The 54659-nt window shown below is 68.8% G+C and carries 57 protein-coding genes (2 of these 57 only partly in view); 17 read left to right on the forward strand and 40 right to left on the reverse strand.

What is annotated here, in order from left to right; translation table 11 throughout:
- From DAERI_RS04510 to DAERI_RS04565, 11 genes are all read right to left on the reverse strand, one after another.
- Nucleotides 1-328, reverse strand: the 5' portion of a protein-coding gene (locus DAERI_RS04510; protein WP_103128225.1) for a hypothetical protein. Its footprint begins 68 nt before the window's first position; only the first 328 of its 396 coding nucleotides appear in the window; the start codon lies at nt 326-328; the stop codon falls past the left edge of the window.
- Between the two features lie 356 nt (nt 329-684).
- Nucleotides 685-1410: a hypothetical protein gene (locus tag DAERI_RS04520; RefSeq protein ID WP_103128227.1), complete on the reverse strand. Its 726-nt coding sequence runs from the start codon at nt 1408-1410 to the stop codon at nt 685-687.
- Nucleotides 1411-1562: 152 nt separating this feature from the next.
- On the reverse strand, nt 1563-2900 hold the full coding sequence (locus DAERI_RS04525) for a hypothetical protein (RefSeq protein WP_103128228.1): 1338 nt from the start codon (nt 2898-2900) through the stop codon (nt 1563-1565).
- Nucleotides 2901-2999: 99 nt separating this feature from the next.
- Nucleotides 3000-4073, reverse strand: coding sequence for an SLOG family protein (locus tag DAERI_RS04530; RefSeq protein ID WP_103128229.1), 1074 nt, complete (start codon nt 4071-4073; stop codon nt 3000-3002).
- A 117-nt stretch (nt 4074-4190) separates the two neighbouring features.
- The gene (locus tag DAERI_RS04535; RefSeq protein WP_103128230.1) at nt 4191-4394 is read right to left on the reverse strand and encodes a hypothetical protein; all 204 of its coding nucleotides are present in this window, start codon (nt 4392-4394) and stop codon (nt 4191-4193) included.
- A gap of 88 nt (nt 4395-4482) precedes the next feature.
- Nucleotides 4483-5682: a hypothetical protein gene (locus DAERI_RS04540; RefSeq protein WP_103128231.1), complete on the reverse strand. Its 1200-nt coding sequence runs from the start codon at nt 5680-5682 to the stop codon at nt 4483-4485.
- A 1019-nt stretch (nt 5683-6701) separates the two neighbouring features.
- Nucleotides 6702-8072, reverse strand: a complete 1371-nt coding sequence (locus tag DAERI_RS04545) for a replication initiator protein A (protein ID WP_103128232.1) — start codon at nt 8070-8072, stop codon at nt 6702-6704.
- 16 nt (nt 8073-8088) lie between these two features.
- The gene (locus tag DAERI_RS04550; RefSeq protein WP_103128233.1) at nt 8089-9210 is read right to left on the reverse strand and encodes a bifunctional DNA primase/polymerase; all 1122 of its coding nucleotides are present in this window, start codon (nt 9208-9210) and stop codon (nt 8089-8091) included.
- Nucleotides 9207-9689, reverse strand: coding sequence for a hypothetical protein (locus DAERI_RS04555; protein ID WP_103128234.1), 483 nt, complete (start codon nt 9687-9689; stop codon nt 9207-9209). Before DAERI_RS04555 ends, DAERI_RS04550 begins: the two co-directional genes overlap by 4 nt.
- Nucleotides 9676-10563, reverse strand: coding sequence for a hypothetical protein (locus DAERI_RS04560; protein ID WP_103128235.1), 888 nt, complete (start codon nt 10561-10563; stop codon nt 9676-9678). The genes DAERI_RS04555 and DAERI_RS04560 overlap by 14 nt, the downstream gene beginning before the upstream one ends.
- Nucleotides 10560-11345 carry a hypothetical protein gene (locus DAERI_RS04565; RefSeq protein ID WP_133161961.1) on the reverse strand — a complete coding sequence of 262 codons (786 nt, stop codon included), beginning with the start codon at nt 11343-11345 and terminating at the stop codon, nt 10560-10562. The genes DAERI_RS04560 and DAERI_RS04565 overlap by 4 nt, the downstream gene beginning before the upstream one ends.
- A gap of 1481 nt (nt 11346-12826) precedes the next feature.
- Between DAERI_RS04565 and DAERI_RS04570 the strand changes: the two genes are divergently transcribed.
- Both DAERI_RS04570 and DAERI_RS04575 read left to right on the forward strand, forming a co-directional pair.
- On the forward strand, nt 12827-15577 hold the full coding sequence (locus DAERI_RS04570; protein ID WP_133161962.1) for an AfsR/SARP family transcriptional regulator: 2751 nt from the start codon (nt 12827-12829) through the stop codon (nt 15575-15577).
- Nucleotides 15578-15619: 42 nt separating this feature from the next.
- Nucleotides 15620-16210 (forward strand): hypothetical protein, encoded by a 591-nt coding sequence (locus tag DAERI_RS04575; protein WP_103128238.1) that lies wholly within the window; start codon nt 15620-15622, stop codon nt 16208-16210.
- Here DAERI_RS04575 and DAERI_RS04580 read toward each other — a convergent pair.
- Nucleotides 16149-16538, reverse strand: a complete 390-nt coding sequence (locus DAERI_RS04580; protein WP_103128239.1) for a hypothetical protein — start codon at nt 16536-16538, stop codon at nt 16149-16151. The two genes, DAERI_RS04575 and DAERI_RS04580, sit on opposite strands and share 62 nt — an antisense overlap.
- A 53-nt stretch (nt 16539-16591) precedes the next feature.
- Nucleotides 16592-17161, reverse strand: coding sequence for a C39 family peptidase (locus DAERI_RS04585; protein ID WP_165794069.1), 570 nt, complete (start codon nt 17159-17161; stop codon nt 16592-16594).
- Between the two features lie 70 nt (nt 17162-17231).
- Between DAERI_RS04585 and DAERI_RS04590 the strand changes: the two genes are divergently transcribed.
- On the forward strand, nt 17232-17891 hold the full coding sequence (locus tag DAERI_RS04590; RefSeq protein WP_129117568.1) for a single-stranded DNA-binding protein: 660 nt from the start codon (nt 17232-17234) through the stop codon (nt 17889-17891).
- Nucleotides 17892-17996: 105 nt separating this feature from the next.
- Here the strand turns inward: DAERI_RS04590 and DAERI_RS04595 are convergent, their stop codons facing one another.
- The 5 genes from DAERI_RS04595 to DAERI_RS04615 all read right to left on the reverse strand — a co-directional run bounded on the left by DAERI_RS04595 (nt 17997) and on the right by DAERI_RS04615 (nt 21660).
- Complete coding sequence (locus DAERI_RS04595) at nt 17997-18326, reverse strand: CPBP family glutamic-type intramembrane protease (protein ID WP_103128242.1); 330 nt, start codon at nt 18324-18326, stop codon at nt 17997-17999.
- Entirely contained in the window at nt 18287-18751 is a 465-nt protein-coding gene (locus DAERI_RS04600; RefSeq protein WP_103128243.1) for a hypothetical protein, read from the reverse strand. The genes DAERI_RS04595 and DAERI_RS04600 overlap by 40 nt, the downstream gene beginning before the upstream one ends.
- 141 nt (nt 18752-18892) lie before the next feature.
- Nucleotides 18893-20422, reverse strand: a complete 1530-nt coding sequence (locus DAERI_RS04605; protein ID WP_103128244.1) for a GspE/PulE family protein — start codon at nt 20420-20422, stop codon at nt 18893-18895.
- A 13-nt stretch (nt 20423-20435) separates the two neighbouring features.
- Nucleotides 20436-20912, reverse strand: a complete 477-nt coding sequence (locus DAERI_RS04610) for a DUF2227 family putative metal-binding protein (RefSeq protein WP_103128245.1) — start codon at nt 20910-20912, stop codon at nt 20436-20438.
- A complete protein-coding gene (locus DAERI_RS04615) occupies nt 20899-21660 on the reverse strand; it encodes a hypothetical protein (protein WP_103128246.1) in 762 nt (253 codons plus the stop codon). Before DAERI_RS04615 ends, DAERI_RS04610 begins: the two co-directional genes overlap by 14 nt.
- Before the next feature lie 172 nt (nt 21661-21832).
- Here DAERI_RS04615 and DAERI_RS04620 point away from each other — a divergent pair, with 172 nt between their 5' ends.
- Nucleotides 21833-22441 (forward strand): hypothetical protein, encoded by a 609-nt coding sequence (locus DAERI_RS04620; RefSeq protein ID WP_103128247.1) that lies wholly within the window; start codon nt 21833-21835, stop codon nt 22439-22441.
- A gap of 32 nt (nt 22442-22473) precedes the next feature.
- Here the strand turns inward: DAERI_RS04620 and DAERI_RS04625 are convergent, their stop codons facing one another.
- The 4 genes from DAERI_RS04625 to DAERI_RS04640 form a co-directional block, all read right to left on the reverse strand.
- Nucleotides 22474-22905: a helix-turn-helix domain-containing protein gene (locus DAERI_RS04625; RefSeq protein ID WP_103128248.1), complete on the reverse strand. Its 432-nt coding sequence runs from the start codon at nt 22903-22905 to the stop codon at nt 22474-22476.
- Complete coding sequence (locus tag DAERI_RS04630) at nt 22902-23243, reverse strand: hypothetical protein (protein WP_103128249.1); 342 nt, start codon at nt 23241-23243, stop codon at nt 22902-22904. The genes DAERI_RS04625 and DAERI_RS04630 overlap by 4 nt, the downstream gene beginning before the upstream one ends.
- A gap of 101 nt (nt 23244-23344) precedes the next feature.
- Nucleotides 23345-24337 (reverse strand): tyrosine-type recombinase/integrase, encoded by a 993-nt coding sequence (locus DAERI_RS04635; protein ID WP_103128250.1) that lies wholly within the window; start codon nt 24335-24337, stop codon nt 23345-23347.
- 2 nt (nt 24338-24339) lie between these two features.
- Entirely contained in the window at nt 24340-24582 is a 243-nt protein-coding gene (locus DAERI_RS04640) for a hypothetical protein (RefSeq protein ID WP_103128251.1), read from the reverse strand.
- A 114-nt stretch (nt 24583-24696) separates the two neighbouring features.
- On the opposite strand from DAERI_RS04640, the gene DAERI_RS04645 reads away from it, so the two are divergent.
- The 4 genes from DAERI_RS04645 (at nt 24697) to DAERI_RS04665 (ending at nt 30016) form a co-directional block, all read left to right on the forward strand.
- Nucleotides 24697-25440: a hypothetical protein gene (locus tag DAERI_RS04645; RefSeq protein WP_103128252.1), complete on the forward strand. Its 744-nt coding sequence runs from the start codon at nt 24697-24699 to the stop codon at nt 25438-25440.
- A 537-nt stretch (nt 25441-25977) separates the two neighbouring features.
- Nucleotides 25978-27018: a DNA polymerase IV gene (gene dinB / locus DAERI_RS04650; RefSeq protein ID WP_103128253.1), complete on the forward strand. Its 1041-nt coding sequence runs from the start codon at nt 25978-25980 to the stop codon at nt 27016-27018.
- 44 nt (nt 27019-27062) lie between these two features.
- The gene (locus DAERI_RS04655; RefSeq protein WP_235610255.1) at nt 27063-27338 is read left to right on the forward strand and encodes a hypothetical protein; all 276 of its coding nucleotides are present in this window, start codon (nt 27063-27065) and stop codon (nt 27336-27338) included.
- A gap of 530 nt (nt 27339-27868) precedes the next feature.
- Nucleotides 27869-30016, forward strand: a complete 2148-nt coding sequence (locus tag DAERI_RS04665; protein ID WP_103128254.1) for a hypothetical protein — start codon at nt 27869-27871, stop codon at nt 30014-30016.
- Here the strand turns inward: DAERI_RS04665 and DAERI_RS04670 are convergent.
- The 4 genes from DAERI_RS04670 to DAERI_RS04685 all read right to left on the reverse strand — a co-directional run bounded on the left by DAERI_RS04670 (nt 30013) and on the right by DAERI_RS04685 (nt 32928).
- A protein-coding gene (locus DAERI_RS04670; protein WP_103128255.1) for an IS630 family transposase occupies nt 30013-30982 on the reverse strand; the annotation gives its coding sequence in 2 pieces (ribosomal slippage) (nt 30013-30627 and nt 30629-30982; 969 coding nt in all). The two genes, DAERI_RS04665 and DAERI_RS04670, sit on opposite strands and share 4 nt — an antisense overlap.
- A 462-nt stretch (nt 30983-31444) precedes the next feature.
- Nucleotides 31445-31807, reverse strand: a complete 363-nt coding sequence (locus DAERI_RS04675; RefSeq protein WP_133161963.1) for a hypothetical protein — start codon at nt 31805-31807, stop codon at nt 31445-31447.
- Between the two features lie 130 nt (nt 31808-31937).
- A complete protein-coding gene (locus DAERI_RS04680) occupies nt 31938-32342 on the reverse strand; it encodes an HU family DNA-binding protein (protein WP_501162149.1) in 405 nt (134 codons plus the stop codon).
- A gap of 229 nt (nt 32343-32571) precedes the next feature.
- On the reverse strand, nt 32572-32928 hold the full coding sequence (locus DAERI_RS04685) for a TlpA family protein disulfide reductase (protein WP_165794070.1): 357 nt from the start codon (nt 32926-32928) through the stop codon (nt 32572-32574).
- Between the two features lie 345 nt (nt 32929-33273).
- Between DAERI_RS04685 and DAERI_RS04690 the strand changes: the two genes are divergently transcribed.
- Both DAERI_RS04690 and DAERI_RS04695 read left to right on the forward strand, forming a co-directional pair.
- Nucleotides 33274-34263 carry an AAA family ATPase gene (locus DAERI_RS04690; RefSeq protein WP_103128258.1) on the forward strand — a complete coding sequence of 330 codons (990 nt, stop codon included), beginning with the start codon at nt 33274-33276 and terminating at the stop codon, nt 34261-34263.
- A 33-nt stretch (nt 34264-34296) separates the two neighbouring features.
- Nucleotides 34297-36771 carry a S8 family peptidase gene (locus tag DAERI_RS04695; RefSeq protein WP_103128259.1) on the forward strand — a complete coding sequence of 825 codons (2475 nt, stop codon included), beginning with the start codon at nt 34297-34299 and terminating at the stop codon, nt 36769-36771.
- Nucleotides 36772-37084: 313 nt separating this feature from the next.
- Here DAERI_RS04695 and DAERI_RS22305 read toward each other — a convergent pair whose 3' ends face one another.
- The 3 genes from DAERI_RS22305 to DAERI_RS04705 form a co-directional block, all read right to left on the reverse strand.
- Nucleotides 37085-37237: a hypothetical protein gene (locus tag DAERI_RS22305; protein ID WP_164973351.1), complete on the reverse strand. Its 153-nt coding sequence runs from the start codon at nt 37235-37237 to the stop codon at nt 37085-37087.
- 123 nt (nt 37238-37360) lie between these two features.
- Complete coding sequence (locus DAERI_RS04700) at nt 37361-38584, reverse strand: MFS transporter (protein ID WP_102124841.1); 1224 nt, start codon at nt 38582-38584, stop codon at nt 37361-37363.
- Nucleotides 38581-38946, reverse strand: coding sequence for an ArsR/SmtB family transcription factor (locus tag DAERI_RS04705; RefSeq protein WP_102124842.1), 366 nt, complete (start codon nt 38944-38946; stop codon nt 38581-38583). Before DAERI_RS04705 ends, DAERI_RS04700 begins: the two co-directional genes overlap by 4 nt.
- Nucleotides 38947-39000: 54 nt before the next feature.
- Between DAERI_RS04705 and DAERI_RS04710 the strand changes: the two genes are divergently transcribed.
- From DAERI_RS04710 to DAERI_RS21925, 5 genes are all read left to right on the forward strand, one after another.
- Nucleotides 39001-39276 carry a hypothetical protein gene (locus DAERI_RS04710; protein ID WP_103128260.1) on the forward strand — a complete coding sequence of 92 codons (276 nt, stop codon included), beginning with the start codon at nt 39001-39003 and terminating at the stop codon, nt 39274-39276.
- A 292-nt stretch (nt 39277-39568) separates the two neighbouring features.
- Nucleotides 39569-40024 carry a hypothetical protein gene (locus DAERI_RS04715; RefSeq protein ID WP_129117592.1) on the forward strand — a complete coding sequence of 152 codons (456 nt, stop codon included), beginning with the start codon at nt 39569-39571 and terminating at the stop codon, nt 40022-40024.
- The gene (locus tag DAERI_RS04720) at nt 40021-40812 is read left to right on the forward strand and encodes a DUF4396 domain-containing protein (RefSeq protein ID WP_103128262.1); all 792 of its coding nucleotides are present in this window, start codon (nt 40021-40023) and stop codon (nt 40810-40812) included. Before DAERI_RS04715 ends, DAERI_RS04720 begins: the two co-directional genes overlap by 4 nt.
- A gap of 61 nt (nt 40813-40873) precedes the next feature.
- Complete coding sequence (locus DAERI_RS04725; RefSeq protein WP_235610256.1) at nt 40874-42157, forward strand: multicopper oxidase domain-containing protein; 1284 nt, start codon at nt 40874-40876, stop codon at nt 42155-42157.
- 930 nt (nt 42158-43087) lie between these two features.
- Nucleotides 43088-43672 carry a hypothetical protein gene (locus DAERI_RS21925; protein WP_129117593.1) on the forward strand — a complete coding sequence of 195 codons (585 nt, stop codon included), beginning with the start codon at nt 43088-43090 and terminating at the stop codon, nt 43670-43672.
- A 432-nt stretch (nt 43673-44104) separates the two neighbouring features.
- Here DAERI_RS21925 and DAERI_RS04735 read toward each other — a convergent pair whose 3' ends face one another.
- The 7 genes from DAERI_RS04735 to DAERI_RS04765 all read right to left on the reverse strand — a co-directional run bounded on the left by DAERI_RS04735 (nt 44105) and on the right by DAERI_RS04765 (nt 48801).
- Complete coding sequence (locus tag DAERI_RS04735) at nt 44105-45241, reverse strand: MFS transporter (protein ID WP_103128265.1); 1137 nt, start codon at nt 45239-45241, stop codon at nt 44105-44107.
- The gene (gene arsN2 / locus DAERI_RS04740) at nt 45241-46272 is read right to left on the reverse strand and encodes an arsenic resistance N-acetyltransferase ArsN2 (RefSeq protein WP_103128266.1); all 1032 of its coding nucleotides are present in this window, start codon (nt 46270-46272) and stop codon (nt 45241-45243) included. The genes DAERI_RS04735 and arsN2 overlap by 1 nt, the downstream gene beginning before the upstream one ends.
- Nucleotides 46266-46745, reverse strand: a complete 480-nt coding sequence (locus tag DAERI_RS04745) for a MarR family winged helix-turn-helix transcriptional regulator (RefSeq protein WP_103128267.1) — start codon at nt 46743-46745, stop codon at nt 46266-46268. Before DAERI_RS04745 ends, arsN2 begins: the two co-directional genes overlap by 7 nt.
- 126 nt (nt 46746-46871) lie before the next feature.
- A complete protein-coding gene (locus DAERI_RS04750) occupies nt 46872-47330 on the reverse strand; it encodes an arsenate reductase ArsC (RefSeq protein WP_103128268.1) in 459 nt (152 codons plus the stop codon).
- Nucleotides 47327-48013, reverse strand: coding sequence for an MIP/aquaporin family protein (locus DAERI_RS04755; protein ID WP_235610257.1), 687 nt, complete (start codon nt 48011-48013; stop codon nt 47327-47329). Before DAERI_RS04755 ends, DAERI_RS04750 begins: the two co-directional genes overlap by 4 nt.
- Nucleotide 48014: 1 nt before the next feature.
- The gene (locus DAERI_RS04760; protein WP_103128270.1) at nt 48015-48476 is read right to left on the reverse strand and encodes an arsenate reductase ArsC; all 462 of its coding nucleotides are present in this window, start codon (nt 48474-48476) and stop codon (nt 48015-48017) included.
- Nucleotides 48477-48480: 4 nt separating this feature from the next.
- A complete protein-coding gene (locus DAERI_RS04765) occupies nt 48481-48801 on the reverse strand; it encodes an ArsR/SmtB family transcription factor (RefSeq protein ID WP_103128271.1) in 321 nt (106 codons plus the stop codon).
- A 654-nt stretch (nt 48802-49455) separates the two neighbouring features.
- Here DAERI_RS04765 and DAERI_RS04770 point away from each other — a divergent pair.
- Both DAERI_RS04770 and DAERI_RS04775 read left to right on the forward strand, forming a co-directional pair.
- Nucleotides 49456-50466 (forward strand): imelysin family protein, encoded by a 1011-nt coding sequence (locus tag DAERI_RS04770; protein WP_164973352.1) that lies wholly within the window; start codon nt 49456-49458, stop codon nt 50464-50466.
- Nucleotides 50463-52748 carry a 4-helix bundle domain-containing protein gene (locus DAERI_RS04775; protein WP_103128273.1) on the forward strand — a complete coding sequence of 762 codons (2286 nt, stop codon included), beginning with the start codon at nt 50463-50465 and terminating at the stop codon, nt 52746-52748. Before DAERI_RS04770 ends, DAERI_RS04775 begins: the two co-directional genes overlap by 4 nt.
- 87 nt (nt 52749-52835) lie before the next feature.
- Here the strand turns inward: DAERI_RS04775 and DAERI_RS04780 are convergent, their stop codons facing one another.
- The 4 genes from DAERI_RS04780 to DAERI_RS04795 form a co-directional block, all read right to left on the reverse strand.
- Nucleotides 52836-53261 (reverse strand): hypothetical protein, encoded by a 426-nt coding sequence (locus DAERI_RS04780; RefSeq protein WP_103128274.1) that lies wholly within the window; start codon nt 53259-53261, stop codon nt 52836-52838.
- Complete coding sequence (locus DAERI_RS04785; RefSeq protein ID WP_103128313.1) at nt 53258-53620, reverse strand: ArsR/SmtB family transcription factor; 363 nt, start codon at nt 53618-53620, stop codon at nt 53258-53260. The genes DAERI_RS04780 and DAERI_RS04785 overlap by 4 nt, the downstream gene beginning before the upstream one ends.
- Nucleotides 53621-53693: 73 nt before the next feature.
- Entirely contained in the window at nt 53694-54584 is an 891-nt protein-coding gene (locus DAERI_RS04790) for a cation diffusion facilitator family transporter (RefSeq protein WP_103128275.1), read from the reverse strand.
- A protein-coding gene (locus DAERI_RS04795; protein ID WP_103128276.1) for a glutaredoxin family protein crosses the window boundary here: on the reverse strand, nt 54577-54659 show its final stretch. 169 nt of this gene lie beyond the right edge of the window; the window shows 83 of its 252 coding nt (coding positions 170-252); its start codon lies off the right edge, out of view; its stop codon occupies nt 54577-54579. The genes DAERI_RS04790 and DAERI_RS04795 overlap by 8 nt, the downstream gene beginning before the upstream one ends.

The following is a 54659-nucleotide window of genomic DNA, read 5'->3' on the forward strand; positions in this document are numbered from 1 at the left end:
GACTGGAGAGGCCCCGGATGGGCAGGCGGGATCTGCCAAGGAGGGCACTCCCGCTCACGCTTACGGTCGTGCCGCTGGCGTCCGGGATCGCGCGGATCCCCGCGATCTCGACCGGCAGGGGCGCAGGGGTCCCGAGGGCGACGTTCCCATTGAAGGCAGAGACGCCGACGTGTGCCGTGGCGCCGGGCGCGAGGGTGAGCGTGGGGGGCGTCACAGTCAGGGTCAGGGCCGGGACCTGGGGAACGCGGAAGGGATTCTCGAAACCGGAGCCCGCCGCCCCACACGCCGTAAGCGCGAGGGCCAGCGGGAGCAGCAGCGATCTTTTCATAGCCATTCTCCTTGCCGGCACGAGCACCAGGCGCTTTTCACCCCGCCGTGCACCACCTCGGGCACGGCCTGGTCACAGTGCGGGCAGGCTGTCAGCTCCCCTGTCGCCTCCCGGCAGAGGTAGTGCGTCCGGGTCAGGCTGTCCCTGACTTCCCCCTGCGACCAGAGGGCCCGCGCGAGCGCCTGCGCCTCAGGCGCAGCCGTAAAGGCCACGACGTGCGCCCGCAGATGTGAGGAGAGCTCATCCTCACTCTGCAGGGCGCACTCGGTCGGCAGCAGCGGCGCTGGGCGGGTGATCCGGAGAAGCCTGGTGCTCACGTCCCCAGCATGAGTGCGGGTCAGGTTGGACGCCTCGCTTCAGAAGCGCAGGTCGTCCTCCAGCCGGCCCTCCGGCTCGCCCGCACCCTCCACCCGCAGCAAGCGTTCTTGCCGCGCGAGCGCCTGGACGTCCTCGTCGGAGAGGCGACGCTCCGGGTCCTGCTCACTGTCCCGGAGGGGCGGGAAGTGCAGCAACACGCGTTCCTGCTCGGCCTCTGCCTGCCGCAGCGCCCGCACGTCGAAGATATCCATGACCGCCCCTCCCCGCAGGGCCCGGGCCCGGTCGAGCCGCTCATCCCGTGAGAGGCTTTGCGGGCCTCCTTCAAGCGGCGTCGCGGTGCCGAGCTGCCGGGACAGGTCCAGCGGTTCCTCCCATTCCGGGTGCTTGGCCAACAACGTCAGGCTTTCCAGCCCGTGGTCCGGCCCCTCCAGGAGATCACCCAGACGAAAGGCGCGCTGGATGTCCTGGGCCGCATTGGTGACGTGCTGACGTATCAGGTCCGTAAGCTCCGGATGGGAGGACTCGATCTCGAGGGCGCCCGGCTGTGCCGTGTGAACGCCGACCTGCTCTCCCGCCCACGGGCCGGCCAGGGTGCCCGTCTGCGCCGCCGCCCGGCCGAGGTGAGGGGTTTCGATGAGCAGGTCCAAGTTCAGCCGACCCCGGAGATGCAACAGCGGGTAATCCCCGTGCGGGGTGTGGTCGATATAGACCCCCAGCAGGCCATATTCCTGCAGGTACCGCGTGATGATCTTCTGCTCGTCCATACCCGGACCTTCTCAACACCCTGGTGCCGCTGTCAAGTCCCCCTCCAGGACCCCAAAAAAAGTTGCCCGACAATCCGAAGATTGAAGGGCGACGCGAGCAGTACGCGTTGGCAACCAGCAGTAGGTTGCGGGTGGAACTTCTGGAAAAAGGCTCAGCGAAGGGTCGCTTCGATGGCCCCCATGATCTCGGTGGCATGCCTGACGCGAATACCGTACCGGGAGCACAGCGTGCAGAACCCGGGGCGGCCAGCGCGGTAGGCGAGCAGGAACTTGTGCAGGGGGATCCTCATCGCGATCTCCCACAGTCCCGTTCTCTGAAGGCGTTCGGTGATCCGTGCGGCGTCTTGCAACTGCTCGGAATCGAACTCTTCTTCAGGGAACTCCTCGTCGTCCTGATCGGGGGCGGCAAGGAAATCGATCAAGCGGGTTTCATCTCCTTCGTCGTCCTGAATGGTGACGTCGTAGGAGGTGACGGTGTACAGCTCGTCCATCAGGGCTCCGATTCGCGTGACGCTCCAGGCCTGCTCGTCAAAGGGCTGACCTTTGAGCTTGCGGTTCTGGCGCATCACGTCTTGAACCATGCGGGGCGTGACGTCTTCCTCACGGATGGGTCGCGGAGGACGACTGAAGACGCGCGTCTGCATCAAGCGGGAGGTGAACTTGCTGCCGAACACGGTGGAGCGGAAGGCTTCACCCGCATCCTGCAACTGCCTCACCTTGTACCCGGTCCTGGCACGCGTGGTCTTGCGGGGCCAGTTGCGGGGCCCCCGAAAGGTCCTGACCGTGATGGACTTGTGGCCGGAGAACCAGGACAGCAGCGGATTGGGCTGGGGTTTGCCATCACCGTTCTCGACCTTCTCCGGGGGAGTCCGCACCGTGAGGCCCGCCTGAAAGCTGACGGTGGTGTGGGCCGGGAAGCGGAGCACGAGTGGAGCGGGGAGACCGGGGCGACGGAGCAGGGGGGCAAGGGTTTCACCCTGGACGTCGCTGTAGGCGGTCATGTAGGGGCGGTTGTAGCCGCTCTGAATGATCTCGTGAATCGCCGCCCTGACTGCGATATGGGACCAGTCGCTGCGGCTGATGACTTCAGCTTCCTTGCGTTCACGTTCCAGCTCGACCGGCAGCGTGAAGCGCACGAAGGCGGAGAGTCTCATGCCTCGCTTGGGATCCCAGCGGTGCAGGGCGCGCCAGAGGCTGATCAGCGCGGCGCTGTGGGCGGCGGAGAAGCTGACGAAGTGGCCTGCCTGTTCACGTGCCGCCAGTAGGGCGATGGGACTGAGCGCGCGGTGCAGCAGCGTGTAGGCGTACTCCTTCTGGAGTGCCGTGTTGTCCTCGCTCGCCAGGATGCCCGCAAGCCGGAGCGTTTCCCCATCACTGAGCAGGACGAAGTCCTGTTCGGCGGTGCGGCGGGCGAGTTCGAAGTCGTCCGCGGGAGTGGGGAAGGCAGGAGCGGCGGTACGACTGTTGAGCTTGGAGGTCAGGGTGGCCATGTGGGTACTCCTCTTCGAGGGTCGCTGTCGCGCCGCGCCCCCGGTGAACTGGAGGCTGAGGACGCGCGGGGGCCCGGGGGACGTTGGCCCTTGCTGGAACTAGACCGGCTGGAGGCTGGTCATCAGGAGTTTCTGGGTGCTGCTCGGGAAAGCGACGGTCGCGGCTTCTCCCAGCGCGGTCGAGCTGACGGTGAGGATGTCACCCCGTCCGTAGATGGGGTGGGCCACCTGCTGCCCGATCTCGAAGGCCGGAGGATTTGGCGCACGCTCGCGGAGAGGGTGGCTCGTGGGTCGTTCCGCGGGGGTCAGAAGCGTCCGGGGGCCACTCTCGAAAGACACCCGGGTCATCTCACCCAGCACGGTGACAACCTTCTGGAGAACAGTTCCTTCTCCGAACTTCGGGTGGACGATCCTCTGGAGGTCTTCTTCCAAGGCTGCCCTCGCCTGCTCACGCACGCTCGCCTCGGGGACAATGGCAGTGCAGTGCTCGAAATCCACGATGAGGCACGGGCCGTGCTTCATCTCGGTCTTGCCGCGCAGAACACCGCTGCCGAACTCGGGGTGGTGAACCGTCGCGGTGGTCACGACCTGCTCGGCCTGCATCGGGCGTGTCATCTCTTCCCACCTTCGGTAGGTGTTGACGACCGGTTTGCCCTGCTCCACGGCATCCTTGACGCAGCCCGCGGTGCCACCGGCGCTGCCGTCGGAACACGCGAGGATCAGGTGAGCATGGTCGACCATGAACTCGTTGCGCCACTGCATCGCCGAGCGGATGTCCGCATCGGCCAGGTCGTCCGAACCCACACAGACCACCAGCGCGGCACGCTTCAGGAGACCGTGGTGGCGTTCCTGGTCGAGTTGCGGCCAGCGCGAGGCCTGGCGGGGGAACGGCAGGGCGGCGACGTAGGGAATTCGCAGCCCGAGAGCGGCGGCCGCCAGGGCGGTGTCCCAGCCGAGCGCCATTCCCGTGATGACGACGTCGGGCCTGAGCTTAAGGAGGTAACCCCTGGCCACCTCGATGAGCGCTTCGAGGGCCTCCAGGCTGAACCCACCGAGTTTGTCGGGCCGGTGTCCGGTTCCGGCAATCACGAACTTCCCGGTCAGGAAGTCGGTCGCGCCGGGGTGGCTGGGACGCAGGGCGGTGAGGTCGCCCAGCAGGATCGTCTTGTCCATCGCAGGTCTCCTTGCCGGGGGCGCGTGTCGCGTCACCCCCCCGGTCTTGTCTGGGAGGGTGACGGTGGCGTCCACCCGAAAGCGGAAAACTGTAGGCAGAAGGAGCGACACCCCAGCCTATCGGCGAAGAACGGTCCGCCAGAACAGGTAGAAACCGATGCATGCTCCGTAGAGAAGCAGGGTGGTCATCAGTGCGGCGGCCAGCAGGTTCATGCGCTCACTCTCCGGGACCGTGAAGGACCCCAGGATGATGAACAGCGCGAACACCGTGCAGCCGATGCAGCCGAACAAGCCCACCCAAGCCTCGAGCTTAGGGGACATTCCTGTTCTCCTCGCCGGGGGTCCACGTCTCGCGCCGCTCCCCCCGGTCTTGCATGGAGAGCTCTGAGCCGCGAGGCTCTGGGCGGGATCAGTACAGGCCGTTGTGCCTGGTCCAGGAGGCGTCAAGCGCCGCCCTGGGCTTGCCTTGACGGGTGAGATTGTGGGCGAGGATCTCGTCCACTTCTCCGAGGCTGCACACCTCGCCCACCAGCTCGGCGAGACGCACCTGCAGTTCCGCACGGGCGACTGGAACGTCGGTACCGCTGGGCATCCGCTCGCACCAGCGCATCTGCAGCCGGGCAGGTTTGAACTCCCACCCGGCAAGTTGCACGGCCACGGTCTTCAGGCCGAGACGACGGGCGGCCATGACGGCAGCCCTGCCGACGAGGTCGTCGGTGTCGGCGGCCACCACCGGCACCTGCTTGCGCTTCAAGGCGGCGGTGAAGAGTTCGACCAGCCGGTCGAATGCCTCGGCCTTGAGGGTGCGGGGCACCCGGAGGCTCTCCCAGTCACCTGTGACGAACAGGGCGCCGGCCAGCGCTTCTTCCACCCTGTGGTGCAGGGCGCGGGGCTGCACGCTTCTGCCCGGCTGCGGGTCCGGCTCGTACCAGGCTTGCGCCCGAAACGTTCCGTAATCGCGTACGGGATTGCCCCCATGGCCGCGGCCCAGCGCTTCGAGCCGGGCCAACAATTCGGGGTCGGGATTCCCCGCTGCCAGCAGTTGCACGGCGGCCTCCTCGGCGTTGTCGGCAAAGATGCCGAGCGCCTTAAGGTCGGCGTCCACACCTTGCAGCTCGTGCTCGGCGTGCGCCCAGTCCCGCTGAGCTTCAACGGCGTGGGCCTGCGCCTGCATCTCCTCAGCGTCAAGCGTGTAGCCCACGCCATGCAGGCTCTGAAGCGCGGCGAGTGCCGTGTAATCCACGTCGCCCTGGGTCAGGCCGTAGTGGACGCTGGGCTGGAGCATGTCGTCCCGACGGACGAACACCTTGCCGCGCCCGGGCACCATGACGTCGCCTTCCTTGATGTTCTTCGCCGTGGCGAAGACGGCGCGGATGACCACGTCCCGGGCCTTGGATTCCCACTGACTCCTCGCGGCGGGCACGGCCCCCACGGCCGCACCCTTCTTGAAGGCCAGGGGCACCATCGCCTGGAGCCACGCGGCGGTGTCCTCGTGGGCGAGGAGCGCCCCGTAGAGCTTCTCGTCGATGTTCGCCCCGGGCTGCTGGCGAGCACGGGCCAGCAGCTCGACGAGGCTGACGGGGAAAACCGCCGCATCATGTACACTCATCGCGTTTCCTTTCGCTCGCCGTCAGGGGGGTTGATCGCCCCTCGACCCTGACCGCGAGTCTCGGAGAGAAACAACCCCTTCCCGCGTGGGAAGGAAACGGTGGCACTCCACATCTGCAAATGTGGGGTGCCGCTGCACTTGAGGGGCCCGGGCGATCCGGGGATCCTCCCCGAGGGAGGCTGGCATGAGGTCCGCCGCGCACGTTGCCGGGCCGGCGGGTTCAACAGGGGATCCTGCTGGTAAGCCGAGCATAGCAGGGGAGGCAGATCGGTGCCACGGACTACGGCAGAGGGAGTGCCGTTCGCCTGCACGTCATAGATGTGGACCGTGCAGGCCTCTGCGAGCCTTCATGGGGAAACGGACCTCACTGATTCCCGCTAAGCCTCTAAGGGCCGCCACTGGGCCAACCCGAAGAGAACACCCCTGGGTGGAGGGTTCCTGCCCTATGGCTTCTGCCCGGTGGAATCTCCTCAACCGAGATGACCCTCTTGACTGTTGATTCTTCAAAAAGAAAAAAGAGTAGAAAACATATGATGATCATCATCAGGGCGCTCAGGCTGAGTACGGCCTGGCGCGCCTTTTTCGGGCTGATCCTGCAAAGTGTCGGAGATAGGTCCTGCAAAGTGTCGGAGGTGGGTCCGGTCAATCCCGCAAAGTGTCGGTGGAACGTCCAGGATAGCTGCCCCTGAGTCCTACAAAGTGTCGGGGGCGACTCCTGCAAAGTGTCGGAGGGAGAGGGAGGGTATTCCAGTCCTGTCCTGCAAAGTGTCGGGGGCGACTCCTACAAAGTGTCGGAGGGAGAGGGAGGGTATTCCAGTCCTGTCCTGCAAAGTGTCGGGGGCGACTCCTACAAAGTGTCGGAGGCTCCTACGGCCATTCCCGCAAAGTGTCGGAGGGAGCTCTCCTGCCTCTGTCCGCCAAGTCCCGCAAAATGTCGGAAGCGAAGGTGGAGCAGTGAAAACGGGGCGCCCCCGTCACCTGCTCTGACGGGGACCACAGTAAGTTGAACAGAGACAGAATCAGGGGGTGGGTTGCTCCCAACCTGAGATCTGGCCTTCGATCTGGGGCCTTTCGAGCGAACGCAGTTGGAGAAGGTCCAGGGTGCTGATGCGCCCATCCAAGTACAGCTTCACCGCCCGGTCACGCAGGGGCCGCAGGGCTCCTGTTTCCTCGAATCTCTGTCCAAGGGCCATAAGCGCGGACTCTGGTTTCCTCTCCACCGGAGCCGGGTCTTCCTCATCGGCTGTGGGCAAGGGTGGAGGAGCAGGCCGCCGCGCACTGGACGTTTTCTCCGCGACCTCCACCGGGTACTTGTCCGGGTCGCGAAGCATATCCACTAGGAGGCCCTGGCGGTTCTTGACCTTGCCCTTGTAGGCAGTCTTCATCAAGGCCTCGAAACGTGTCAGAGTTTGATGCACGTGCGCTGCGGTGTACTGCACGGCCAATTCCAGGGCAGCCTTGCTGCTGAGATACTGCGACAAGAGTTGAGCCGCCTCCGGATCGGCCATCCGCACCTCTTCCTCAGCGAAGGTGTACGTGAAGGTTTTTTGCCGCCCCCGCCCCTCGGTCTCGACGGTCGCAAGGTAGCCGCTTTCCATCAACGCCTCGTGGGCGGGGATCAGGGCGCGCTCGATAAGGGAGGGCAGGTTGCGACCGTCCATCTGGTGCGACAGTCCCAGGTGCTCAGCCCAACTCAGGAGGGGAAGTCTGACTTCCTTGGGTGGCGTGCCGTTCTCGGCAAGGTTCGTGCGGAGCATGGAGAGTGCCCTGTAAACACTGCGACTCATCGGCTGCTTGAGCCGGCCGAGCAGGGCGCTGTCGAGGGGTCGGACGTACCCGGAGCGAATGCTCTGCATCAGCTCCGGGTCGAGGCGAATAACGAGCAGCGTCTTCGCCTGCCAACGGCCGATGTCCTCGACCTTTTCGGTGTTGTCTGCCTGCCAGTGCTTGGCGACCAAGTTGAAATCCACTGTCCGCCAGTCGCGCTTGCCTTGGTCGTACCAACACTCGGTGATGGTGAAGGTGCTGCGCTTGAGCCGGTGGAGGGCGCGTTGCACCTCGCCGTAGCTCCTGGCGTTGTCCGGAAGGCAGCTCAGCTTCAGCAGCTCGCTGGCGCTGATGCGGATCTCGCCGCCCGGTCTCGTGTTCTGGAGCACGGCGGCGCTGATCAGGCCCAGCAACACATCGTTGTCGATCCCGTGCGGTACCACGTCGTTGAGGTCGGCCGTGCACTCGACGGTCATCGTGCCCAGCGCGTCGAGCGCGAGTTCCTTGCGCCAGCCCTTGAGCGTGGTGCGGTTCTGCGCCAGGACCAGGTTGAGACGGGCGAGGTTCAGCTCGTCGTGCCTCTCCTTGAGCATCACGCGTGAGTTCCCCACCGAGAGCAACATGAGCTGAGTGTACTCCTCATCTCCTTCTCCTCAAGAACAGAATGAGGCGTCGCGTTCCCGGAAGACTCACGCCCTGCTGGAGTTGCATGGCGGCCTCGCGGGCCGCAGCGGGATTCAGCCCCAGACTTCGCAGGGCGCCCGCGGCGCGCTCCTCACTTTCGCGGGCATAGGTGGCCGCGATGAGCCGGGCGAGCTGGACGCGCTCTTCCAGGGTGAGCTGCGGCAGCACGCGCCGGGCCTCGTCGAGTGGGTCCGTGACCGTCCCGCTTCTGTGCGCCAGCCTCGGGCGCGCGGGCGCGCGGTAGGCGCTCTCCAGGCTGGCGAGCGCGTGCCGGCGAGTGTAGGGGTCGTGTCGACCGCGTGCGTCCTGCTGCCCGACCCCGTCGGTGTAGTCCATCATCACGGGCCGGGCGTCCTCCAGGGCGTATCCCGCCTTTTTCAGTTCACGGGCGAGCCAGTACCCGGCGTTGTTCCGCGCACCGGAAGCCCGGTTCAGCGCTTCCCGCAACAGGGTCGGCGCGTCCTCGCCGGCCCTCAGCTTGCTCGGGTCGAGTTCCGGCAATTCCGGCGGGGGCGGGCAGGTGAGGCCCGTCCACAGGGCTACCGCCTCGGGCAGACACGCGGGGTCGAGCAACGCCTCGCTGAGGAGCTGGTACCTCCCGTTGGCCAGAACGCTCGGGGGCAGGACGATCATCCCGCCGTCCCCCCGGACATCCAGTCCGGGGAACGGCGGGTTCTTGAAGCTGCCGCTGGCGAGCGTCCGGACCTTCCAGCCCGGATGCGGGAAGTACAGGTGCGGGGACCCGCCCCCCGAGAGGGCGCTGGGAACCAGGCCCCACGCCTTCAGGAGCGCCCAGCCCGCCGCTCCGTCCAGGTCGATCACGACCCGGCGGCTGACCGTCCCGGTGACGCCCGCCATGCCCGGGACGCGGCGCCGGGGGTGGAACCACTCACGCAGCAGGTCCGGGCTCACCCGCTCCTGCTGGAACCCCCGCCAGGCGGGCACCCGCCTCCCCTCGTCGTTGACGGTGTAGTGCCCCGTCTCGACCATGACGGTGTGCGGCCCCTTGAACGGGTGAACCGGGATCACGTTCCACCCCACCTCCAGGGCACGCCGGGCCTGTTCCAGCAGGTTCATGCGGATTGCCGCTCGTCCGACGGGTCCCCCGTGGTCTCGGTGCTCGCCCCTGCGGGTGTGGCCGGCAGCGCCTGGGCAGGAGGCGCTTTCCCCCGGGCTGGTTTCTCGCCGCTTTCCTTCCCCGGGTCCCTGCCCGCGTCATGGCCCTGGAGCTGCCGGGCCTTGGCGGCCAGCAGGGCGAACATTTCCGGCGTGCACCCGGCGTAGGTTTCGCGCGTCGCGACCTTGCCCTCGTCGTGCCGGAAATCGAGCACCTGCGCGACCGTCTCCTTGTGCCACCGCCGGAACCGCTCATCATCGAGGATTGCGTAGGACAGGAAGTCCAGGCGGTGCCTTCCACAGCGCAGGGTCTGCTCCTTCCCGGGGATGGCGTCGAATCGGCCTTGTGAGAACGCCTCCTGAAAGCGCTGGAGGTACAGCTGAAGGTAACCGGGGTGGTCGAATTGAGCCGTCATTTCGGTCAGATCAGTGATGCGCATGGGACCGTCCTCGTTTTTGGATGAGGCTGCGGATGACGGTGCGGGTGGTGATCTCGTAGGCCACCGGCCAGCCGCTCAGGCGCCGCAGGTGGAGACCGAGGAGGTCGTCGGGTGCGGTGGCCGTCAGGACCACCAGCGTGCCCCGCTCCCGGTCCAGCCGCAGGGGATAGAGGTCGTGCCGGCGGATGGCCTCCTCCGGCAGGAGGTGTTCCTCGAGCGTCACGGGCGCGTGCCGGTAGAGGGGGAGGTTCAGGTGGTCGGCCAGGGCAGCCGCGTAGTCGTCCTCGCTGATCAAGCCGTCACCCAGCAGCCCCGCTTCCCGGCCCTGGTACAGCCGCATCTCTGCCCCGGGGATCAGTCCGGTGACCGCGAGGCGGTCGGCCAGACTCAGCGGCCCGGCCAGCGCCTCGGGATAGGTGAGGCGCAGACAGCGGCGGTACAGGTCGGGGGGCAGGACCGAGCAGGCCAGGTCCCCGCCTCCGGTTAGTGAAATCGCGTGTGCACGTTCCTGAAGCCGCGAGTCGCTGAGGTCGAGGAAAGGGTCGGGAGACAGCAGGCGCAGGGTTTCCCCCTCGCGCCGCTGCGCCAGGGTGAGGGTGTCCAGCGCGAGGGGACGGGGAAGCACCGGTTCCACCCCGCCGCCTGGCCGGCGAATGGCTTCCTCGACCGTCTCGATATGGTTTAGGCGGGTGTAGACGGGGCGGCCATGCAGCCGGGCCAGACGGTGCCAGACGTCGTGGGTGTCGGCCGCGGTGCGTTCCAGGACGCGCAGCAGCGTGCCTCCCAGGGTCTGCTGGGTGCGGAGGGCCGTGTCGGCCTCCTCCTCGCTCAGCAGCCCTCCGGCGTGCAGCAGTTCGAGCGTGTCCTCGGTCATGCCAGGCCGCGCCCGGTGTACCAGCGCACGGCGCGGGCGAGGGTGTCGTCGAGGCGGGTCTGAGGCACGTTGAAACGCAGGTTCTTCTCCTCGATCAGCCGCCCGATCCGTCTCGCCAAAGGCTGAACATCCGGGTAATCGCTCAAGTACCTCTCGGCGTCCTCCCAGAAGCGCGCTGTGGTCGGATGTTGGTGCCGCAGCTCGATCGTCTTGCTGGGGGCGACCAGGTCGAGGGCCCAGCAGGCCGCCTCCAGTTCGGTCTGGCAGAGTTGCTCACCCCGCACCCGCCCGTCATAGAGGTGCAGTTCGCCTTCGCCGTACAGCAGTCCGGCCACATGGGTCTGCAGGCCGTCGGTGACGGCGTAGGTGTGCAGGTGGTAGTGGTTCAGCCCGTTCATGCGTGGGAGGGTCCCTCCCTCCGCCTGGGTGAGGATGTCCTGCCAGAAGCCGTCGAGCCGGGTGAGGGTGCCCACCCGCAGTTGCAGCGACTTTCTCTGAAGCAGCGCCTTGAGTTCTTTCGGCCACCCGCTCGGCGGACGGCGCACCTGTTCGCGCAGGGTGTGCAGGTTGGTGTGGACGTACACCAGGCTGTGAAACGGCACGCTGCCCAGGGCGGTGAGGAGTGCGCTGAGGCGCTGTTCCTCCTCACCCTGGCCCTGAACCGGCACGGTGAAGTAGTGCCCGGTCTTGCCTTCGTTGCGGACGTGAATGACGGTGAGGTCCTGGCCCGAGAGCTGGAGGTACAGACGCTGCTCGGGACGTTTGCTGGCTTCAGCAGGCATGGGGCTCCTCGTGACGTTGCTGGTGACGTTGGCGGGCACGTGCGCCCATGCGGCGGCGTTCCTCTAGGGAAATGGCTTCGTCCCTGCAAACCGTGATCAGGTTCCCCTGCCGGTTGCCTCCGCTGTCGCCATCGGTGTGAATCCGCACCTGCCCGGGTGGGACTGGCCCGAGCAGGGACGTGGTGAGGTGCTGGGGAGTGAGTGGGCCCCGTTCGTCGCGGACGCTGCGTGTGATGTCCCGGTAGGTCTTCACGCGCCGGTCGCGGGACGTCAGCCAAGCCTCGTCGGGTGGGTTGAGGAGGCTCGGCTCTTAAGTTTTGAGGCCCGTCGGGCGCCTCTTCGGCAATCGGGGGAGTGAGCGGTGGCCGCAGCGGCCGAGCCCGCAGGGAACGGGGGAGAGCGCGGGCGACGCGGCGGCGGGGCTGGGGAGGACGTGGCCGGTCAGGCCGCCTCGGTGCCGCCTCGAAGGTGGCAATCAGGCACCCCTCGATGGCGCGAATCAGCCCGCCACCCACCAGGTGGGCGAGCAATTGCTCCGCCACGTCCCGGGCCACGCCGAGAGCGTTGCGAAACGCCACCCCCGAAAAGCGCCGTGGTCCGTCCGGGTGGAGCAGGGTGGACGCTGCCTCGCTCGCCCGGTGGATCAGCGCCGGGTCCAGTGCCGGGCGCCACGCCGGTGGAGGCAGCCGGTACTGGGTGATCTCGTCTCGCCGCAGCCGCACGGTCTGCCGCTCGACGTCAGGCAGATCCTGCAAGACGTCACTCAGCAGCGTTGGATCCCCGCCGTAGCCCCCCGAAACTTCCGCGAGCGCGCGTCGCAACTGGGCGAAATCGGCCCAGGTCCCCACACTTGACAGCACCTCGGTCACGCGTGCCTGCAGCCGGATTCGCCAGTCCCGCAAGCGTTGGGGGAGTTCCTCTCGCAGGAAGTACACCTTCACGTTGCCCCCGTGGGCATGCAGGCTGCCCTCCTCGGTCAACGTGACCAGCGCCTGACGGCAGGTCCGCAGTGACGGTGCACCCGGCTGCCCGCTGCAACGCTGGTACATCTCCGCCGCGGTGATCCCGTTTCGGCTCAGTTCAAGGCACAGGGGGCGTAGGTCGGCTCGCATCTCGCGCGCATGGTGCCCGCCGGACCCAAAACTCTGCGGAGCTTTCTTTAAACCCTCTCTAGAACGCTGTTTTTACGGAAACGGGCTTAAGTTGTTCAGACAGGAGGCGGGACCGTACTGTGTTTGAGATTTCGTTCTCCGCCCTGCTGACCTGATCTTTTTACTGGACGACTGGGAGAAGAAGCCCCCCGTCATAAGCCGCCGAACAGAATGACCGATAAATTAAGAGATGGTAAAAACGTGGAGCGTCTTCCTCTTTAACTTGTCTAGCACTTTTTAAAGTTGCTCGTCGGTGGTTGAACTTGTCTGGGTCAATTCTGCCGCTCCGGAAGTCGCCGTTGGAGATTTGGGAAGAGGAGAAATGCGAGGATGGCTGGACGTCTGAATGCGGTGAGCCCGGTGCCGCTGTTGCCGCGGCCCCACCTTCTGGCACGATTGTCGGCGCCGGTCGCGGTTCTGGCGGCACCTCACGGCTACGGGAAAAGCCGACTGATCGAGACCTACCAGGCGCAGCTCACCCTGCGGGGTCAGCAGGTGGTGGCGCTGACCTGCTCGCCTGACGACCGGCGCCCCTTTCACCTCGCCAACCGCCTCACCCGCGCCGTCATGCGCGTGACGGGCCGCCGGATGTTCGAGGGGTTGGCCTCGACGTATGCTGCTGGGGACCTGTACAGCGCGTTCGGGCTCGCGCAGGCGGTGGCCGAGGACCTCCTGTACGCCGAGGTTCCCTTCACCCTGCTGATCGACGGCGTCGACGGCGAGGAGGCAGCCACCTTTGTCGCGGAACTGGCGGTGCGTGTCGCTCCCCTGGTCCAGGTGATCGTTTCGGGATACGAGCCGCTCGCCGCGTACTTTCCCGCGGAGGTCACGGTCCTGGGGCGGGAAGAGCTGGAGTTCACCTCGCAGGAGGCTGCGGCTCTGGGGGTGCCGGACAACCCGTATGACGGCTGGCCCGCACCGACCCTGATCCTGGCGGGGGGGCAGGGGCAGCCCGACCAGTACACCCAGCAACTGGTCGGACGCCTCGCCCCCGAGGACCTCGGGCTCCTGCCGGCGGCGCTGCTGGACGTCTGGCACCGTCAGACCGGCAGCCAAGTGTGCAAGGCGCTCGGTCTTCCCCGCAACTACCTCCGCCGCTTCGAGGAGCTGGGCTTCCCGCTCCGTCCTCACGGCGACGGCGTGGCTCCCCCGGCGCTGCTGCGTGAGGCGATGCTCGAGGAGCTGCGCCGGACAGATGCGGACAGCTTCCGCAAGTCCAGTGAGCGGCTGGCGACGCTCATCGAGGCGACCCAGCCGATCCGCGCCCTGGAACTGCGCAGTGAGATCGGGGATGAGGAGGGGGCATTGGCGCTGGCCCGCACCCGGCTTTCCATCTGGTCGCGTGAGCGCCACTGGTCACAGGTCCGGGCCCACCTGGAACCCTACTTCAATCGACTGACCGCCGACGAGCAGTTGCTGCTCGCCCGCGCACAAGACGGGCTGGCGACCCATCAGGAGGAGGTGGGCCGCGCCCTGAAGGTGGCTCAGCACGCCCGGCACCAGGGCGCCCGTGAACCGGAAGCAAGCTTCGTGGTGGGGGAGATGCTCCTGCGGCTCGGCTGGCTTGATCAGGCTGTGAGCGTCCTCGGCGAGGCGGTGAGGGCCTCACCGGAGGGGAGCGCGCCGCGCCTGCGCGCTCTGGGTTGGCTCGCGTTGTGTCTCGTGGCGCAGGGTCGCTCCGGCGCCGCGTTGATGGAGTTGCAGACCGCCTCAGGCGCCGCGGTGGGGCTGCCCGCCGAAGAGATCGGGGTCTTCTACGTTGCGAGGGCGAGTGCTTGCCTGCGTCTCGGTGACGTCCGGGCCGCACGGGACTCGGCGCGTCAGGCTCAGATGGTCTACAGCTACAACCTGCCTCTGGCGTTGTCGGACCTGACGGTGACCTTTGAGCTGCTGCATCTCCTGATCGACCTCGGCGACCTCCGGGAAGCCCGCCTGCTGCTGGGGCAGTTGCCGCGTGTGACCGTCCCCGTCGGGCGCTGGTACGGTGCGAGCCGGGCGCTCTTGCAGGCACACCTGGCTCACCGCGAGTTGCGGCTGGGCGACGGTGAGGAAGAGGCGCTCGGGCAGGCCCGGCGTGCCCTGGAGGAAGCGCGCCTGGGGGGTTACCACACCCTGGAGGTGCAGGCCGGTCTCCGGGTGTGTCTGCTGCACGTGCACCGCCACGAATACCCGGCAGCGCTCTCGCTGGTCGGACAGCTCGAGGCGCTCTCGCCCCGTGACCCCTGGGTGGAGCCCACCCTGTCGGACCTCAAGGCGGTCTTGCGGGCCTGCCTGAGTGAGACGCCGCCGCCGCCCTCCCAGCGTCCCGTCGCGCTCCGTGAGAGTGCGCTGGTCCGGGCACTGGTCCACGGTGGGCGCGAGGGCCACGAGCAGGTGTACGGTGCGGCGGTCGTGACCACCTGGCGGAACTGGTTCCCCTGGAGGGGCGGGCGCCCATGTGGACGGGTTCTGGACAGCGAGACCGATGTCCTCCCGGCCGACCCTCTGCCCGGGTGGACTTCCCTGGAGATCTCCCCGGGTGGGTATGGCCTCCCCCCGGTCGAGGAGCGTCCACCCGAGCATCACACCCTGGAGGTGCGCCTGCTGGGAACGCCACTGGCCCGGCTGGACGGCCGGGTGCTGGAACTGCCGCCCCGGGCGCTGGCGCTGCTGGCGTACCTGTGTGACGGCGAGGTCCACTCGGCGGGCGAGCTGATGGAAGCACTCTTCAGCGATTCCCGGCGACCCCGGGTGTACCTGTCCGTCACGCTCAGGGGGCTGCGTTCGAGTTGGCAGGGTGTCTTCGGTCAGGCACGCGACCCGGTGGTCCGGGTGGATGGAGGCTACCGCCTGGCTCCCGAAGTGCGGGCCCGCTGCGACCTGCGCGAACTGCGCGGCGCCACCCTGCGTGGGGTGCTGGGCCTCTACCGGGGACCCCTGGCCCTGGAGCAACCCTGGATGTTCGTCACCCCGGACGAGCTTCGCCAAGGCATCCTGGCGCGCTTGAAGCAGGAGGCCGACCCGCGTGAGGCGCAGGCGGTGCTCTCGCGGCTGCGCGCCGTGGATTCCGGGTTTCCTGCCTGGAGCAGTGACCACACCTGAGACGGGAAGGTCACCAACCTGGGGTGGACCCATACTGCCCTCATGCTCGTCTTTCCGCCGGACTGGACTGAAACGCCCCCCTATACCCTGCGACCAGTCGGTCCTCAGGTCGGCTATGTGCCGCGGGTGCGCCGCCGCGTCCCCGTCTACCAGGCGCTGGCGTCCGTGGACCCCGAGCTGGACCCGCCGCCGGTGTTCGTGCTGGCTCCCGAGGGCACATCCTGGTCCGCCCCGGGCGCGGCCTTGCTGGGGAAGGACGGGCAGGTGGTCGCCTACGCGACCTCGGCGAGCCGCCGTGACCCCTGCGTGTCCGCCGTGCTGGAGCGGGCCCTGGACCTTTCCGCCGGGCGGACCCTGGCCACCTGGGACGCCTCCTGCTGGGCGGCGCAACTGCTCGCGTTCCGAACGCCGGGCGCTTCCCGGGAGGCCGCCTGGATGCGGCTGAGCCGCCAGCCGGTGTTCTGCCTGCGCAGCAGGCTGGAAGAGCAGGATATTGACGTCTTCACGCTCGCCCAGGCCTGCGCCCAGTTTGGTCTGCCCGCGCCGGGAGAGGACGTCCTCTCGACCGCGTTCACGGTTCGGGTACTTCTTCAGGTGGCGTGGGCAGGCCATACCGCGCACAGAGTTGGGTGAGGAAGGTGCGGTGGTTGGTGCGGGCGGCCTCGACGGTGGCCGCCCGCGCCACCACTTCACCCTCGTCGCCGCGCACCAGCACCGTCTCGTAGAGCAGGGGCGGGTCAGCGCCCTCCCAGACGGGGACAAACAGCGTGACCAGACTGAGGTAGTCCGGGTCAGGCAGAAAGTGCATGCCGATCACCCGCTGCCGGGCCCGCCAGACGGTGGAGGGGAGCCGCTCCACCTCGACCGGCCGCCCTGTTTCGTCGGGAAGAAAAAACCGTGCCCCGTCGCCGTAGGGCCTCTCGTAAAGCAGGTCCGTTGCCCGCTGCCGGTCGACGTTCATGCCGTCAAGCGTACCTCCCCGGCGTGACCGCACCGGAGAAATGTGACGGGGTGCTACCCCCCCACGCCCAGCGCCCTCATCACCTGCGCGTGCATGGCGGGCGGATAGACCGCGACGCTGATCCGGCCCTGGATGTTCCAGAGGGTGTCGAAGTCCTGGTAGGAGATGTAAGCGTACCCGATCAAGGGGTCCGCCAGATACAGCCGGGAGAAGCGGTCGTCAAACCCACGGATCACTCGGAAATGCGGCACCTGGCCGACTTCCTGGGCGTACTGCAAGACGATGCTGGGCACACCCAGCGCGATCAGATTCTTCAGCAAGGAAATCTGGCTGCCCCGGATCTGCACGGACCGCAGGCCGTAGCGGCTGACAAAGCGCTCAATGGCCTCCACCTGCATATAGCTGGCCGGGGACGGTTTGGTGGCCCGGCTGATGGTCTGCACCGGGACGGTGAAGTCGTAATACGCCAGCACCATCGCGATGCTCGCCGGGCCGCAGTCGTTCCAGCCCTGATACACGACGGGCAGGTGCTGCAGGGCCAGGGCGGGCTGGGAGACGGCCCGGGCGGGAAGGGCCAGGGTAAGCAGCGCCCCCAGCGTGAGGGAAAGAAACCGTCGTCGCATGTGGCCACTGTGCGGCCGGGTCAGGTTGGACTTCGCGCCTTCCAACCTGACCTTCCCCCAGCATGCTGCCATGATGACGCTGACCCACGGCACCTCCGCCGAGTTCACCGCCGCGCTCGCGCGTCCGGGCGTCCTGAAACCCGGCGGCCAGTTCGCCACGTTCACCCTGGCTGGAGAGTTCAAGCGGTCTCGGGAGGACGGGACGCCGATCCGGACGGTCTTTTACCAGCCCTGCGTCGCCGCGGGTCGTCTGGCAGGACGGCTGGGGACGCTGGGCGCGGGCGAGGCGATCAGCGGAACGGGCGTGCTGGCCGCGTATGAGGGGGAGATCGTCATCGCGGTTCAGGACGCGGCGCGCCTGCCCAGCGAGCACGTCCGCCTGGAACTGGACGGCGGTGGGGCCGCGCGGCTGCTTCGTGCCCGTTGGCGGGTCCGGGCGCGGGGGGTGTTGATCACCCCACCGCAGGCCCAGCGCCTGGAGAACGAGGTGCCGGTGACGAACATTCGACTGGGGCTCACGCCGAAGCGGGCGGAGGGGACGGAGACACCACTGGTGCCACTGGAACTGGCGGCCTACGGGGAACTGGCGGTCGTGCTCGCCGGGCAGGGCAAGGGAAACTACCTCGACACCTGGGGTGTGTTGCAGCGTCGTCAGGGGGCGCAGCGCCGCTTTTCCCGGCTGGAAGTGCAGGACGTCGAGCCCCTGCACGGGACGCGGGCGCTGCTGTAGGACAACTTGGAACTTCGGGGTGTCAACGCAGAGCGCGAGGACCCTTTCTCGTGAGCTGTCCCAGGGGTCTTCGGCCGCTCTCCGGGGTCGGGAGAGAGCCGCGTCTCAGCTCGTCAGGACCCGCCACACCAACGGCACCGCTCCCAGGACAGTGACAAGGGCGTTGTCGCACCCATGGCAGAGCATGGCGGCCCGCAGGCCAGAGCGCGTCGCCACCCAGGAGAACACCGCCCCACTCATCAGTTGTGGGATAACCAGGCCGAGTACGGCCGGGTGGTGAGGCAGATCGGGGGAGTTGCACAGGTGCGCCAGCGCGAAGAGCGTGTTCGTCACCGCCGCGCAGCCGATCAGCCAGCCGGGGGAAAGTCGTCCGCCGGGATGCCGCTGACGCAGGCTCAGGGACAACGAGGCCAGGACCAGGGGCGTGATGAACATGTTGGGGTGGGGCTCCACTGCCGCTGATCCACTGCCGCCTTCAACACGTCGAAGGCATTGAGCCCGACGCAGCTCACCAACGACACGACCCTCAACCACGGCAACAGGCGCCAGGCCTCTTGGGGACGACGCACCCCGGGGTTGCCCAGGAAGGCGGCAAAACCGACCAGCCCGGGGATCAGGACCAGCCGGAACATCGCCTCTTCGATCATGGGGCCCCGGACAATCCGATCCAGCAACTCGTCCGAGGGACCCCGCTTGGGCGTCCAGCCGGTCTGCTCGATTACCCACGGAACGACCCAACGCGACTGCACCACAGCCTCCAGCAGCAGCACGAGCAGTACCAGCCCGAGTATCCACGGCACATGCCTAAGCGGCAGGCCCCATCGCAGGGAGAGAGGCGCCAGAGCCGGGAGCTTGGTCATCCGGTGTCCTGTCCAAACCCTTGATAGCCGACAGCCCGGGTCTGATCGCCTGGAAGAGGGTTGGAATGCGCCCATACGGGAAACTGGACGCAGGCCAGTCCCCGGCGCTCCCCGACGAGGCGCTGGACGCTCTGTCCAGCTTCAACGGAATACCCCTGGGTGTCCGCGCCTCCCCCCCTCTGCCTCCCGGGGATCGGGAAGAGACAGGCCTTCCAGCAGCTCACGCTCCAGCATCAGACTCTCGAACCTCACCTCGCCGTCCTGAGCCAGCGCCCGCAGGACGGCCCCCGACCCGTCCACCGTCCACTCGGCGGTCAGCCGCTCGCTGTCCTCCTCCGGCCAGCCACCCGTGCACACCAGCGCCCGCGCATCCTCGCGCGCCAGGGTGGGGTAACGGTGTTCGGTCGGGGCCGTCGTCAGGGGCCAGGCCGATGCGCCCGGCACCCGCAGCACGACGACCCGCCGATGCGCGTGGGCCAGACAGGCCAGCAGCAGGGCGTGGAGGTCGGGGTCGAAGTCGGTCCCCAGGTAGTCGGTGACCTCACCCGGCTGGATGGTCGTGTCGGCCGCCAGCAGGAGGGTCAGGTGAGGCTCACCGGCCTGCTCCTGGTGAACCTCCCGGCTGGACTCTTCGACCCTCGTGGGCGTGGTGTCGTTTCCCCCCATCAGGCGGTCGAGCGCCGCGGACCCCGTCACCAGCACCTCCACGTGCGGCTGACCGCTGCGTTCGGCCACCGCCCGCCGGAGGACCGCCTCTCGTTGCGGCTGGTCGGTGAGGACGAAAAACTCCCCGTCGTCCAGACGGTGCCCGAACACCCGGTACGTCCTGCGAGTGGGTTCGTCGAGCAGGTGCGCGGCGTCCTCGTGGGGCGGGTCCAGGCCCACGTCCACGAAGGGGAGACCACGCGAGAGGGCCAGTGCCCGGAAAGCCAGGTCCTCGTTGATCCTCCCGCCCTTCAGGAGGGTCTGTTCCAGGCGCGGGTCCGACAGTTCCGAGGTCTCCAGGTCCCCGTAGCCGAGGTGGAGCAGCGCTTCGGCGATGGACATGTGCCCAGGTGTTCCACGCTTCGGAAAAGTTCTGGGTTCCGGGTCCTGGTGGGGCCGTGGGTCGGACACGGCCCCACCAGGCGTGATCACTGCAACGGGTGGATGGTCGGTGACCATCACCTCGGGTCCGGGTTCCCATTCAGGCCCTTCCGCAGGGGAAGGCGGGACGGACAGCTCCGGCTGCGCGGCGAGGGCTGCCAGGTCGACCGGCGGTCGGTACTCCACCTCGGGCACGGTGGGCGGGGGGTTGACCCAGGCCGGTTCGCTCCGTCGGTTGGTGGGTTGGCTCACCACGATCAGGGCGGATGGGGGAAGGTAATACAGGTTCTCTTCCTGAAAGGGATTGCTGCTGGCCCGTACCGTCTGCCCATCCGCCTCCGCCTCGACGAGGGCGCGGACCGTGTCGAGGACCCGCAGGGCCCGCTCGGCCTGGGGAACTCCGTAGGCGGCGAGCGCTTGGCCGATCACCCGCTCGTCGAGGAAGGTTCGTGCCCGTTCCAGGACGTGCGCGTCCTGCTGGGAGCGAGACCACCGTCTGCCGCCTGGAGGACGGAGACGGCCGAACTGGAAGAAGGTCAGCCGCGCCTCGCTCCGGAGGACATCGGCGAAGGTCGGTTGTTTCAAGGGGTTCCTCCTCTCACCACCGGCGCACGTTCCAGGGCCGGTATCCGTCCAGCCACAGGTGCAGCCAGTACGCGAGCAGGTATCCGCCCAGCGCCACCGCGTAGAGCGGCCCGTCCGGGGTGGGTACCCGCAGGGGGACGTCCAGGGCCCGGTCCACGGCGAGCAGCGCGGTGACCGGCAGTGTCAGCAGGACGGCGGCGTACCCCAGCAGAAGGAGCGGTCCGCGGACGTAGGTGTGCGTGACGCCCCGGTGCCGCACGAACAGGCTCAGCGGGCGCCACAGGCCTCCCCAGACACCCCAGTTGCACCGTGCCCGCACACGCACGTGTCCCGCCAGGTCGAGGTCAGGCGTGATCAGCAGCGTCCCGGTCAGGTATCCCGCCGCCAGCGAGAGGAGCAGGTCCTGGGAGACGTGCAGGGCGGCCAGGGGTCCGGCGATCCCCACCAGGGTGATCAGGTTGACTCCGGTGTGCAGGTCACCGCTGGGCATTGCCGCTGGGCGTGACGTTGAGGGTCGCGCGGGTGGTGTACTCGTTGATGCCGACGCGGTACGGCCACAGAACGGTCGGATTGACCCCGGCGTCGGCCGCGCTGGCGGTCACTGTGCCGTAGCGGGTGGTGCCGGGAGCGACCACGAGCGTGCCGAGGTTCGTCTTGACGAGCACGCTGCCGCCGTTCTGACCGTTGATCGCGAACTGCCGTTCGTTGAGGGTAATCGCCCGGGACCCGGCCTGCACGCGGTAGTTGACCACGAGGATGTTCCCGTCGCGGGTGGCGGTGAAGGTGAAGCGCGGGGTCTCCTCGGCGCCGAGGGCCGCACCCGGGCGGAGGCTGGTGGTGGGGGCGCTGGCCTGTGGCGTTGGTGGGGCCGGGCTCGTCTCCTCGGGGTCCTTCACGGTGACGTTCACGATGCTGCCCGCGTGGTCGCCCGACAGGGTGAGGCGCCAGGTGTAGGTTCCGCTGTCGGTCACGATCTGCAGGGGCGTGGAGCCGTACCCGGCGAGGCCCGCGAGCAGGACGCGGTTGCCGTCCTTCCTGCGGTCGACCAGCCCGTCGCGTGTGACCAGGACGTCCTTGACGGCCTCGGGGAAGACGAGGGTGCCGAGGGCGCCGGGACCGAGCGTCAGGGTGTAGTGCTGGGCTTGCTGCGGAGTCAGGATGACGTTCACGTCCTTCAGGGCGACGGCGGGTGTGGAGACGAGGGCAAGGAGGGCGAGCAGGGTGAGGCGTGTGGTCATGGGTGGATGTCCTCCACCCTGAAGTGTGGTGGCGGGTCAGGTTGGACGCTGCAGCGTGTCGGGCAAATGGGAAGCCCTGTGGCCGTCCGCGTGCCACTGAACCTGCTCTGGCTGTGGTCGCGCCCTGTCGCCCCTAGACTTCTGTTCGAACCTGGTTGTTCAGGAGGGCGGGATGTTGATCGACACCATGAAACGTGATGCCCGGCGGGGCCTGGGCTATGACTGGCACAAAGAGGACGGGCTGCTGCACCTGTACGAGTTGCTGCATGGCACGGGAGTTTCTCCGCTTGAACTGCAGGCGCAATTCGAGGCTACGTTCCAGGAGCGACTGTTTGAGGCCCGCTTGTGCACCCTGAGCCGTTCCACCTATGAACGGCTGCGCGGGTTACCGCTCCCCGACGGGCTGCTGACCCTTACCTGTCCCGCGGTCTGGTTCGAGCTGCCCGACCAGTTGCCTGGGCAGGAGGCCTGGGGTGGCGCACTGTTGTTCTTCGTACGTCCCGGCGAGTCCCTGTTCGGCGTGCCGCTCCGGCAGGGCCTCGCGTTCCTGCTGGTCTTCGACGCGCACGACAACTTCCGCGCGACTTACATCTTCCTCGAAGGGGAGGGGGTTTCGCCGCGGATGATCCATCCGATGCAGGCCAGCGAGCAGGCGGTGTTGCTGGGCCTGCCGCGTGAACGGGTCGAGCAGCTCACCCGGGAGAGCCTGACTCTGCTGCCCGCGCTCCTCCAGCTGCTGCTGGAGCGAGGCGTCGCCCGCTTGAGTGGCCGGACGTCCTGACCCTCGCCCGCCCCTTCGTACCCGTTCACGCTTCATGTCGGTTGACCGGAAACGCTCGGTTGCCAGGCTTTACCCCGGGTGAACACCCCCAGGCTCCCGATGCAGCGGCAGCTCACCTCGCCTCGCCACAGCGCACGGGTGAGCACGTCCGTGACGACTGTGCGCGGAAAACCGGTCGTGGTGACGAGTGCGGCCACGGTGCGCTGCCGCTCGACCTCAGCGAGGACCTGCTCCTGGGTCACCTCGCCGGTCTCGGTGTCCAGCGTAGGCAGTTGGTGGAGCCGAAGTGTTCCCGCGCGGTCGGCGGCCTTGCAGACCAGGCCAGCGTCCTGAAGAGTCCTGAGGAGGACGTGGGCGTCTGCGCGCGGGAGATTGGTGGAGGCCGCGACGTCGCCGGTTGTGGACGGACCCCGTCCCAGAAGGTCGAGCACCTGCAGGCTGTGGATGGGGGAGAGGGAATTCATGCCTTGCCGCCACGCGTCGCGTGAGGGACCAGACGGGCCAGCAGCGCTCGCTGGACCAACAGGTGCGCCTGGGCCGGTTCCTGGGCGTACAACTGTTCGTACTCGGGTCGCAGGCTTGCGAGTTCCCGAACCTCCGGCACCAGGGGTGTGAGGCCGACGAAGTAACGGCTCTCGCGGACATGGACGCCCTGCCCCCCCGCCTGCTGGTGCTGGACCAGGGCGGTGAGAAGGCTCAGCGTCAGGAGCCCAGCGCGGTCACACCCGACCCCGAACACGTCGCCCAGCGCCTCGGTCAGTTCCTCGCGGGCCCGCGCGGCGCGCAGCGGCAGATCATTCATGACGTGGAGCCGCTGGGAAGCTGCCCAGGAGGGGAGAGGCCACAGGGGAGTGGAGCGTCATGCCGCTATTGTTCCCGTAGGTCAGGTGAGACCCGGGAGCCTCACCAACCGGCGAGGTCGTCCTTGAGATCGTCGGCGGCCAGTTGGGCGTACCCCTTGCGCGTCGTATCCACGGACGAGTGCCCCAGGTGCGCGGCGACCCGCCCGAAATCCTTGATCTGCCGCAGCAACCGCGTCCCCGCATACTTGCGCCCCGGGTGAAAGCCCCGGAACTTCACGCCAGCGGCCTTGAACGCCTTTTCGACATGGTAGCGGGCGGTGGTCATGTCCGCGTACCGGAAGACGCGAATGGGCAGCGTCGTGCGCTTGCCGTCGACATGCTCGGGACCGCCGGGTGCGTACAGGCCACGGTAGTGCCGGGCGGCCCGGGCGAGGCTGCTGCTCATGGCGACGACCCGGGCTTTGCGCCCCTTGCCGGACCGGACCTGGATCCGCTTGGCCGCCTCGTCGAGGTCGTCCCACTCCAGCGCGAGCGCCTCGCTGATGCGCAGCCCCGCGTGGGCCGTGAGGAACAACAGGAACTTGGCCTGCACGTCGGCCTGCTCCAGCACGTCGGCCAACTCGTCCTCCGAGTAGGGGGGACGCTTGACGATCCCGGGGGTTGGGTCTCTCGGCACGCGGGCGTCACGGAAGGGATCGGCCTCGGTGGCCCCCGCCCAGCGCAGGGCGCGGTAGAGGCATCCCGCCGCGGCCACCTTGAGTTGCACGCCGGCGGGCTTGCGGCCAGCGGCGAGCAGAGTGTTGATGTACCCCTGGGCGTCGTGCCGTCCGGGGCGCAGGAGGTTCACGGCCTGACTGCTCGCGTACTCGACGAATTGCCGGGTGCCCAGGGCGTACGCCTCGACCGTCCGGGGGCTGGTCAGGACGCCGCTGCCTCCTCCGTGAGCCAGGTACGCCGTGGTGAGGGACACCAGGGCGTACACGTCCTTTTCGCCCGCCGCCTGTACGGCCCGGCGGCGCAGCTCATCGTCGTGCAGGTTCGTCCAGACCCGTGCTTGAGCCAGGAGCCCACCCTTGAATGGAACGAGAGTCATGGTCAGCGAACTTCGACGAAGACGGTTCGCTGACCGACGCTGCCGTCCGGGTTGTTGAACGTGCCGGTGAGCTTCCCCCCTCGGTCGAGCACGGATTCCAACTCCTCCTCAGCAACCTGGGGCAGCAGCCCCAGGATGACGTTGGTCGCCCCGAGCCGTTCTTCAGTGATCAACTCACCGCCAGCTTTCCCGAGGTCGGTCTCATCCTGTCGGTTGGTCATATAGCTGCTGATTTTCCAGGCCATACTTTATCCTACCTAACAGGCATTAGGTGGGAAAACGGGCGCGGCTCCACTCCGGTCCCTCCGCCCACCCAGGGCGCTAGGGTAAGACCTGCCTCCGAAAGGAACCTCGTCCGTATGCCTGCCTCCTCCACCCCCGAGCCCACCACCTTCGTCATCCCCGCCCTTCCTACCTGGCGCCGCAGCGGCGGACGAGCGGACCCATCCGCCTCCCGCCTCCACAAGCTCGTCGGCTATTACACCCAGGGAGCCCGGCCCAACCACACCCGGATGCGCGAATACCACACCTGGAAGGACCACGTGCGCGCCCACGCCCCACCGGGACTGCTTGGGGTGCGGCCCACCGACGAGCGCAGCCGGGTCCGCTTAGACGTGGTGTGCTTTTTCGCGAACAAAACCCACGCGGACCCGGAGAACGTGCGCAAGGGGGTGGTGGACGCGCTGTTTCCCCAGGGCGACAAGTGGGTGTACGGCAGCCACGACCACCCGCGCTATGACCCGGCCCGGCCCCGGGTGGAGGTGACGGTCACGCTTTTTCAGACTGTCCTGCCCGGGGGCTCGGGACAGAGGCCGCGCACAGCGAAGGCGGGCAAGACAGCGGAGCCACGGGCCATGGAAACCGGACCCCAGGCCCAACGTCCAGTCAGGACCTCCTCCACGGGGAAGGAACCGGGCCAACGTACCAGGAAAGCCCAGGGGGACGAGCCTTCCCGGAAGACGGCGGGGAGGAAAGCTGCCCCTGCGCCGATCGGCCTGGGCTGGTGGGAGGGGCTGAGCGCATGGGTGGCGGGGTGGGGCGTCAAGATGGGGACGCGAGCACGGCGTCCGTCCCGCCGCCCGTCCCGGCGGCGCTCCCGTTGACCCTGGGCGGGGACGGCGAGCCGTGTGCCGCGGCGTCTTGGGGATGGATCTCCCCGGGTGGGCCGAGCGGCCTCCCGCTCCTGCACGCTGACGTTGCAGGCGGCGAGGGACGTTCAGTCGAGCAGCCCCACGGGAGTGAGGAGTGGGAGGCCCATGTCGAGGTCCAAGTGGTTGATGCACGCCCGACGGAGCAAGATGAGCACATCAGTGCCTACCATTCTTCCTTTTACAGAATAAATCTGCTCAAGTTGCTCCTTCTCAAAAAAGGGTCAAGAAAAAGGCCGTCTCAGACGGAGTGAAATCTGCTCGGCCACAGAAAGGACGAGAAGGGGCCTCTGAGGAGTTCTGAGGGTTAAAGGACACGGGAGCTGGAGGGAGGCCGGGAGAGCGCTTGATTCTCAGGGGGACGCAAAGGGCAAGGGGTGCGAACCACAGGTTGGGGGACTGGGACGGCCTGGACCCCGACGGGCACCTGTGGCACAGGGAAGCGCATGACACCCGACGGAAGACGCCCGGCTCAGGAGGGACACTGCCTCCATGCAGCGCCTGATCGTGCACGTAGACATGGACGCCTTTTACGCCTCCGTCGAGGAGCGGGAGCAGCCTGAGCTGGCCGAGCGGCCCATCGCGGTCATCGTCCCTGGCCGCCGCGGCATCGTCATGACCGCTAACTACGTCGCCCGCAGCTTTGGCGTTCACAGCGCCCTTCCCGTGTATCAGGCCCGGTTGCGCTGCCCCGGCATCGTCCTCATTCCGCAGCGCATGGACCTGTACCGCGCCGTCTCCGCGCAGATTCACGGGGTCTTCGCCCGGTACACGGGGATCATTGAACCGCTCGCGTTGGACGAGGCCTACCTGGACCTGACCGCAGAGGGCCGGACGCTGGAGGACGCCGAGGGGATCGCCCGCGCGATCCAAGCCGACATCCTGACCGAGACGCACCTGACCTGCTCGGCCGGGGTCTCGGTGAACAAGTTCCTCGCCAAGTTCGCCAGCGGAAGGCACAAGCCCGCCGGGCTCACCGTCATCTACCCTGAGGAGGTGGACGCCCTGCTCGCTGGCCTGCCCGTCGAGGACTTCTACGGGGTGGGGCCGGTCATCGCGGGGAAGCTCCAGGCCCAGGGCATCCACACGGGGGCAGACCTGCGGGCGAGGTCCCTGGCGGACCTGCAAGCCATTCTGGGGAGCGGGAAGCTGGCGCCGCGCCTGTACGATCTGGCACGGGGGGTGGATGAGCGGCCGGTGGAGGCGAACCGCGAGCCGCAGTCCATCGGGGTGGAGCGGACCTTCGACCATGACCTGAGCACGCGGGAGGCGGTCCTGGCCGAGCTGCTGTCCCTCACGGCGGAGGTCGAAGCCCGGTGGTCGAAGCGGGGGTACGTGGGGCGGACGGCGGTGCTCAAACTCAGCTTCGAGGATGGGACGACGGTGACGCGGCACCGGACCCGCGAGCAGCCGCTCAAGGGGGCGAACGAACTGGCTCAGGCCGTGACCGAGGTCCTGACGCCGGAGTTGCTGGCCGGGCACCGGGTCCGGTTGCTGGGGGTGAGTCTGGTGAACCTAAGGGCCAGGGACTGACCCCCTCCTCGTGCTTTGACGCGGCAGGGCGCACAATAGGGGCAGTGATCCCTGTTCTCTTCGTCTTCATCATCACGGCGCCTGAAGGGGTCTTGCGGGCCCGCTTCGACCTGGAGCCCGGCCGCTGCTACCTCCCGTGCGACGTGCAGGTGGAGTGCGGGGGGGAGGCGGAGTGTTCCGCTCATACCCTGACGGTGGAGGCCACGGCGCTGCCTTCCGAGGAGGAGTTCCGGGACCTGGCCGCTCGCGCGGCGACGCGGACGGCGGACGACACCCCGAACGAGCTGCGCCGGTTGCTCAACTTGCTCATCCCCTTTTGAGCTGGGGCCATCGGGGGCGTGTTCCGCCGGAAGTGCGGGAGAACGGGGAATCCCGCTGCCCGACGGATTACACCAGCATATGCACGTTGGATTGGGCGCGGGGGATGTGGGTGGGTGTGGTGTACGCGCTAGCGTGGCATGTGGTGCTGTTGACCTCCCCACCCGGTCCCTGCCAGTACATCTTTCATTGGTGGTGCGGGGTATTCTCGCGGCGCCGTCCATCATGGCGCCAGCCCGAGCGGAGTTGGAGGAGCGAGGCCTGGAGTTCCGGTAAGTGCAGGCCCTGACGGTGAGCCCGACCCACGCTGCGTCGCTGCCGTCCCTCTTCGATTGACATCGACCTGGAGGCCTTCCTCGTGCTGTTGCTGGGGAAAGCCTCTCGCACCTGAGCGCAGCATCACTTCCTGCTGGAATCAAACTCCCAACTCATGTTACGCTAATGGCGTATTGGCAGGGGCTGTTCGAGTCGGCCCGCCAGGTTGTGCGTCACACCTGTGGTTGCCCCTTATTGCCTTCCCCCTGGAGGTGTCATGCGCGAAACGCTGCGGCTGAGTGACGCGCCCGAGTTCCACCGCATCCTGCGCGACTTCGCACTCCGACTGAACCGTGACCTGAGCGAGGAGGACCTCGTGCTTGCGAACGTCCGCGTCACGCTGCGGTACCACGACGGCCGGACGTTTCCCTATACGCTCGACCCGGAGAACTTCCGGGTGGAGGAGTACGACGAGCCGGTCCGGGCCGTCTCGCCGATCAACAACTCCAGCCAAGCGCGGCTGGTGGTCTACAGCATCCGCTCGGAAGACGGCACTTGGCACACGCCCATCGGGACCACCTGCATTCTGAAGGACATCCTGGGGCTGGACCCCCGGCAAACGAACGCGATGGAGACCGTCTTGCTGGACGCGGCGCACGAGGCGAAGCAGCGGAACCTGCTGCTCCGGCACGGGGACGACCTGCGCGGCTACGGCCAGGCGAACGGCCTGCACGAAGGCCTGATCACGCAGGCGTACCTCGACAGCCTGCGCGACGAGGACCCCATCCGCGAGCACCTGCAGCGGCTGCTCCACGCCCGCATCCCCCTGAACCGGGCCGGGCTCAAGGCGCTGAGGGACCACTCCCGCCGGGTGACGCTCGAGCAGGTCGAGGCGGCCCGGACCCGACCCGCCGTGCCGGAACCCGAGGCTCCTCTGCCCCGGCCCGCCCGGCCCGTAGCCCCCCTGCCGGTCGATGATGGCCGGCGTCTACTGGCCCGGGACGTCGTCGCGCATCTCCAGCCGCACGTGCCGATGCTGCTGGAGGCTCTGCCGCAGGCGATGCGGGCTGAGGTGGCCGACCTCCTTGCCGCCGAGGGAGAGCACGTGCCCTGCACCCGGGAGGTGCTGGCCGCGCTGCGGGAGGTCACCGGCGACCTACTGACCATGGTGGAGGTTCAGGAGCGGCGGGAACGCGGTTGCTCGTTCGGGGAGGTTACGCCCGAGTTGGTCTCCCGCTGGCCAGAGCTGGAGGCCCACCTGGAGGACTTGACGCCTCTGCAGAAGTCCCGCTGGCGACACCACCTGATCCAGGGGCAACTCACCGTCTACGAGCGGAGTTGCCTGCGGGAAGCGTGGAGCAACGTGCGGGCCAGTCAACCGGACCGGGGCGTCGCCCCGCTGCGCCCTGTTCAGGAGGACGTGCGGCTGGGGGAGCCCGAGCAGCGGCGCTGGTACGACCAGCGGGACCGGGTGCGGCTGCATCTGCGCCCCAAGCAGGCTCCCCTGCTGGAGCGGCTGAACCAGATGCGGCTCCGCCCGGAGGACCTCCCTGCCCTGGAGGAGGCCCGGCGGGCGGCGAAGGGAGCCAAGCTCACCCACACGCAGATCCAGGCCCTGCGCCTGCGCCCGGCCTTCGTCCGGGCGATGCCGGAAGCCCTGCAGGCCGACTTCGCGGTGGCGGTGCGGGACAACAACTTCCCCCCGCACCTCCGGGCGGCGCTGGAGGAAGCCGCCGAGCGGCTGAACCTGGACGCGGGCACGCTGACGCCGCCCCAGCTCGAAGGGGACGCACGGAAGGCCCTGCGCCTGGCCTGGGCGCAGCTCATGCCGGACCTGGGGCCCGACGAGGAGGCGCTGCGCCGGGCCCTGGACACCCACCGGTACACCGTGAAGCAGGCGGCCCGGTTGCGGGCGCTGGTGTCCACCCGGTTGCCGGAGACCGCATTGCCCGACGAGGACCGCGCGTACCTGCTGCGGAACCTGGCCGGGTGGCGGGGGCGATTCTCGGCCAACGACTTCCAGAGGATCCGGGAGGCGCTGGAGGGGCGGGCGTACACGCCCCGGTTGCTCGCCGCGCTGGACGGCTTGGTCGCCCGGCTGAAGGCGCAGGAGCAGGAGCGGCAGGCGAAAGCGGCGCGGGAGGCTGCGCAGGTGGCGGCACGTGCGGCGCAGCGGCGGCTCCAGGCGGCCCGGGAGCTGCACGAGCGACTGCTGTCCCGCTGGGGGGTTCTGCGTCCCCAGGACGCCAAGGTCATGCGGGCCCTCGACCCGGCGGTGCTGGTGGACGCGCTGCCCGAGACCTGTCAGGCGTTTCAGGACAACGGAGCGCGACTGACGCTCGACATGGAGCAGGCCGTGCGGACGTACCTGGCCGGGCAGGTGGCTGCGGCCGGGCAGGTGGCTGCGGCCGGGCAGGGGGACTAGAGCATTTGACACAAGAAGATATTTGGGAAGGCGTGGGTGAACCAGCCGAAGACATCGCGCAACGTCACGGCGTTGAGCGCAGTCCAGACGGCGTTGAGCAGAGTAGGCACCTCCCGCCACTCCCCGGCACGGACGAGGGCTTTGACCTTGGAGAACAGCATTTCGATGGGATTGAAGTCCGGGCTGTACGGCGGCAAGAACAGCACCGAGCAACCTTGGGCTTGGATGCGCGTCCGAACGGACGCGCGATGATGCGCCGACAGGTTATCCATCACCACCACCTGTCCAGGGGTGAGGGCTGGGCACAATACTTCCTGGACATACCACTCGAAGATCGGTCCGTTCACCGCGCCCTCGACCACGAGGGGAGCAAACGGACCCGTTGCCTGGACGGCGCAAATCAGCGTGTGATTGCGGCCCCAGTTGCGCGGCACCGCACACCGCACCCGACGGGTGCGGTGTGCTCGTCCGTAGGGGCGAGTCATGGCCGTGTTGAACCCACTCTCGTCGAGAAACACCAGCCGGGCAGGGGTCCGAAGGTACGGTGCCAAGTCGTTCAGGAACTGCTGGCGCCGTTCTTCACTTCGTTCGGAGGCGACCCGCGTTTTTTTTGTAGGTGATGCCGTGCCGCTGGAACACCCGGTCCACCGTGCGGTAGCTGATCCTCAGCCCCGTCTTGGCTTCCAGCTTGCGGGCATGTTCTTCCAACGAGGCGTCGGGGTCCTCCTCCAGCAACTGGAGCAGGACCTGTTCATGCTCGCTCTGCACCGTGCGACGACGTCCCGTGGGTCGCTTCACGGTCTTCAACGTCCCCGCGGCATGTTTCTTCAGATACAGCTCGACCGTCCCCACCCACACCTGGAACGTCTCGGCCACCCGCTGATGGTCTGGGTCCTTCAATGCCGCCGCCACGATCCGTTCTCGCAGGTCCACGCTGTACCCCCGCGCCCCCACCCGTTTCTCCATGCCGTTATTCTGTCAAATGCTCTAGTCCTCCCCGAAGCTGTCGAGGAAGGCCTCCAGCTCGTCGTCGATGTTGAGGGCCTCAATCTTGGGAGGGGACCCGTGCGAGGAGCGTCACAGGAGCGCGCGGAGGGTCTTCGTGTGAGGCACCGGCAGGTCACACGCCCGGCAGGCCGCCTGAATCTCCTGGAGGACCACCCGCGAGGGCCGCGCCCCCCCGGACGGGTCCGTCTGCTGTGCTGCTGGGCCGCTTCGATCAGGGCGGGCGCCGCTAGGCCCAGCACGTCACGCGTCCGGGCCTCGCGGGGGAGCAGGCCACGAAAGCCCCCGCCCTGTTCATACGCCTGGATCCAGCGGTCCAGAGAGAAGGCGGGCAGGTCCCATTCGAACGCGCGCGCGAAACGCCGCCCGGGTATTGCTTCTGAGCCCCAGCGGGAGGAGAGGCTGAATTACCTGCAGCTGAATCTACGCGCGTTGCACCGCCTGAAGCTCGGTGGGCAGCGCCGGGTTGTGGCGAATCCTGGTGGGACCCTGAGGCCACTGCCACCCGCAGGCCTCCAGCACCGCGCGGGCCTGGTGAAAGGCCAGCTCGTCCACCACGTTCAGCCGCAGGAGGGCCAGCGAGGCCCGCTCCTCCGGGGAGTGGAACGCCGCCTCAACCGTGGAAGGCCCCAGCGGCAGCCAGACTCCCTCGTCGACCCGCGGGAGAGGGGCATCCTGCAGCAGCAGGTGGTAGAGCTGGTGGGCACCGGAGGGCGGTTCCGGTTCCTGAGGCGTGCCTACCAGGTCCAGCATGGACACCGGCACCAGCCAGAGGTCGAGCATCAAGCCGCAGGTCTACAAGGGAGGAGTTGGCGTGCGGGAAGGCTAGTTGCGGGGGGGTCTCAAGGATTCACGTGCCCATGCAAAAGCGGAGGAGTGGGGACCGCGGCCCCCACCCCTCTGCCCCAGCGGTGGATTACAGCGCGCCCTTGAGCTGCGTCGCCACCTTGAAGGCGACCTTCCGGCCCGCGGGGATCTGGATGCGCTCGGAGGTGCCGGGGCGCACGCCGGTGCGGGCGGCAGTCTGCTTCACGCTGAGCGTGCCCAGGCCGGGCAACCCCACGCTCTGCCCCTGGCGGAGGGCCTCGACGATGGCGTCCATGGCCGCGTTGACCGCCTGGGCCGCCTGCTTCCTCGTCAGGCCGCTCTTCTCCGCCACCTGCTCCACGAGCTGCGTCTTGGCGACCTTGCCGCCGCGCCCGGTGGTCACCTCGGCGGCGGGCGCGGGCTGCTCGGCCTCGGCGGCGCCGCGTTTCGGGGCTTTGGCGGCAGCAGGCTTCTTGGCCGGGGCCTTCGTCGACTTTTTCGTCATGCTCCGCATCGTGCCTGCCGGACGGCAGAAAGGCAAGCGGGTGTCAGGCCACGCTGGATGACCAACCCCCTCCCGCCGACCCCTGCCCCCAGATCAGAGGGCTCTTCCCCGGCCGCTGGCCCGGGACGCCGCGGGGGGGCTGCCACGACCGCCGCTCCATCCCCGGAGACGCCGGTCCGTGGCGCCTCACCGGGCTCCGCCCCCCGACCCTGGGCCCGGAGAGCGACGCACCTCTGCCTCACAACAGGCCTTGCAGGTCGCGCACCAGGGTGGACTCGTCGAGGCGTGCGTGAACCACATTCCGCACCCGGCCGCGCCGGTCGATGAACACGGTTGTGGGGAGCGTCGCGTGGTACTCATGGAAGATCACCACCCCCGGATCGCGACCGGTCAGGACGCCGAAAAGGAAGGGCGCGTCGTAGCAGGCGAGGTCAAGCGGCGTGACGTGCGCGTGCAGGCTGATCACGGTCAGGTCACGGTCGACATACTCGTCCTGGTAGAGCCGCAGCAACTGGTCGTTGTCCCGGCACACCGCACAGTGCACGTCCCTGAAGAGGATGATCACCGCCTGCCCGCGCAGGGCCGAGAGTCGCACGGCCTGACCGTCGATGGTCTAAACCGCGAAGTCGGGGGCCAGCGGGCCCGGAGGACCCCCGCCGCCCGCCAGAGCACACGTGAACAGAGTGAGGACGACCATCCAGGTGATCCGCCGCATGCCCATGTCTCCCCCCGCCGCGCTTGACCTGGAGTGTACCGGTTGGGCGTCGGGGGCGGTGGGCCGAGGATGAGGAGACCCGGCTCGGTGGCCCCGGGGGAACCTCGACGTCGGGGTCCTCCCGCCCTCTTCCACTGATATAACCGGGACATCTTCAGACGCGGTCTCACGTACCCTGAGCAGCAGGGATGCAGGTCCGCTGACCCCTTTTGCCCCGGAGGCCCCATGAGTACCTCGAACCACGTTCTCGCGCTTGTGAAAAGCCACGTCGACCGGGACGACCAGCAGTTCCTGTCGGTGGCCTTGCAGGTCGCGGCACGCGAGGCCAGGCAGGGACACGGCCACGTGGCGCAGGAACTCCGGAAGCTGATCGACCTCGCCCGCTCGCGGGAGGGCCTCCCGCCGCCAGCTTCCCCCTCCCCGCTGGTGTTTCAGCCGCTGCCGCCCAAGGGGGAACTGGCCTCCCTGCTGTCGGTGTCGCACCCGCGCCAGCGGCTCAAGGACCTGGTCCTGCCCGATGAGACGGCCGGACGCCTGGAGCGGGTGATTCACGAGTACGTGCAGCAGGAACGGCTGCGGGCCTTCGGGCTGACCCCGCGGCGCAAGATTTTGATGATCGGCCCGCCCGGCAGTGGCAAGACGCTGACCGCGCACGCCCTGGCCGGCGAACTGGGGTTGCCGCTCATGACCCTGCTGCTCGAGGGGGTCATCACGAAGTTCATGGGGGAGACGGCGGCGAAACTGCGGACGGTCTTCGAGGCGATGGGCACGATGAGGGGCGTCTACTTCTTCGACGAGTTCGACGCCATCGGCGCAAAACGCAGTGCGGGCAACGACGTGGGGGAGATTCGGCGCGTCCTGAACTCGTTCCTCCAGTTTCTCGAGCAGGACACCTCCACGAGTCTGATCGTCGCGGCCACCAACCACCCGGAACTCCTCGACCCGGCCCTCTTCCGCCGCTTCGACGACGTGATCGAGTACCAGCTGCCCACCCCGGCGGTCATCACCCGCATCCTGAAGAACAAGCTGGCCCGGTTCGCGCCCCCCAAATTCTCCTGGTCGAAGCTGGCTGCCGCCGCCGAGGGGCTGAGCCACGCCGAGGTGGCCCGGGCGGCGGAGGAGGCCGCGAAGACGGCCATTCTGGGTGGGCGCGAGCAGATCGGGGGCACGGAACTGCTCGCGGCGATTGAGGAACGCAAACTTGCTCGCCGCTGACGTGCCGAGCCGCTAAGATGCGGGTCATCCCGCATGACTGAACCGCGACGCGATCTGAACCACCTCTACCTGGAGGGTCCCGGGCAAGCCACACGGTACGAGGTGCAGGGCAACGTCAGGGCGCACATCACGCCGCGCGACGACCGTGCCGCGCACGCAGCGGCCCTGGCGGGTCAGCTCGCGCTGGCCAGGCAGGCACTCTCGGGCCTGCCCCGGGACCCCGCGTTCCCCGAGGGGCCGCAGGGGCAGTACCTCGACTTCGAACTGACGGGGCGTGACGCGGACAAAGCTCTCCTGCAACGGCTGGAGGGTCGGCAACAGGGCATCGAGGTGGCCTCGGTCCGGCGGGACCCGGCGACGAACCGCGTGATTGCGACGGTCGTCGTGCCGGAAACGGCGGCCGGGACCTATGACCGCCGAATCCACGAGTACGCCAGCCAGGACACTCCCGGCGGCCAGCCCAAACGCGCGTCCCTGGTGACGAACATCGAGGGGATCCGGCACGCCGCCCTGCGCTCCATCTTCGTCGGGGACGCCGCGTCGCTGCCCGGGCCGGGGGCGGCCGTGTGGTGGGAGGTCTGGGTCCGGCAGGGCGCGGCCGAGGAGTTCCGTCAGGTCGCGCGGCGGGTGGAACTCACCGTGGCCGAGGAGAGCCTGAGCTTCCCGGACCGGGAGGTGCTGCTCGTGCACGGCTCCTTCGACGCGCTCAGCCGGATCTTCCTCCACACGGTCGTGATGGCGGAGTTGCGCCTGTCGCGTGACACGCCGGACGTGTTCGTGCGCATGAACAATGCCGAGCAGGCCCAGTGGGTGGACGAGGCCGCCACGCGTCTTCTGCCCCCCGACGCGTCGGTGCAGACGGCCGTCCTGCTGCTCGACAGCGGCGTCACGCGGCCCCACCCCCTGATCGCCACGCACCTGCACCCGAACGACTGGCAGACCTGGCACCCCCACTGGGGACCGGACGACTCCGGGTGGGACGGGCACGGCACCGCCATGTCGGGGCTGATCCTGCACGGGGACGTCCTCGCCTTTCTGCTGTCGAGCGCGGCGGCGAGGCTCAGTCACCGGCTGGAGTCCGTGAAGATCCTGCCCCCGGCCGGGCACAACCCCCACCACCTCTACGGGCGCATCACCCAGGACGCGGTGCGGCAGATGGAGGGGACCAACCCCGAGCGGCAGCGCGTCATCTGCCTGGCGGTGACGGCGACCTTCGACGTGAACCGGGGTCGGCCCACGGCCTGGTCCGCCGCCCTCGACCAGCTCACGTCCGGGGGCGGTGACGAGCCCCAGCGCCTCGCGGTGGTGGCGGCCGGGAACAACACGCCCGCGGTTCCCGACCTGTTGAGCGACTACCTGGGGTCGGCCGACACCGCGCAGGTGCACAGCCCCGCCCAGGCGTGGAACGTCCTGACCGTGGGGGCGTACACCGACAAGACCAATCTGCTCGACCCTCGGTACACGGGATGGTGGCCGGTGGCGCCCGGGGGGGACCTGTCCCCGACCAGCAGCACGTCCGTGCTCTGGCAGGAACAGTGGCCCATCAAGCCGGAGATCGTGATGGAAGGCGGCAACCTGATCGTGAACGGGGGCACCTTCGATGCCAAGCACCCGGACGTCCGGTTGCTCACGGCGGATTTCGACCTCACGACGGGGCACCTGCGGGACTTCGGGGACACGAGTGCGGCGTCGGCGCTGGGGGCGCGCATGGCGGCCCAACTCGCGGCGGAGTTCCCGCACTACTGGCCGGAGACGATCCGGGCGCTGATGGTGCACTCCGCCGAGTGGACGCCCGCCATGCAGGCGCGCCTGGCCGGGTCCCGCCGCCTGGATGTCCGGAACCTCCTGCGTCGGTACGGGTACGGCGTCCCCCAGCTGGAGCGGGCCCGCCGCAGCGCGCGGAACGACCTCACGCTGGTCGTCCAGGACGCCCTGCGCCCGTTTGAGGCGGTGGGCAGCCGAACCCGGATGAACGAGATGCACCTGCACCGCTTCCCCTGGTCGGCCATCGACACGGCGGCGCTGGAGGGCCTGGACCTTGAGATGCGCGTCACGCTGTCGTACTTCGTGGAACCCAATCCGAGTGAACGCGGCTACGCCCAGCGGTTCCGCTACGCCTCGCACGGCCTGAGGTTTGCAGTGAAAGGCCCGCTGGAGACCGAGGCGGACTTCAAGGCCCGCATTCAGCGTGAGAGCCTGCCCAACGAGGGGAGCAGCATCCGGGACGCGGGCAACGATCATTGGGCGTTCGGCCCCAGACTCCGGACCTCCGGTTCGATTCACTCGGACCGCTGGCGCGGGGACATCACGACCCTGCAAGCTTGTGAGGCGGTGCTGGTCTACCCTGTCAGCGGGTGGTGGCGCGAGAAACGGGGCGGCACCCCGCCGTACGTGGACCGCGACGCGCGGTACGCCCTGATCGTGAGCCTGCGGGCCGTGGAGGCGGACGTCGACATCTACACGCCCATCGCCACGGCCCTGAGTATCCCCGTGGAGACTACGGTGTGACCGCTGGGGACCCGACTATCAGGTCGACGTGGAGCGGGACCGGTGGTTTCCCCGGTTGCACCAGGGCGGGCCGTCGGGGTCAACCCGCCTCCTCCGCTGGTTGGGTCGGGAGCGGCCTCAGGCGAGCGGCCAGTTTCCCACCGGGTTCTGCCCATTGAAGCAGGGCTCACAAGGTCGGTGCGGGCTCTGCCCCACCGCTTCAGGTCCCCGTCACGCCCGGAGCGCCGAAGGAAGCGGGGAGAGGGCCTTCCCTGTTCAGGCCGCCCCTTCGCGCGGTGTTCTCCGCCGGGCCGGGGCGCACCTGCTGCGGGGCTCAGCCCTCGATCAGGCCGTTCTCGATGGCGAACCGGTCGTCCTGCTCGTCCAGCTCCGCTTCCCGGCCCTCGTTCACCAGGCGTTGAATGCGGGCGGCGCGGTCTTCCTGGGCCGTCTGTTCGGACTGGCCGGTGCGGTCGGGTTGGGTCATCGTTCCAGTGCAGCAGGCCTGCGTGAAGGCCACCGGCCAGCGGTCTCAAGGGCGGCTGAAGTTGGCCCATGACGCCCGCCCGGGAGCGTGCCTCCGGACGGGCGCCGGGCCGGGCGTCTCCTTTCAATCGGTCGAGGAACTCGGCTTGGCCGCAGGACTCGGCGTGCCGCGGGAGAGGAGGGACACGGCGGCCAGGATCACCAGGGCCAGCAGCCCGCCGTACAGGAAGGCGTGGTCGGGCAGTCGCGCGCTCAGGAGGCTCGCCACCGGGTACGAAAAGGCCCACCACAGGTGACTCCACGCGAAGTGCGCCCCGTACACCCGCCCCTGCGCCGCCTCCTCGGTGCGTTCGGCCAGCAGCGTCTCGGTCGGCAGGTTCACCCAGTTCTGCCCCACCCCCGCCACCAGCCACAGGATCATCAGCGGCGCCAGGCCCACCACGTCCCCCGGCAGGATCGCCAGCGAGGTCAGCAGCGCCCCCGCCAGGATGAAGGTCGTCCTCGGCACCCGCCGCCCCGCCGCCCCCACCGCCAGCGAGGCGACCGTCGCCCCCAGGCCGTAGAGCGCCATCACCCAGCCGTACTGCGCCTCGCCGAGATTCAGCCCTCCCTGCACCCGCACCACCGTCACGACCAGGATCAGCGCGCCCGCGACCGCCGCCACCAGTTCCATCAGGAGCGCGAAGCGGACCGGCGCGTCCCGCCACAGCCGGGCCGTGCCGTCCCGCACGTCCGCGAGGGTGCTGCGCTCCACCTCCCCCCGCCCCGCCCGCAGGCTGGGCAGGGTGAGCACCAGCAGGCCCGCCAGCACAAAGGACGCCGCGTCGAAGAAGAACAGACTGCGCCCCCCCACGAAGGCGGCCAGGACCCCGGCCAGCCCGGGGCCGACGATGCCCAGCAACTCGGTCGTCGCGCTGGAGAGCGCGAAGGCGGGGCCCGCGTCCTCGCGCCCAACCACCAGCGGCACGGTGGCCTGGTTGGTGGGGGTGAAGAAGGCCGTCAGGCTGTTGAGCAGGAACATCAGGACGTAGACCTGCCACACTTCCCCCACGAAGGGCATCAGGCCGATCACGACCGCGCGGGCGAAGTGGCAGCCCACCAGGATGGTCCGGCGTTCCAGGCGGTCGGCGAGCACCCCGGCGAGCGGGGAGAACAGCACGAAGGCGGTCACGCGCAGGGTGAGGGCTGTGCCCAGCACGACGGCGGCGTCCTTCTCGGCGAGCTGGTAGGCCAGCAGGGCGAGCGCGACCCAGGTGAAGGCGTCGCCGATCTGGCTGATCGTCTGGGCGGCGTAGAGCCGGGCAAAGCGGGCGTTGCGCAGCGCGGAGAATGGGGCCAGGGCGTTCACTGGACGCTTCCCATCACCGTCTCGGTGCCGGGGTGGTCGGGGAGGCCGAGGCGTTCGTGCTGGGCGTGGGAGAAGGCCTCCTGCAGGAGGCGGGCGACGTGCCCGTCGGCGAGGTGGTAGTACACGCTGGTCGTCTCGCGGCGGGTCCTGACCAGCTCGGCGCTCCGCAAGAGGGCGAGGTGGCGGCTGACGGTGCTTTGGGGGACGCCCAGGGCCTCGACGAGCTGGCCGACATTGCGCTCGCCGTCCCTGAGCAGCAGCAGCAGTTGGACCCGCAGGGGTTCGGACAGGGCCTTGAACACTGCGGTGACCCGGCTCAGGTCCTCCGGGTGGGCCGGGCTGGGAATGGCGTGGCGGTGCATGCTGCTATCCTAACATCCGTGCTTCCGAATATCCGAAAATTAGAAACCTGCTCCGTGACGGTTCGCGTTCCCCCCGCCCAGATCGTGGGGCAGGTCACTCGCAGCGACGACCCGCGCCTGCCGGTCGGCATGTCGGTGGGCCTGCGGCTGGCCGACTTCGAGGGCATCTCCGAGCCCAGCGTCACCGTGGAGGGGGTCACCCGTCCCATCGTGATGCTCGCCCTCGACCGCCTTCCTGACGGGAGCCAGGACGTGACCTTCGAGCTGTTGGAGGCGTCCTCTTCCTCCCCAGAGCCGGGCGGGAACGGTCCCGACGACCCAGGACCGTGACCGGTCTCCCCCCGATCGTCGGGGCCGGTCCGTTCAAGTCGGCGTGTGGCTCCGAACCTCATGGACCAGCGCCCTGGCCCACCCGGTCAGCCGGGGTGGACACCCCGGCTGGTGAAGCGTGGAGAATGGCCTGCCCCGGCTGGTGGACTCCCCTGCTCGATGACCAGGAGCCGCGCGGGTCGAAGGGTTGACCCTGGGGAACGCCGGGCGTGTGGGAGCGAACTTCCAGGCCACCCCGGCCGGGTTACACGAACTTAACACCTCGCGCCTAGCCTTGCGCCAGGAGGTGGAGATGAACTGCCGACGACCCATCCCCGCGCCCGCGCCCACCCAGAGTGCGGCCGTGACCCATCCCGGCGCCGCGACACGCCGCGTCCCCGCTGGTGCCCAGTGGCGGCGGGCGGCCCGGATGCTCCAGGCCCGGCCCGCCCGCCAGGAGTTCGCCCTGACCCGCTCCCCCATCCGGGATGAGGGCGAGACGCCAGGCCCCCGACACTTCGTGCCCGGACACCGGACCCCCGGCGATCCCATCCTGCCGCCGGGCAGCCATGCCGCGCGCGGGACGTCCTGCCGCCCCGCGCGGGCGCTCGCCCGCTTCGGGGGCGCCCCTCTCCGCAGGCAGCCTGGCGGCAGGAACCCCTGGATGATCGCGGGCGACACCTCCAGGCACCGGATGGAGGGGGTGAAGGGCCGGTCCGTTCCACGGGCCCGCGTCTTCTCCACGTCCAAGTTCCGGGGGCGGGCATGACTCCCGCCGCGACCGGTTGGGCGACCATCGACGTCATCCTCGCGGTGTGGTTCGGGCTGACCGCGCTGTCGGCGGCCTACGTCGCCTGGGACGCCTTCACCCGCAACCCGGAGATGAGGGTCATGAAGTGGGGCTGGTTGCTCGTCACCCTCTACACCGGCCCGGTGGGCGCGGCGCTCTACATCCTGTCCTGCCAGGAACCGGCTCCTGGCACCCACGAGACCTTCGTCCAGCCCCTGTGGAAGCAGAGTGTGGGCTCGAGCATCCACTGCCTGGCGGGGGACGCGACCGGCATCATCCTGGCCGCCGCGATCACGACGACCCTGGGCTTGCCGATGTGGCTGGACGTGATCAGCGAGTACGTGTTCGGCTTCCTGTTCGGGCTGCTGATCTTCCAGGCGCTCTTTATGCGGGACATGCTGGGCGGCTCGTACCTGCGGGCGGTGCGGCGCTCGTTCCTGCCGGAGTGGGTCTCGATGAACGCGGTGATGGCGGGCATGGTGCCGGTGATGGTGATCCTGATGAGCCGCGACATGACGGCGATGGAACCCACCTCGCTGCGCTTCTGGGGGGTGATGTCCCTGGCGACCCTGGTGGGCTTCGCCGTGGCCTACCCGGTCAACGTCTGGCTGGTGGCGAGCGGTCTCAAGCACGGCATGGGCACGGTGCGGGCCCTGGGTCGGGGCGGACACGACCTCGCCGCCGAGGAGCGCCTGATCGAGCGCACCACCGGTGAGGTGCCCGCGCCAGGCGCCTCCACCGCCCACCATTCCATGAAAGGCATGTGACATGAACGACCAGCCAGATCCTCGGAAGTCCACGCCGTCCCCGGACCACGGCGGTATGGACATGACGCCCAAGGTGTCGCGTCCCCAGATCGCGGCCGTGACCATCCTGAGCGTACTCGCCCTGGCGGCGGGCGTCGGTCTGGCGGCCGCCTTCGGCGACCTGAGCATGAGCGCCCGCGAGATGAACATGCCGGGCCAGAACATGCCCGGGATGGACATGAGCGGGAACACCTCCGGAATGCCGAGCATGCCCGGGATGAACATGGGCGGGGGCAACGCGAACACGGGCCCGGCCGCCCAGACGCCCACCCCCGTGGGCGAGCTGCCCGCCACGCCCCTCCAGACGCCCACCCGGATGGGTGACCTGGTGATGCCGCCCGGCATGATCATGACGAAGACGATGAACATGGAGGCGATGCGGGACATGGCCGCAGTGGACCTCACCCGGGTCCGGTTCACGGCCCCCGCGAACGCCCGGGGAGACCGGACCCTCACGCCGCAGGTGGTGGGCGGGGTGAAGGTGTTCAACTTCGAGACCTCGCTGATCCGCTGGAACATCCTGAAGGACGTGCAGGTGGCGGCCTACGCCGTGAACCGCCAGGTGCCCGGGCCGCGCCTGGAACTCACCCAGGGCGACCGGGTGCGGATCAACGTCAAGAACAGCCTGCCGGAGAGCACGACGATCCACTGGCACGGCCTGATCGTGCCAAACAGCATGGACGGCCCGGCGGACGTGACCCAGGGGCCCATCGCGCCCGGCGAGACCTTCACGTACGAGTTCACCGTGCGGCAGGCGGGGACGTACTTCTACCACTCGCACAAGAACCCCGACCGCCAGCAGGGCCTGGGGCTGTACGGGGCGCTGCTCGTGAAGCCGAACAACGCGGCGGGCGAGCCGAAGGCGGACCTCGACTCCACGGTGCAGTTGCAGGAGTGGCTCAAGCGCGAGGGCTACACCTTCCCGGCGATGATCATGGAGGGCGCGCTGCCCAACTTCTTCACCATCAACGGCAAGGCGTACCCGGAAACCGACACCCTCCGCATGAAGGTCGGCCAGACGGTGAGGCTGCGTTTCGTCGGCAGCAACAACAACTTCGTGCACCCCATGCATGTGCACGGCGGCCCCTTCGAGGTCGTGGCGCGCGACGGGGAGACCTTGAAGGAAAGCGCGCGCTACCTCGCAGACACGGTGAACGTCGGCCCCGGGCAGCGCTACGACGTGATCTGGAAGGCCCGGGAGAAGGGCACCTGGCTGATCCACTGCCACATTCCGCACCACACGACGAACGACAACGTCGAGGTGCAGGGGGGCGGGGGGCTCACCATGCAGATTCAGGTGTCCTGAGCCGCAGCCAGGTGCGGGGAGCGGGCGGGAGCGTATGAACGCCCGTCCCCCCTGTCCGCTGAGAAAGTCTGGACTGGACAGCCGTGAACCTGGAGGCGCTGACATGGAAGTGGCCCACCCGTCATTGAGGTTCGGCGGGGTTGAGGACACTCTGCCTGGACAGGTGGTTCTCCCACCCTCATGTCCACTGTCACGAACAGGTGAGGCTTTTCCCGTGCTGCCCTGGCCGGAAGGACCTGCATGACCGAGCACTTGATGATGTCGGGGACAACGAGCCCGGGTCGCCCTGAAACTCAGCGGCGCGAGGTCAGCGTCGCCGCAGGCGGCCAGGAGGACCTGAATTTCCTGGGCCGCCGCAGCGGCCACGCCGGGCGACCGGAGGGGCAATTTAGCTTGGTGCTGCTCGACCTCCACATGCCCCGGGTCAACAGACATGAACAGCTGTACACCATGCACGGGGGTAAGGCGCTCCGGGGTGTGCCGGTGGTGGTCACGCCCTTGAAGCTGCCCCAGGACCGGTGGGCCAGCGAGGCCCGTGGCGCCGCGGACTCCGTGATCCAGCCGGAGGAGTTCGGGGAGTTTGATGCGGCAGTCAGCCGGCCCGGTCGGCAGGGGTTGGGGGTGGGGCCGTCCGCATCGCCGGAGGGGCCGTCTCCCAGGTCCACTTGCTTGGGGCGGGACCCCCCCCGTATTCCCCTGACTTCCCTCCCCATTCCGCTCATCCCGGAGGTCTTCATGGAAGCCCTGGAACGTGAATTGCGCCGCCGCCTGCTTCTGGGTCCCTTCCGCCACGGTGCCACAGAGACCCGCTATGTCGGGCGGCTTCCGCCCGGCTTCCACCTCCCCCTCCCAGCCGGTTCACGGGTCCTGGGCAGCACCCAGTGGTCCCGGATTCCCCGGTCCGGGGGCTTGCCAGGGAGGCACACCCGGGTGCTCCTCGACGCTGAACTGCCCCTGCTCTCGTGCCTCGGGCAGTGGCGTGACCTACTGCGGCTCACCGGCTGGGAGGAAGACCGCTTGCCGGGGTTCCCGGCAGGCGGGTTTCTCCCAGCACTCCTCCCCGAACACCTCCACTGCTCCTCGAGGGAACAGCACCTCTCCCTGCGGGTCACCGCCCGGGAGGTGGACGGGGTGACGTGGGTGACCCTCGACGCCTCTCCCACGCTCCCGGAACAACGCGCCGTTCGGTTGGCCTGTTGCCAGGAAAGGTGGGGACCCCCGGTTCGCCTGCGCGTCCCCAGTGGAACGACGGTGGAACCCCTGGGCGGGGGTGGGAGCGGCGGACGGTGGCACCATGCCGCCGTGCTCGGCGCGGAGAGGACGGCGGCAGCCCTCTTCGACCACTTCTCGCCGCAACTGGCCGAGCAGGGCTGGACCGAAGTCAGCCGGACGACGGACAGTCCCATGAGCGTGGGAAGTTGGTTCAGGGTGCGTGGCGGCCCGGGTGCGCTGCTGCTGTTCCTGGAGCTGGTGGAGGCGAAGTACGACGCGACGCTCAAGGTCATCCGGTCCTGAACACCTTGTCCGCAGCTTGAGCGTGGCCGGTGGCTGCGCTGCCCATGCGGCGCCGCGTTTCTCCGGGACCAAGCCGCAGGGGCGGCTGGGACTCGCCGCGCCGCTCGGCGCCCCACCGCCTATAGGCTGGCCCCACCGGGATCCTGCGGCTCTCCTAAAACTCGGTCTGCTGGACCTGCAGCACCGCTCCACAGGGAGCCGACCGAACGGTTGAGCCCGCATTCTTGTCGCCTTCCGGCTGGTCAGGCGATCCCATCCGGACCGTGCCAGAGACGCGCGCCTCCGCGAGGCCGCGCCGCTGATCGTCCACCCACCGGAGCCCGTCGAAGCAGAGCGGCACCCCCGCCGCCCACCCCTTGTCAGGGTGTCCACGGCGCACCCCTCGGACGTTCCCGTCAAGGGGTCGCGCCAGCAGTGGGGCGAACACCAAGGCTAAGCCTGGGTCCAGCCTCCGCCTGCGGTCAGGCGACGGGCGGTGAGCAGGACTCCGGCAGCGGCCAGGGCAGACCCTGCCAGCAGCAGCAGGGAGACGTGGGCGCTGCCTGTCCAGGTGAACAGCACCCCTACCCCCAGCGGCGTGAACGCCTGCGCCAGGTTCACCGACCGCGCCATCTGCCCGTTCGCCGCCCCAAAGGTCAGGGCCCCACTCGTCAGCCCGAACACCACGATGCCCACGACCATGAGCGTCAGAGACGCCAGGAAATGCAGCAGCAGCGCCCCAATCGCCAGGCCGACGAAGAGCACCAGGGTCAGAGGCAGGGCGCCCAGCCGCGAGAGCAGCGGGACGAACAGCACCCGGCCCGGCAGGGCGGCCAGGCCCAGCAGGCCGGTGAGGGCCGCCGCGAGCCCGGGAGCGTATCCGGCAGCGAGCAGGAGCGGCGCGAGCTGCAAACCCACCCCGACGGTGACGATGCGCGCGAGCGTGAAGGCCAACGTCAGCCGTGCGAAGGCGGGGTCCGGGGCAAAGGCCGGACGAGGTGTACCCGGTCTGGCCCCTCCCACTGAGGGAAGGACCCGCCAGGCCAGCAGGCCCAAGGCGACCAGCAGCACCGCGAGGGCGAGCAGCGCCGCACGTAGTGCCCCCACCGACAGCAGGGCGGCGGTGAGCGGCACGAAGATCGTGCTCGCCAGCCCCGCGACGAGCGTAATCGTCAGGGTGGCCCGGGTCCGGGCAGCGCCACTCACCTGTTGCCCCAGGACGGTGAAGGCGGCCTCGTAGAACGTCAGGGCCATCGCCACGCCCGCGAGCAGCCAGCCCAGCACAAAGGCCGGGTAGCTGGAGGTGCAGGCCAGCAGCATGAACGCCACTCCGCCCAGCGCCGCCCCGCCCCCCACCAGCACCCGGCCCCCGCGAGCGTCGAGGGCGCGACCGACCCTTGGGGCGACGAGCGCCGTGACCAGCAGGGCGAGGGTGAAGGCGAGGCCGGTCTGAGTGCGGGACCACCCGCGTTCGTGTTCGGCGGCGACCGCAAGGAGGGGCTGGGCGTAGTACAGGGCGCCGTAGCTCACGGTCGTGAGGACGGCCAGCGTCCACACCAGGGAACGCTGGCTGCGAGTGGACTCGGGCATCAGCCCAGGGAGATCAGGTCGGTCGTGGCCGGGCCACAGCAGCCACTCCCACTTGTAGGGGCACAGCACGCCGCGGCCTCCACCGGCTCCGCCGCAGCGACGGGCTGCCCGCAGGCGTCAGAAGCCTTGCACTGCACACCTGGCGTCCGCAGGTGAACGATCACGCGCTCCCCCTGGGGTTCGACGTGCGTGACGTGGTACTGCATGGCGGGCGTGACGCTGTTGCCGTACTCAAACCGCACCTCCGCCTCCCCGCGCACCGGGACGCTCTTTGCCACCCGGTCGTAGATGCTCAGGAACTTACGGGTGGTCATGAACCCCTCTCCCGCCTCCCGCGCGTTGCCGTCCTTGAGCTGGATCACCGTCTCGCGCCAGGAGGAAGCCCTCCCGCCGCAGTCCATCGCTTCAATCGTGACGGCCTTCACTTCCGTGACGTGGTAGCCGGGGCCGACCAGCCGCTCGCTGTGGAGCCAGAACTCCAGGGGGAGTGGAGGCCCTGCACGCAGCGCGTCGAGCAGCGCGGAGGTGGAGGTCTGGTCCGTGAGGCCGGGGATGGTCTGCGTCATGGGTTCCTCCTGGGAAGCGGCGTGCAGGGCGAGGTGCATCAGGGTGGCGGACCCTGGGCAGGCGTCCTGAAACTCGCGCGAGGCGAGCAGGGGGGCGGGAGCGACCGAACGTGGCACCCGGACGAAGCCGAAGCGCGGGAAGAAGCGCGGGAAGTAGCCCTCGGCGGTGGTGGTGAGCAGGTAGAGATGCTGGAGGCCCCGGGCGCGGGCCTGGTCGAGCACTTCACCGATCAGCCGGGCGGCCACGCCCTGCCCCCGTGCCGACGGCGTGACGGCCACCGAGCGCAGCAGGCCCACTCTGTCGTGCGTCTCCAACCCGGCGAGGCCCAGCACGTGCCCGTCCCCGTCCTCGGCGAGGAGGTAGCCGCCCAGGTGCTCGCCGACGCCCGCCGTGGGCAGGTTGAGAGCGGCGAGCAACGCCCCGGCGGCAGGAAGATCGGCGGGACGTGCGCCTCGGGTCAGCATCCGCAGCCCCCCTCCCCGTCGAGTTCGGCCCCAAGCGCGGCGCTCAGGCCCCTGAGGAGCCGCAACGTCGCCGCCCGGTCCTCTTGGGGCAGGCGGGCCAGCACCCGGGCGGATTGGTCGTTGAGCTGGGCGTCGAGGTCCTGCGCGGCCTGGTGTCCCGCGCCCGTGAGGCGCAGCAGCAGGGCGCGGCGGTCGCCCGGGTGCGGCGTCTTCACGAGGAGCCCCTGTTCCACCAGATCGTCGGTGCTGCGGCTGAGCCACGCCTTGTCCAGGTTCAAAGTGCCGGTCAAGGCCCGCAGCGTCTGATCGCCCTCGCGTTCCAAGGTGGTGAGAATCGCGCACTGGGTCGCGGATTGCACGTCGCAGCAGGCGAAGTTCCGTTGCTGCAACTCGGTGAACTGCCGCGTCACCGTCCGAAGGAGTGCTCCCGTCTGGGTCGCCTCCTCCAATCTGTTGTCATTGGCAACGGTCATGCCTTGACTGTACTGCGGCCCTTGTTGCTTGTCAATGACAACAATCGGATGGGTTAACGGTTGCCCTGATCGGACGGGCGACCAGGGCAGAGCAGTTACCGTGAACGTCCCCGAAGACGGCGGTCCTCATGCCTGGCTCCGCAACCAGCTTTGAATCCGGTCGTCAATTTCATCACGCACCCGGCGGAAGACGGCCAGGCGCTCCTCCTCATTGCCCTGAGCGGCAGCGGGGTCGTCGAAGGCCCAGGACAGGCGGTAGGAGGCGTGCGGGAAGATCGGGCAGTTGGCTTCCGCCCGGTCACACACCGTCACCACGTAGGTGAAGTGCTCCCCGAGGAGCGGCTTGACGCCCTTGGCCTGAAGGTGGCCGGTGGAAAGGCCCCGTTCTTCGAGCACCTTCAGGGTCAGTGGGTTGATTTCACCCGGTTCCAGCCCAGCCGATTGGACGCTGAAACGGTCCCCGGCGTGGTGCTCCAGCAGCACCTGAGCCATCTGCGAGCGGGCGGTGTTGCCGGTGCAGATGAACAGCACGCTGGGCGGCCGGGTGTCGGTTGGCGTGAACGTGTTGCTCTCTCCCTGGGTCATGTCGGCTCTCCTTCGGGCTGGAACTCCTGGGCAAGGTGAGGACGGGGTTCGACGGGTTCTGTGGGACTCAGGACGTGGTTGGCGGCCACCGCCAGGACGGCGCCGAGCAGGGGGGCGGCCCAGTACAACCAGTGGGCGGTCCAGAGGCCGCTCGCCAGCGCCGGGCCAAAGGAGCGGGCCGGGTTCATGCTCGCCCCGGTGATGGGGCCGCCCATCGCGGCTCCCAGGGCAACGACGCCTCCCACCACCCACGGCAGACCGCTTCTGAGCGCGACGAGCAGCAGGAAGAAGGTCAGCACCAGTTCGAGGACGAACGCTTGGGCCACGCTCCCCGCAGGAACCGTGACGCCCAGACCGCCCTTCAGGCCGAAGAGCGCCAGCAGCACGAAGGCGGCCAGGACCGCGCCCAGGAGCTGCGCCGCGACGTAGGGCAGGACCCGAGCACGCGGGAACTTCCCGGCCAGGGTCAGGGCGAACGTGGCCGCCGGATTGATGTGGGCCCCGCTGATGGGCGCCAGGGCCGCGATGACGGCGGTGACGGTGAGGCCGAATACGGCGGCCACGCCGAGGTGGCCGAGGGCGCCCGTCTGCGCCTGGACCACCGCCGCACCGGGGCCGAAGAACACCAGGGCAAAGGTGCCCAGCCCCTCGGCCACCAGCGCGCGGGACAGGGGAACGGCCACGTCAGGCCGCCGAGACGGGCGGGCTGTCCTCGTAACTCTCGGGGACGGGCCGCCCGTCCCGGAGCGCCTGCACGAACCCATCGAATTGCTTCTGGAGTTGGTCCCGCACTTCCCGCCAGCGGTCGAGGCTGCCGCCGCTCGGGTCGGTGAAGGGGTAGTGCAGGCGGTGGGTCCGGCCTGGGTACGCGGGGCAGGCTTCAGCGGCCGAGTCGCAGACGGTGATCACATAGTCGAAGTTCTGCCAGTCCGGCACGTCCCAGAGCGTCTTGCTGGTGTGGCCGTCGAGGCTCAGGCCGATCTCCCCCATGACGGTCTTCGCGTCGTCCTTGACCCGGGTGGCTTCCGTCCCAGCGGAATGCACGTCGAGGCCCAATCCCACACGCTCTGCCGCCGCCCGAGTCAGGGCCTCGGCCATCTGCGAGCGGGCGGAATTGTGGGTGCACAGGATCAGAACGCGGGTCACACCCTCAGCATATCGATTTCGTTTGATGCGTCAAGGCGAGTGGACCCGTGAATATCTCGCCCAGCAGGTTCCCACCCAACTGAAAAAATTGATCCTGGCGCAGGGTGTAATAGGTGTTCTTGCCGCGCTGCTCGGAAGAAACCAGTTCGGCTTCGCGGAGGATGCCGAGGTGGTAGGAGACCTTGGACTGGGGAAGCCCCAGCAAGGCTTCCAGGTCGCACACGCAGCGTTCGCCGCCTGCCAGGTGCCGGACCAACTCAAAGCGGATCTCGTGGGAGAGGGCCTTGAGCTGGTCGAGCACGCCGGGCACGGCCACCGTCGTCATTCAGGCATTCTAGTGGTTGAGAAAGTCAGGACTGGCAGCGTCGCCAGGCTCTTGCGAGCGCCGGGGACGACGGTAGCCCCAGAGGATGTGGCGCGGCCGAGGGGCTGAAAGCTTAGCGTTGGTTCTCGCGCCACTGCTGGCGTTACCCCGTCACCGCCGGAAGCCCGTCGCGGGGAGTGGGAGGCCACCGTCTGACTCACACGGGATCCGGTCCGCCTTCAGCCCGCGGAACTCGCTCGTGTGACCTCCCCATTGGGTCATGGTAAAGGTGTTCGTGCCGGACCGGCGCGGCAGAAGGCGCACCTCAGCCGCGGAACGGCACGATGACTTCCTGCCCCCGCAACTCAGAGAGTCCCACCCGTTCGCCCCCGAGATCCGGCGCAGCGGGGCCGCGGCAAACGTGACCCGGGCTGGCCGCAGGGGCAGATGCTTGGAGGAGACCGATGGCCTCAACAGACGTGTTCCTCGTCCCCTCCAAGAGACGGAAGGGCCAGCATGGTGTGATCAGCGCTGACATGACGCCGTTCTGGCCGAAGTCCTGACCTTACCGAGAACGACTCTCAATAAAGGCCGTCCTACACGACGATTCTTGACAGCTCTCTGGTCGCGCCCTACGCTTAATCCGACTGATCTGCTCGGATTAAAAGGAGAACTGTGCGAACCGCCCCGATCCTGCTGACCCTGCTGCTCGCTCCGCCCGCCCTGGCGGCCGACCTGAGCGGCACCAAGACCTACCTGCTGGGTCGCCTGGACGCCCTGAACACCTCCACCGCCCGACTCGTGCAGGCCAGTGACGCCTACTACCAACTCGCCAAGGGGGCGAACTTCGACTACGCCCGGCTCTGGAAGACCAATCCTGGTGGAGTGAAAGCCGCCGTCGAGCAGACCCGGGCCGCTTGGCGCGACGCCAGCCCCCGCTACGAGCAGATCGAGGGCTTCTTCGCCGGGCAGGACCCCTTCGACCGCCTCGACCTGATCATCGACGCCGCCAACCCCGGCACCGAGGGCGGCGTGGACCACGACGTGAAGCTCCCCAACGGCACGGTTCTGAAACGGCCGGGCGCACTGTTCAACCTCACCGAGTCCGCGCTGTGGGGCCTGAATCCCCGGTACACGGCCCTGAAGGTGAAGCTCAGCGCCAGGGACGGGCTGGGCAACGCCCTGCCGGACGCGAACGTGCTCAAGGGCGGCGTGGACGCCCTGCACGCGGTGGTCGGGCAACTGCGGCAGACGGCGCGGACCTGGCAGCCCAGCACGGCGTACGTCTTCAGCACCCTCACGGCCAACGTGCCCACCACCCAGGACTTTCTGGAGGCCTGGCGCGGCTCGCGTTTCGTGACGGGCGGCGCCAGCCAGACCCAGGAGTTCGCGGCCATCTCCCGCCTGAACGACCTGCGGGACAACATCGGGTCCTGGCAGGTGATCTACGCCGGGGTGAGTCCCCAGGTGCGGGGCAGGAACGCCACGCTCGACGCCCAGGTGCGGAGCGGCCTGAAGGACCTGCGGACCTACGTTGAACGCCTGATTGCCCGAGAGCAGCGGCGGCGCTTCACGCCCGAGCAGGCCCTGATGCTGCAACAGGAGGCGCAGGACCGCGCGACCGCCATTGCCGGTCCCCTCACGCAGGCCGCCACCCTCCTGGGGGTCAAGGTGTCGGGGCAATGAGGCGGCTTCTCCCCCTGCTCCTCACCCTGGCCAGCACGGCGGGCGCCGCTGACCTCGCCACCGCGGCGCAGACGGTGCGCACGGCGCTCTCCGACGCGCAGGTCGAGCTGATCCTCGATCCCCAGCACGCGGCCACGCTCACCCGACAGGCGCAGACCACCTTCCAACGCGACCTCGCGCCAGCGCTGCGCGAGGTGGACCCGGCCATCGCCCGGCAGGTGGCGGGCGATCTGGAGCGGGCGGTGAAGGCGGCGGGGCGGGACGACGAGGCCAACTTCGCTGCCGCCCGGAGTCTGGCCTGGACGGGCCTGCTCTCCGGGGCGTACCGCGCCCTGGAAGGCGCCGTGCGGGCGAACGACGTGGTCGCCGCCCGCCGGTGGCTGCCCCTGCGCGAGTACCGGCCCGCCAACCGCTTCACGCGGCTGAACGCCGACGTGACCGAGGCGGTCGAGGCCCTGGCGCGCGGGGAGATTCAGCCCCAGGCCGCCCTGCTCGGCGTGCGGGCCGACCTGCTCGACGGCTACCAGGCCCGGCTCGCGGACGCGCTGACCCACCTGGGCCAGGCCCAAACCCAGGGCTACCGCATCCGGGCGGCAGAGCAGGCCGCCCTGGCCCGCGGGTACTTCGAGGTTCTGGCCCCCACCTACCGGGAGCAACGGGGCGAGGCGGCGCTCAAGACCGCCCGCGAGGCGTTCGTGGCCCTGCCCGGCAGCCTGCCCCGGGTCACCACCCTGATCAATGGCTTCCGGGCCGCGCCCCTGAGCGAGCGGGAGCGTGCCCGCCGCGCCTCCCAGGCCCTGCGCTACCTGAACCTGGTGCTGGTGGAGTACGCCCGCGGGGTGAGCGGCGCCGAGGGACACGTCGTCGTGAAGCGCGACCTGGAGATCACCGAGGCCCGCACCTTCCTGAGCGGCGCGGCCGGGGCCTTCGGGGACCTGGCCCCGCTCCTGGGGGACCAGTCCGGCGCCGACCGGGCCCGTCAGGCCTTCGAGACCCTCGCGGCGGACCTCGACCGGGCCGCGCGCCAGGAGAACGTCCCCTCGGCCGCGCGGGTGCAGCAGGGGGTGAAGGCCCTCTCCGCCCAGCTCAGTACCCTCTTCCCGGCGGCCTGGCAGCGGCACGACGCCAGCGGTGACCTCGACGTGATTCGCTCGCAACTCGACGCGGCGGTGCGCGCGGCCGCCAGCGGCGATTACGACCTCGCCGAGAGCGGGCGCCTCGACGCCTACGCCACCCTGGAGGGCGGCCCGGAGGCCCGGATCGCGGTGTTCGCCCCCGACCTCAAGCTGCGCCTCGAAGACCTCTTCTGGAACGGCGAACAGCCCAAGGGGCTCGCCCGCCTGATCCGGGAGCGCGGGGACGCGGCGGCCTTCGGGCAGACCCGGGCACAACTCGACGTGGCCCTGGACGACACGGCCAAGCTGCTGGGCACGGACGCGGCCCCGGCCGCCGTGGCGACCAACGCGGGCGTGATCGTCTTCCGCGAGGGGCTGGAGGCCGTGCTGATCCTGGCCGCCCTGATGGGCTCCCTGCGCCGCAAGCAGGTGCGGCACCTGCGCCGCCCGATGTGGGCGGGGGCGGCCCTCGCCTTGGTCGCCTCGGTGCTGACCTGGCTGCTGATGCAGGGCACCCTGGGGCTCTTCGCGCGCTTCGGGGAGAAGCTCTCGGCGGTGGTGAGCGTGATCGCCATCGGCGTGCTGCTGGTGATCATGAACTGGTTTTTCCACAACGTGTACTGGACCGACCGTATGGCCGCCTTCCAGCAGCAGAAACACCACCTGATGGGCGGGCGGGTGGGGGGGCACCTCGCGCAGGTGCTGGGCCTGGTCGTCCTGGGCTTCACCTCCATCTACCGCGAGGGCTTCGAGACGGTGCTGTTCCTCCAATCGCTGGTGCTGCAAAGCGGCACGGGGGTCGTGCTCACGGGGACCGGGCTGGGACTGGCCGCCGTGCTGGGCGTGGGTGTCCTGGTCTTCGCCCTCCAGGCCAAGCTGCCCATGAAGAAGCTGCTGGTTTGGACGGGTGGGATGATCTGCGCGGTGCTGTTCGTGATGGTGGGGAATACGGTCCACACCCTGCAACTGGTGGGGTGGCTGCCCGTCCACGCCCTGCCGGCGAGCTTCCCGGCGTGGGCGGGGCTGTGGTCGGGGCTGTACGCGACCTGGGAGGGTGTGGTGCTCCAGGTGGTGGCGGTGGTGGCGGTGATGGGGAGCTACTTCCTGGCCGAGGGCCTCAAGGAGCGCCAGCTTCACCGCCGGCTCGCCGCGTCCCCGTCGCGGTAAGGGGTGGGCCGCGCGTTGCACTTGCGGTGAAGACAGACGTGCGGCCAGTGAGGTGGAGCCCACCTCACTGGCCGCTTTTGGAGCATTCTACGGCTGGCCGCTGATGGTGATGAGGGTGGTCTTGGTCTCCCCCTCCTGCACGGCGTGGTACTGGAGCAGCTCCCCGCCCCGGTCCAGAAACGCCGTGTAGTTGCCGGGGAGAACGTCGTCCGTCCGTTGCCCATACCCCGCGCGCTTGAAGGGATCGAGGAGGACCTTCGGCTGCCACCCGGGCAGGCGGTACATCTCCACCCGGGCCTCCCCCCGGTGAACCTCCGCCCGGTAGCCCCGGCTGTACGTCGGGCATTCGGGCGTCAGGCCGGACGGGAGGGGAGCCAGCCCATTCCAGAGGGTCCCGGGCCGCTCGATGCAGAACAGGTCCCCCTGCCAGCGGCGCTCCTGGGTCAGCCACCACCCGCCCACACCCGCCAGCCCCAGCAGCGCCACGGCCAGCAGGACGAAGATCGGCTTCACTCGCGCACGTGGTCCACCGCGCCGCCGATTAGGGAGGTGATGTGCTGGTCGAGCAGCCGGTAGTAGGCGATGCGTCCCTCCTTGCGGAAGGCCACCAGGCGGTGGGCCCGCAGGAGTCGGAGCTGGTGGCTGACGGCGCTCTCGCTGATGCCGACCACGGCGGCGAGGTCGCATACGCACAGCTCCTCGGCGTTCAGGGCGCTGAGGATGCGGAAGCGGGTGGGGTCGGCAATCATTTTGAGCAGGCTGGTGGCGTCCTCAACACAGCTCGCGTCTGGCTGGACGGCCCTCACCCGGGCGACCGCCTCAGGATGGACGCAGGCCACCTCGCACACGTCGTCTTGAGAAGCGGTTCTCATGTCTCGACCATAGCGCAGGGAGGAGGGAAACACCGTCACCCCACCACCTCCCGCACGTTCCCAGGAGGCCGATTCATGGGTGCAGGTGTCCTTCATGCCCGGCGTGGGCGCCTGGGGGCTCGATCTGGACGGTGCTGTGCTCGATGCCGTGCCGCTCGGCGACCTCGTGGACCCGGGAGAGCAGATCGGCGGCGGGCGCGGGCGCCACCAGATGCGCCGTGAGGTTGTGCTCGCCGCTGGTCACGCTCCAGACGTGCAGGTCGTGGACTTCCCGCACCCCGGGCAACGCCGCCAGGTCGGATCGCAACTGATCGAGGTCCAGGCCCTCGGGCACGCCCTCCAGCAGCACGTTCACGCTGGCCCTGAGCAGGGTCCAGGTGCGGGGCAGGACCCACAGGCCGATGAGGGCCCCCAGCACCGGGTCGATCCAGGTGAGGCCGGTGAAGCGGATCAGCAGCGCCCCGACGATCACGGCCACCGAGCCCAGCAGGTCGCCTATGACCTCCAGGTAGGCGGACTTCACGTTGAGGCTGTCCTGGCTGCCGCCGACCAGGATGCGGGCGCTGATGACGTTCACCAGGAGCCCCAGCACCGCGACGACGAGCATGGAGGTGGTCTGGACCTCGACCGGCTCGCGCAGGCGGCGGTAAGCCTCGAACAGGATGTACAGCCCGATGGCGAAGAGCGCCCCGGCGTTCACGGCCGCCGCCAGAATCTCCGCCCGGCGGTAGCCGAAGGTGCGTCTCCGGTCGGCCGCCCGCTGCCCGAGGCGGATGGCGAACAGGGACAGGACCAGGGCCATCACGTCGGTGAGCATGTGCCCGGCGTCGGAGAGCAGGGCCAGGCTGCCTGAGAGGAAGCCGTAGATGACCTCCACGACCAGGAAGCTGCCGGTCAGGGCCAGGGCGAGGGTGAGCTGGCGGGCGCTCGCGTTCGCCCCATGGCTGTGCCCGTGCTCACTCACGGGAACCCTGCAAGGCCGTCAGAATCCGGGGGCGCTGGTCGTCGAAGGGGCCGTAAAAGGCCTGCTCGCCGATCA

Origin of the sequence: Deinococcus aerius (genome assembly GCF_002897375.1) — a bacterium.
GTDB lineage: Bacteria > Deinococcota > Deinococci > Deinococcales > Deinococcaceae > Deinococcus > Deinococcus aerius.

What these genes read in the sequence shown, in the direction of transcription:
- DAERI_RS04545 (WP_103128232.1), bottom strand. Translation starts at nt 8,072, where the DNA reads ATGTTGCTCTCGGTGGGGAACTCACGCGTGATGCTCAAGGAGAGGCAC.
- DAERI_RS04550 (WP_103128233.1), bottom strand. Translation starts at nt 9,210, where the DNA reads ATGAACCTGCTGGAACAGGCCCGGCGTGCCCTGGAGGTGGGGTGGAAC.
- DAERI_RS04725 (WP_235610256.1), top strand. Translation starts at nt 40,874, where the DNA reads ATGACGCCCAAGGTGTCGCGTCCCCAGATCGCGGCCGTGACCATCCTG.
- DAERI_RS04775 (WP_103128273.1), top strand. Translation starts at nt 50,463, where the DNA reads ATGAGGCGGCTTCTCCCCCTGCTCCTCACCCTGGCCAGCACGGCGGGC.
- DAERI_RS04595 (WP_103128242.1), bottom strand. Translation starts at nt 18,326, where the DNA reads ATGTTCATCACGCCCCTGGTCCTGGCCTCGTTGTCCCTGAGCCTGCGT.
- DAERI_RS04715 (WP_129117592.1), top strand. Translation starts at nt 39,569, where the DNA reads ATGAACTGCCGACGACCCATCCCCGCGCCCGCGCCCACCCAGAGTGCG.
- DAERI_RS22305 (WP_164973351.1), bottom strand. Translation starts at nt 37,237, where the DNA reads ATGACCCAACCCGACCGCACCGGCCAGTCCGAACAGACGGCCCAGGAA.
- DAERI_RS04690 (WP_103128258.1), top strand. Translation starts at nt 33,274, where the DNA reads ATGAGTACCTCGAACCACGTTCTCGCGCTTGTGAAAAGCCACGTCGAC.
- DAERI_RS04535 (WP_103128230.1), bottom strand. Translation starts at nt 4,394, where the DNA reads ATGTCCCCTAAGCTCGAGGCTTGGGTGGGCTTGTTCGGCTGCATCGGC.
- DAERI_RS04695 (WP_103128259.1), top strand. Translation starts at nt 34,297, where the DNA reads ATGACTGAACCGCGACGCGATCTGAACCACCTCTACCTGGAGGGTCCC.
- DAERI_RS04705 (WP_102124842.1), bottom strand. Translation starts at nt 38,946, where the DNA reads ATGCACCGCCACGCCATTCCCAGCCCGGCCCACCCGGAGGACCTGAGC.
- DAERI_RS04580 (WP_103128239.1), bottom strand. Translation starts at nt 16,538, where the DNA reads ATGAACGTCGACCGGCAGCGGGCAACGGACCTGCTTTACGAGAGGCCC.
- DAERI_RS04625 (WP_103128248.1), bottom strand. Translation starts at nt 22,905, where the DNA reads ATGAATTCCCTCTCCCCCATCCACAGCCTGCAGGTGCTCGACCTTCTG.
- DAERI_RS04610 (WP_103128245.1), bottom strand. Translation starts at nt 20,912, where the DNA reads ATGCCCAGCGGTGACCTGCACACCGGAGTCAACCTGATCACCCTGGTG.
- DAERI_RS04745 (WP_103128267.1), bottom strand. Translation starts at nt 46,745, where the DNA reads ATGACCGTTGCCAATGACAACAGATTGGAGGAGGCGACCCAGACGGGA.
- DAERI_RS04765 (WP_103128271.1), bottom strand. Translation starts at nt 48,801, where the DNA reads ATGACGACGGTGGCCGTGCCCGGCGTGCTCGACCAGCTCAAGGCCCTC.
- dinB (WP_103128253.1), top strand. Translation starts at nt 25,978, where the DNA reads ATGCAGCGCCTGATCGTGCACGTAGACATGGACGCCTTTTACGCCTCC.
- DAERI_RS04600 (WP_103128243.1), bottom strand. Translation starts at nt 18,751, where the DNA reads ATGACCAAGCTCCCGGCTCTGGCGCCTCTCTCCCTGCGATGGGGCCTG.
- DAERI_RS04615 (WP_103128246.1), bottom strand. Translation starts at nt 21,660, where the DNA reads ATGACCACACGCCTCACCCTGCTCGCCCTCCTTGCCCTCGTCTCCACA.
- DAERI_RS04680 (WP_501162149.1), bottom strand. Translation starts at nt 32,342, where the DNA reads ATGCGGAGCATGACGAAAAAGTCGACGAAGGCCCCGGCCAAGAAGCCT.
- DAERI_RS04665 (WP_103128254.1), top strand. Translation starts at nt 27,869, where the DNA reads ATGCGCGAAACGCTGCGGCTGAGTGACGCGCCCGAGTTCCACCGCATC.
- DAERI_RS04575 (WP_103128238.1), top strand. Translation starts at nt 15,620, where the DNA reads ATGCTCGTCTTTCCGCCGGACTGGACTGAAACGCCCCCCTATACCCTG.
- DAERI_RS04570 (WP_133161962.1), top strand. Translation starts at nt 12,827, where the DNA reads ATGGCTGGACGTCTGAATGCGGTGAGCCCGGTGCCGCTGTTGCCGCGG.
- DAERI_RS04735 (WP_103128265.1), bottom strand. Translation starts at nt 45,241, where the DNA reads ATGCCCGAGTCCACTCGCAGCCAGCGTTCCCTGGTGTGGACGCTGGCC.
- DAERI_RS04620 (WP_103128247.1), top strand. Translation starts at nt 21,833, where the DNA reads ATGTTGATCGACACCATGAAACGTGATGCCCGGCGGGGCCTGGGCTAT.
- DAERI_RS04585 (WP_165794069.1), bottom strand. Translation starts at nt 17,161, where the DNA reads ATGCGACGACGGTTTCTTTCCCTCACGCTGGGGGCGCTGCTTACCCTG.
- DAERI_RS04645 (WP_103128252.1), top strand. Translation starts at nt 24,697, where the DNA reads ATGCCTGCCTCCTCCACCCCCGAGCCCACCACCTTCGTCATCCCCGCC.
- DAERI_RS04720 (WP_103128262.1), top strand. Translation starts at nt 40,021, where the DNA reads ATGACTCCCGCCGCGACCGGTTGGGCGACCATCGACGTCATCCTCGCG.
- DAERI_RS04630 (WP_103128249.1), bottom strand. Translation starts at nt 23,243, where the DNA reads ATGAATGATCTGCCGCTGCGCGCCGCGCGGGCCCGCGAGGAACTGACC.
- DAERI_RS04555 (WP_103128234.1), bottom strand. Translation starts at nt 9,689, where the DNA reads ATGCGCATCACTGATCTGACCGAAATGACGGCTCAATTCGACCACCCC.
- DAERI_RS04640 (WP_103128251.1), bottom strand. Translation starts at nt 24,582, where the DNA reads ATGGCCTGGAAAATCAGCAGCTATATGACCAACCGACAGGATGAGACC.
- DAERI_RS04750 (WP_103128268.1), bottom strand. Translation starts at nt 47,330, where the DNA reads ATGACCCAGGGAGAGAGCAACACGTTCACGCCAACCGACACCCGGCCG.
- DAERI_RS04565 (WP_133161961.1), bottom strand. Translation starts at nt 11,345, where the DNA reads ATGCCTGCTGAAGCCAGCAAACGTCCCGAGCAGCGTCTGTACCTCCAG.
- DAERI_RS04785 (WP_103128313.1), bottom strand. Translation starts at nt 53,620, where the DNA reads ATGAGAACCGCTTCTCAAGACGACGTGTGCGAGGTGGCCTGCGTCCAT.
- DAERI_RS04635 (WP_103128250.1), bottom strand. Translation starts at nt 24,337, where the DNA reads ATGACTCTCGTTCCATTCAAGGGTGGGCTCCTGGCTCAAGCACGGGTC.
- arsN2 (WP_103128266.1), bottom strand. Translation starts at nt 46,272, where the DNA reads ATGCTGACCCGAGGCGCACGTCCCGCCGATCTTCCTGCCGCCGGGGCG.
- DAERI_RS04520 (WP_103128227.1), bottom strand. Translation starts at nt 1,410, where the DNA reads ATGGACGAGCAGAAGATCATCACGCGGTACCTGCAGGAATATGGCCTG.
- DAERI_RS04525 (WP_103128228.1), bottom strand. Translation starts at nt 2,900, where the DNA reads ATGGCCACCCTGACCTCCAAGCTCAACAGTCGTACCGCCGCTCCTGCC.
- DAERI_RS04540 (WP_103128231.1), bottom strand. Translation starts at nt 5,682, where the DNA reads ATGAGTGTACATGATGCGGCGGTTTTCCCCGTCAGCCTCGTCGAGCTG.
- DAERI_RS04530 (WP_103128229.1), bottom strand. Translation starts at nt 4,073, where the DNA reads ATGGACAAGACGATCCTGCTGGGCGACCTCACCGCCCTGCGTCCCAGC.
- DAERI_RS04590 (WP_129117568.1), top strand. Translation starts at nt 17,232, where the DNA reads ATGATGACGCTGACCCACGGCACCTCCGCCGAGTTCACCGCCGCGCTC.
- DAERI_RS04560 (WP_103128235.1), bottom strand. Translation starts at nt 10,563, where the DNA reads ATGACCGAGGACACGCTCGAACTGCTGCACGCCGGAGGGCTGCTGAGC.